49 protein-coding genes and 1 tRNA gene (2 of these 50 only partly in view) are annotated in these 57379 nt (G+C 72.4%); 28 read left to right on the top strand and 22 right to left on the bottom strand.

The features are described 5' to 3' along the window. Positions 1-190 carry the 5' portion of a hypothetical protein gene (locus HD601_RS31580; RefSeq protein WP_184828801.1) on the bottom strand. The gene continues 188 nt to the left of window position 1, outside the view, so only the first 190 of its 378 coding nucleotides appear in the window; the start codon lies at positions 188-190; its stop codon lies beyond the left edge, outside the window. A gap of 187 nt (positions 191-377) precedes the next feature. Next, the gene (locus HD601_RS31575; protein ID WP_184828799.1) at positions 378-1034 is read right to left on the bottom strand and encodes a hypothetical protein; all 657 of its coding nucleotides are present in this window, start codon (positions 1032-1034) and stop codon (positions 378-380) included. Positions 1035-1625: 591 nt separating this feature from the next. Between HD601_RS31575 and HD601_RS31570 the strand changes: the two genes are divergently transcribed. Together HD601_RS31570 and HD601_RS31565 are read left to right on the top strand one after the other, a co-directional pair. After that, entirely contained in the window at positions 1626-1856 is a 231-nt protein-coding gene (locus HD601_RS31570) for a hypothetical protein (protein ID WP_184828797.1), read from the top strand. A 92-nt stretch (positions 1857-1948) separates the two neighbouring features. Beyond that, the gene (locus tag HD601_RS31565; RefSeq protein ID WP_184828795.1) at positions 1949-2179 is read left to right on the top strand and encodes a hypothetical protein; all 231 of its coding nucleotides are present in this window, start codon (positions 1949-1951) and stop codon (positions 2177-2179) included. A gap of 40 nt (positions 2180-2219) precedes the next feature. Here the strand turns inward: HD601_RS31565 and HD601_RS31560 are convergent, their stop codons facing one another. Continuing rightward, positions 2220-2975, bottom strand: coding sequence for a hypothetical protein (locus HD601_RS31560; RefSeq protein ID WP_184828793.1), 756 nt, complete (start codon positions 2973-2975; stop codon positions 2220-2222). 215 nt (positions 2976-3190) lie between these two features. Here HD601_RS31560 and HD601_RS36155 point away from each other — a divergent pair, with 215 nt between their 5' ends. Then, the gene (locus tag HD601_RS36155) at positions 3191-4342 is read left to right on the top strand and encodes a tyrosine-type recombinase/integrase (RefSeq protein ID WP_184828791.1); all 1152 of its coding nucleotides are present in this window, start codon (positions 3191-3193) and stop codon (positions 4340-4342) included. Between the two features lie 91 nt (positions 4343-4433). On the opposite strand, the gene HD601_RS31550 is transcribed toward HD601_RS36155, so the two are convergent. The 4 genes from HD601_RS31550 to HD601_RS31535 all read right to left on the bottom strand — a co-directional run bounded on the left by HD601_RS31550 (position 4434) and on the right by HD601_RS31535 (position 7712). Beyond that, positions 4434-4506, bottom strand: a tRNA-Asn gene (locus HD601_RS31550). A gap of 82 nt (positions 4507-4588) precedes the next feature. Continuing rightward, positions 4589-5407, bottom strand: a complete 819-nt coding sequence (locus tag HD601_RS31545; RefSeq protein WP_184828788.1) for a sugar phosphate isomerase/epimerase family protein — start codon at positions 5405-5407, stop codon at positions 4589-4591. Beyond that, complete coding sequence (locus tag HD601_RS31540) at positions 5407-6516, bottom strand: dihydrodipicolinate synthase family protein (protein ID WP_184828786.1); 1110 nt, start codon at positions 6514-6516, stop codon at positions 5407-5409. The genes HD601_RS31545 and HD601_RS31540 overlap by 1 nt, the downstream gene beginning before the upstream one ends. A gap of 44 nt (positions 6517-6560) precedes the next feature. Further along, the gene (locus HD601_RS31535) at positions 6561-7712 is read right to left on the bottom strand and encodes a Gfo/Idh/MocA family protein (protein WP_184828784.1); all 1152 of its coding nucleotides are present in this window, start codon (positions 7710-7712) and stop codon (positions 6561-6563) included. Positions 7713-7976: 264 nt separating this feature from the next. Here HD601_RS31535 and HD601_RS31530 point away from each other — a divergent pair, with 264 nt between their 5' ends. Then, positions 7977-8489, top strand: a complete 513-nt coding sequence (locus tag HD601_RS31530) for a VanZ family protein (RefSeq protein ID WP_184828782.1) — start codon at positions 7977-7979, stop codon at positions 8487-8489. A 24-nt stretch (positions 8490-8513) separates the two neighbouring features. Here HD601_RS31530 and HD601_RS31525 read toward each other — a convergent pair whose 3' ends face one another. Then, positions 8514-9563: a LacI family DNA-binding transcriptional regulator gene (locus HD601_RS31525; protein WP_184828780.1), complete on the bottom strand. Its 1050-nt coding sequence runs from the start codon at positions 9561-9563 to the stop codon at positions 8514-8516. A gap of 128 nt (positions 9564-9691) precedes the next feature. On the opposite strand from HD601_RS31525, the gene HD601_RS31520 reads away from it, so the two are divergent. The 6 genes from HD601_RS31520 to HD601_RS31495 are packed head-to-tail and all read left to right on the top strand — an operon-like array spanning position 9692 to position 16822. Then, a complete protein-coding gene (locus HD601_RS31520) occupies positions 9692-10690 on the top strand; it encodes a Gfo/Idh/MocA family protein (protein ID WP_184828778.1) in 999 nt (332 codons plus the stop codon). Next, complete coding sequence (gene iolC / locus HD601_RS31515; RefSeq protein WP_221441472.1) at positions 10687-11655, top strand: 5-dehydro-2-deoxygluconokinase; 969 nt, start codon at positions 10687-10689, stop codon at positions 11653-11655. The genes HD601_RS31520 and iolC overlap by 4 nt, the downstream gene beginning before the upstream one ends. Further along, the gene (locus tag HD601_RS31510; protein ID WP_184828776.1) at positions 11645-12535 is read left to right on the top strand and encodes a Cgl0159 family (beta/alpha)8-fold protein; all 891 of its coding nucleotides are present in this window, start codon (positions 11645-11647) and stop codon (positions 12533-12535) included. Before iolC ends, HD601_RS31510 begins: the two co-directional genes overlap by 11 nt. Then, positions 12532-13428 carry a 5-deoxy-glucuronate isomerase gene (gene iolB / locus HD601_RS31505; RefSeq protein ID WP_184828774.1) on the top strand — a complete coding sequence of 299 codons (897 nt, stop codon included), beginning with the start codon at positions 12532-12534 and terminating at the stop codon, positions 13426-13428. The genes HD601_RS31510 and iolB overlap by 4 nt, the downstream gene beginning before the upstream one ends. After that, on the top strand, positions 13425-15329 hold the full coding sequence (iolD, locus tag HD601_RS31500; RefSeq protein WP_184828772.1) for a 3D-(3,5/4)-trihydroxycyclohexane-1,2-dione acylhydrolase (decyclizing): 1905 nt from the start codon (positions 13425-13427) through the stop codon (positions 15327-15329). The genes iolB and iolD overlap by 4 nt, the downstream gene beginning before the upstream one ends. Continuing rightward, the gene (locus HD601_RS31495) at positions 15326-16822 is read left to right on the top strand and encodes a CoA-acylating methylmalonate-semialdehyde dehydrogenase (RefSeq protein WP_184828770.1); all 1497 of its coding nucleotides are present in this window, start codon (positions 15326-15328) and stop codon (positions 16820-16822) included. Before iolD ends, HD601_RS31495 begins: the two co-directional genes overlap by 4 nt. Positions 16823-16895: 73 nt before the next feature. Here the strand turns inward: HD601_RS31495 and HD601_RS31490 are convergent, their stop codons facing one another. Then, a complete protein-coding gene (locus HD601_RS31490) occupies positions 16896-17534 on the bottom strand; it encodes a hypothetical protein (RefSeq protein WP_184828768.1) in 639 nt (212 codons plus the stop codon). A 121-nt stretch (positions 17535-17655) separates the two neighbouring features. Continuing rightward, entirely contained in the window at positions 17656-19950 is a 2295-nt protein-coding gene (locus tag HD601_RS31485; protein ID WP_184828766.1) for an Ig-like domain-containing protein, read from the bottom strand. A 123-nt stretch (positions 19951-20073) separates the two neighbouring features. Between HD601_RS31485 and HD601_RS31480 the strand changes: the two genes are divergently transcribed. From HD601_RS31480 to HD601_RS31465, 4 genes are read left to right on the top strand one after another with little or no spacing between them, the layout of a single operon-like run. After that, on the top strand, positions 20074-20856 hold the full coding sequence (locus HD601_RS31480; protein ID WP_184828764.1) for a 6-phosphogluconolactonase: 783 nt from the start codon (positions 20074-20076) through the stop codon (positions 20854-20856). 34 nt (positions 20857-20890) lie between these two features. Continuing rightward, complete coding sequence (locus tag HD601_RS31475; RefSeq protein ID WP_184828762.1) at positions 20891-22081, top strand: N-acetylglucosamine-6-phosphate deacetylase; 1191 nt, start codon at positions 20891-20893, stop codon at positions 22079-22081. Beyond that, on the top strand, positions 22078-23586 hold the full coding sequence (locus tag HD601_RS31470) for a UxaA family hydrolase (protein WP_184828760.1): 1509 nt from the start codon (positions 22078-22080) through the stop codon (positions 23584-23586). The genes HD601_RS31475 and HD601_RS31470 overlap by 4 nt, the downstream gene beginning before the upstream one ends. After that, a complete protein-coding gene (locus tag HD601_RS31465) occupies positions 23562-25031 on the top strand; it encodes a mannitol dehydrogenase family protein (protein ID WP_184828758.1) in 1470 nt (489 codons plus the stop codon). The genes HD601_RS31470 and HD601_RS31465 overlap by 25 nt, the downstream gene beginning before the upstream one ends. A 97-nt stretch (positions 25032-25128) precedes the next feature. On the opposite strand, the gene HD601_RS31460 is transcribed toward HD601_RS31465, so the two are convergent. Then, positions 25129-26118 (bottom strand): LacI family DNA-binding transcriptional regulator, encoded by a 990-nt coding sequence (locus tag HD601_RS31460; RefSeq protein WP_184828756.1) that lies wholly within the window; start codon positions 26116-26118, stop codon positions 25129-25131. A 155-nt stretch (positions 26119-26273) separates the two neighbouring features. Here HD601_RS31460 and HD601_RS31455 point away from each other — a divergent pair, with 155 nt between their 5' ends. The 7 genes from HD601_RS31455 to HD601_RS31425 all read left to right on the top strand — a co-directional run bounded on the left by HD601_RS31455 (position 26274) and on the right by HD601_RS31425 (position 35471). Continuing rightward, positions 26274-27494, top strand: coding sequence for a Gfo/Idh/MocA family protein (locus HD601_RS31455; protein WP_184828754.1), 1221 nt, complete (start codon positions 26274-26276; stop codon positions 27492-27494). Continuing rightward, positions 27491-28222, top strand: coding sequence for a sugar phosphate isomerase/epimerase family protein (locus HD601_RS31450; protein ID WP_184828752.1), 732 nt, complete (start codon positions 27491-27493; stop codon positions 28220-28222). The genes HD601_RS31455 and HD601_RS31450 overlap by 4 nt, the downstream gene beginning before the upstream one ends. After that, the gene (locus HD601_RS31445; RefSeq protein ID WP_184828750.1) at positions 28219-29343 is read left to right on the top strand and encodes a Gfo/Idh/MocA family protein; all 1125 of its coding nucleotides are present in this window, start codon (positions 28219-28221) and stop codon (positions 29341-29343) included. The genes HD601_RS31450 and HD601_RS31445 overlap by 4 nt, the downstream gene beginning before the upstream one ends. A gap of 145 nt (positions 29344-29488) precedes the next feature. Beyond that, positions 29489-31456, top strand: a complete 1968-nt coding sequence (locus tag HD601_RS31440; RefSeq protein WP_184828748.1) for an ABC transporter substrate-binding protein — start codon at positions 29489-29491, stop codon at positions 31454-31456. Positions 31457-31477: 21 nt separating this feature from the next. After that, positions 31478-32470, top strand: coding sequence for an ABC transporter permease (locus HD601_RS31435; RefSeq protein ID WP_184828746.1), 993 nt, complete (start codon positions 31478-31480; stop codon positions 32468-32470). Between the two features lie 5 nt (positions 32471-32475). Further along, positions 32476-33666: an ABC transporter permease gene (locus HD601_RS31430; RefSeq protein ID WP_184828743.1), complete on the top strand. Its 1191-nt coding sequence runs from the start codon at positions 32476-32478 to the stop codon at positions 33664-33666. Between the two features lie 74 nt (positions 33667-33740). Then, positions 33741-35471 (top strand): ABC transporter ATP-binding protein, encoded by a 1731-nt coding sequence (locus tag HD601_RS31425; RefSeq protein WP_184830305.1) that lies wholly within the window; start codon positions 33741-33743, stop codon positions 35469-35471. Positions 35472-35592: 121 nt separating this feature from the next. Here HD601_RS31425 and HD601_RS31420 read toward each other — a convergent pair whose 3' ends face one another. Both HD601_RS31420 and HD601_RS31415 read right to left on the bottom strand, forming a co-directional pair. Continuing rightward, the gene (locus HD601_RS31420) at positions 35593-36234 is read right to left on the bottom strand and encodes a GDSL-type esterase/lipase family protein (RefSeq protein ID WP_184828742.1); all 642 of its coding nucleotides are present in this window, start codon (positions 36232-36234) and stop codon (positions 35593-35595) included. Next, positions 36231-38201: an acetylxylan esterase gene (locus tag HD601_RS31415; protein WP_184828740.1), complete on the bottom strand. Its 1971-nt coding sequence runs from the start codon at positions 38199-38201 to the stop codon at positions 36231-36233. The genes HD601_RS31420 and HD601_RS31415 overlap by 4 nt, the downstream gene beginning before the upstream one ends. Before the next feature lie 107 nt (positions 38202-38308). On the opposite strand from HD601_RS31415, the gene HD601_RS31410 reads away from it, so the two are divergent. Next, positions 38309-39649 carry a Gfo/Idh/MocA family protein gene (locus HD601_RS31410; RefSeq protein ID WP_184828738.1) on the top strand — a complete coding sequence of 447 codons (1341 nt, stop codon included), beginning with the start codon at positions 38309-38311 and terminating at the stop codon, positions 39647-39649. A gap of 218 nt (positions 39650-39867) precedes the next feature. Here the strand turns inward: HD601_RS31410 and HD601_RS31405 are convergent, their stop codons facing one another. Further along, positions 39868-40851, bottom strand: coding sequence for a sigma-70 family RNA polymerase sigma factor (locus HD601_RS31405; RefSeq protein WP_184828736.1), 984 nt, complete (start codon positions 40849-40851; stop codon positions 39868-39870). A 260-nt stretch (positions 40852-41111) separates the two neighbouring features. Here HD601_RS31405 and HD601_RS31400 point away from each other — a divergent pair, with 260 nt between their 5' ends. Genes HD601_RS31400 through HD601_RS31390 form a run of 3 tightly spaced genes read left to right on the top strand, consistent with a single transcriptional unit; the run spans position 41112 to position 45888 of the window. Beyond that, positions 41112-42014 carry a sugar phosphate isomerase/epimerase family protein gene (locus HD601_RS31400; RefSeq protein WP_184828734.1) on the top strand — a complete coding sequence of 301 codons (903 nt, stop codon included), beginning with the start codon at positions 41112-41114 and terminating at the stop codon, positions 42012-42014. Continuing rightward, positions 42011-43165 carry a Gfo/Idh/MocA family oxidoreductase gene (locus tag HD601_RS31395; protein WP_184828732.1) on the top strand — a complete coding sequence of 385 codons (1155 nt, stop codon included), beginning with the start codon at positions 42011-42013 and terminating at the stop codon, positions 43163-43165. The genes HD601_RS31400 and HD601_RS31395 overlap by 4 nt, the downstream gene beginning before the upstream one ends. Further along, positions 43162-45888, top strand: coding sequence for a glycoside hydrolase family 38 N-terminal domain-containing protein (locus HD601_RS31390; RefSeq protein WP_184828730.1), 2727 nt, complete (start codon positions 43162-43164; stop codon positions 45886-45888). The genes HD601_RS31395 and HD601_RS31390 overlap by 4 nt, the downstream gene beginning before the upstream one ends. On the opposite strand, the gene HD601_RS31385 is transcribed toward HD601_RS31390, so the two are convergent. Beyond that, on the bottom strand, positions 45875-47695 hold the full coding sequence (locus HD601_RS31385) for an ABC transporter ATP-binding protein (RefSeq protein ID WP_184828728.1): 1821 nt from the start codon (positions 47693-47695) through the stop codon (positions 45875-45877). The two genes, HD601_RS31390 and HD601_RS31385, sit on opposite strands and share 14 nt — an antisense overlap. A gap of 79 nt (positions 47696-47774) precedes the next feature. Here HD601_RS31385 and HD601_RS31380 point away from each other — a divergent pair, with 79 nt between their 5' ends. Then, a complete protein-coding gene (locus tag HD601_RS31380; protein ID WP_221441469.1) occupies positions 47775-48341 on the top strand; it encodes a TetR family transcriptional regulator in 567 nt (188 codons plus the stop codon). Positions 48342-48503: 162 nt separating this feature from the next. Continuing rightward, entirely contained in the window at positions 48504-49571 is a 1068-nt protein-coding gene (locus tag HD601_RS31375; RefSeq protein WP_184828726.1) for a PDDEXK family nuclease, read from the top strand. On the opposite strand, the gene HD601_RS31370 is transcribed toward HD601_RS31375, so the two are convergent. From HD601_RS31370 to HD601_RS31350, 5 genes are read right to left on the bottom strand one after another with little or no spacing between them, the layout of a single operon-like run. Then, complete coding sequence (locus HD601_RS31370; RefSeq protein ID WP_184828724.1) at positions 49561-50778, bottom strand: CehA/McbA family metallohydrolase; 1218 nt, start codon at positions 50776-50778, stop codon at positions 49561-49563. The two genes, HD601_RS31375 and HD601_RS31370, sit on opposite strands and share 11 nt — an antisense overlap. Next, on the bottom strand, positions 50775-51863 hold the full coding sequence (locus HD601_RS31365) for an ABC transporter ATP-binding protein (protein ID WP_184828722.1): 1089 nt from the start codon (positions 51861-51863) through the stop codon (positions 50775-50777). Before HD601_RS31365 ends, HD601_RS31370 begins: the two co-directional genes overlap by 4 nt. After that, positions 51863-52684 carry a carbohydrate ABC transporter permease gene (locus HD601_RS31360; RefSeq protein ID WP_184828720.1) on the bottom strand — a complete coding sequence of 274 codons (822 nt, stop codon included), beginning with the start codon at positions 52682-52684 and terminating at the stop codon, positions 51863-51865. Before HD601_RS31360 ends, HD601_RS31365 begins: the two co-directional genes overlap by 1 nt. Continuing rightward, a complete protein-coding gene (locus tag HD601_RS31355) occupies positions 52681-53664 on the bottom strand; it encodes a carbohydrate ABC transporter permease (protein WP_184828718.1) in 984 nt (327 codons plus the stop codon). Before HD601_RS31355 ends, HD601_RS31360 begins: the two co-directional genes overlap by 4 nt. Further along, positions 53639-55060 (bottom strand): extracellular solute-binding protein, encoded by a 1422-nt coding sequence (locus HD601_RS31350; RefSeq protein WP_184828716.1) that lies wholly within the window; start codon positions 55058-55060, stop codon positions 53639-53641. Before HD601_RS31350 ends, HD601_RS31355 begins: the two co-directional genes overlap by 26 nt. 175 nt (positions 55061-55235) lie before the next feature. On the opposite strand from HD601_RS31350, the gene HD601_RS31345 reads away from it, so the two are divergent. Continuing rightward, on the top strand, positions 55236-55979 hold the full coding sequence (locus tag HD601_RS31345; protein ID WP_184828714.1) for a UTRA domain-containing protein: 744 nt from the start codon (positions 55236-55238) through the stop codon (positions 55977-55979). Positions 55980-56194: 215 nt separating this feature from the next. On the opposite strand, the gene HD601_RS31340 is transcribed toward HD601_RS31345, so the two are convergent. Together HD601_RS31340 and HD601_RS31335 are read right to left on the bottom strand one after the other, a co-directional pair. Continuing rightward, positions 56195-57343: a hypothetical protein gene (locus tag HD601_RS31340; protein WP_184828712.1), complete on the bottom strand. Its 1149-nt coding sequence runs from the start codon at positions 57341-57343 to the stop codon at positions 56195-56197. Next, a protein-coding gene (locus HD601_RS31335; RefSeq protein ID WP_184828710.1) for a hypothetical protein crosses the window boundary here: on the bottom strand, positions 57340-57379 show its 3' portion. 620 nt of this gene lie beyond the right edge of the window; 40 of the gene's 660 nt are visible here — the last part of the coding sequence; the start codon falls outside the window, past its right edge — the gene reads right to left on this strand; it ends in the stop codon at positions 57340-57342. Before HD601_RS31335 ends, HD601_RS31340 begins: the two co-directional genes overlap by 4 nt.

The raw sequence follows: 57379 nt of genomic DNA, 5'->3' as shown, positions 1-57379 counted from the left end.
GCCGCTCGAGTGCTGTGAGGAGGCGGGCGGGAACCTCTACGCAGGTTTCGTGCTCCTGGATGGGCAGCTCTGGCACGGAGGCGGGGTCGGCCAGACGCCACCCCTGGATGACGTAGGAGTCTTGGTCTGACGCGTAGAGCGTCGGGCACCCGTCCTTGCCGGTGTCGATCGCGATGAACCTCAGCTTCATGATCAACCCTTCCGCCCGGTGGGGTTGCGCGAGATTGCGCGTAACTTGCATCCTCCCTCGACCTGCGCTTCTCGGTCAAGATTGGCGCCCATCAGGTGGAGCGTGGCACCGAGAACGGGCTGGACCCACACCATCGGAGCGGCGTGGGTCCAGGCACTGGGGAGCGGGCGCTACGAGGTCGGTGGCGTCAGAACTCCCACTCCCAACCCTCGCTACCCCCTGTGAACCACGGCTGATACGTCAGCACGCCGTGCTCAGTCGGTGAGTCGAGCACCACCTTGCCGGTGGCCGTCTCTCCTTCGCCGACCTCGTCAGGGATCAGTTCGGACTCGGCCAGGCAACCGTATGTGTTGATGGGGGCCGGATCGTTGACGGTGATGCCGTTCGCGTCGACCAGGCCGAACTCGCCCGGCCCGAAGGGCATGGACGAGATGCCGGCGCTCGGGTCGGCAAATCCTGGGAGCACCGTGGCCGTGATGGTGATGACGATGAAGTGGCCGTTCTGCGGGACGTCGGCGTAGTCCTCGGTGCATTCGGCGCTGACCTCGATGGCATCGACGGTGAACTCCGTGGCCATCTCTGTGCCGTCGTCGCTAAGGAACCCAGCGACTTCGCCGATCTCCTTGATGATGAGCCCCCGGTTGGATCTCTCCGGAGTCGGCGTGGGTGTCGGAGTTGGCTTCACGGCGGCCTCCGCCGTCTCAGCGGGCGGCGCTTCGGGCTCCTCGCTGGGCGCAGCCTCGGGCGCTGCGGTCGTTGTGGCGCTGTCGCCGGCACCTGAGTCCGAGCAGGCCGACACGGCGAGCAGGGCGGCGGCGATCAATGTGATGGTGGTCTTGCGCATGGTGTCGTTCCCCCTTTGTGTCGGACGGATTGTGCGCTCGGGGTCGGACAGAACCGGCGAGAGCGCCTGCCATGGTCGAACATGTGTTCTATTCTGGCGGCATGGTCACGCGCTGCCCCATGGACCACTGCCCGGGCATCCGGATCGGAGACGACCTTGGTCCGGTCGAGATCGCAGGTGCGGTCTGTGATCACCTCGAACACCACCACCTCCACGGCGCGGCACTCATCGATCGCATCGCCGCACTTCGCCTCCCTGGAGGCCGCTCGGGTGACGTGCTGCTCCGCACGGTCGACCGACCGCTGATTGCGGAAGGCGACACCGGCGACCGACATGCGCTCCGAGCGGGCCCGGTGACTCTCGACGGTCGCGGGCCTGCCGTGTGCAGTGACTCCCGAACCGTCCGGATCGTCGAGCTGCCGGTGTTCGATGGCCCTGCTCGAGCCACGGCGCGGCGCGAGCCCAGAGGCGTCCAGCCGGACTGCCGGAGGTGTCGACTGCGGCTCCGCTGACTGGGGCAGTTCCGTCCGAGGCGACTGGTTCACTCACCGCCTTCGCCGGCGAACGGCCGGCACGTGGAGGGAGCGACACATGAGCGCAGTGACAGACGGGCAGAGCACGGCCACCATCAAGGTCGGCAAGGGCGCTGACACGTACTGGCTGATCGTGAAGGCGGACACGCCGGGACAGGTACGGGCTGACATCATCGAGCACTTCGGTCTCGGCCCGATCGAAACCGCCGGCCTGACGCTGGACCAGCTCATCGCCGTGGCCAGCAGGACAACCCCACGGCGAGGCACCATCGGCGATGGAGGGGAATGACCCGAGCGGACGCCGCGTGACACCGGTTGCGCTCGGAGTCGTGGCTGCCCATGAAACAGTAGTGCCTGACATCCATGACTTCGGGAGATGCTGTGAGCGAGATCGACGAGGGGACCGCCGAGCGGTGGGTCGGCGCGCGAGCGTCGTCGGGCCGCGACGGCATGCGCACGACAGTCGATATGGAGAAGGATCTCCACAAGGCATTCCGCCTCTGGTGTGCGCAGAACGACACCAAGATGACCACGACGATCCGGGCCTTGATCGTTGAGGTGCTCACCGACGAGAAGCTGGCCGCGAAGGTGCTCGAGCGCGTCGAGCGTTGACCGGTGGAGGCGCGCGGAGCGTGTTAGCGCGCAACGAGGGCTAGGACTCGGCTCGCCGGAACACCTCGTTGGTGACGTGCGCAACGTGGTTATGCAACTGCGTGAGCAATTCTCCGGCACTCCGCTGGTAGGGGTCGTGATCAGCAAGGCTCAGCTCGAACTCCGTGAAGACCTTCGGAGCTTCCTGGCCTGGCTGCCGACTGATCAAGGTCCCGATCACGGCGCCGTCGTCGTAGGGCGGGGCGCCGGGCTGCCAATCGTACTGACGCCCTGTGCTGTCGGATCCCCAGTAAATGAGAGTTGGCCTCCACACCAGCAGGTGGAGCTTGCGGTGCTTGTCAATGTTGCTCAGCCGGTGAAGTGTTCGCAGCAGGCTCTTGCGCACCTCCTGGTCTCGGGCACTGGCATCGGGTGCGTCGCCCTGCGCCACGCAGTGATCGTGGAACCAGCCAGGCTGCACAGACCGCAGCGCTTCGCGCTGAACATCCGAAAACAGGCCCCGTCGGCGCTTTCCCTCGAAGAACTTTGTGAAGTCGTCGGGCGTGTCCTCGATCGGAAACTGAACGGCTCGCTGGCGGTCTTCATCCATCGGTCCGTACGTGCGCGTCGCAAGCTTGAAGGCGATGCAGTCGAGAGACGATCGCAGGTTGTGTACTACGTCGCCGACGATGGTGGACAGTCGCGCCGGCACCTCATGATGCACATGCAGTCGGTAGACGGTCTCACCCGCGGGGCTTCTCGGCTCTGGTTGGGCGCTGAACGCGGGTCGCGCCATGAGCTCCTCGAGCTCCTGCACATACGTCGCCAGGTGCTCCGCCGCGCGTCCCTGCTTCGCCCTCCACGGGTGATCGTCCGCCAGCCACCACGGCCCGTCTATGGCAACCCCCTAGCGATCGATTGATCTTGTCAGGCACGGACGATACGCCGAGGATCTGCCACCGAGCAACCAGTTATTGACTCCCCGGAAACAGGGTACCATCAGGATCGCATGCAGTGGGGGAGGAATCGTCAGTGGCGAGGCCACGCACGGAGCTCGGCACCTGGGGCAAGATCACCACCGTTGGTCAGATCCAGCGTGGTGAGTCCTGGGTCAACGTCGGTGACGGCGAGAAGCCTGAGCGGCACAGGGCCCGAACGAAGATCCGCGATCTTGACGGCAAGCTGCGAGACGTCGAGCGGTACGGCCCGACGAAGACCAGGGCTGAGGCCGTGCTCAAGGCCGCGCTGCGTGATCGAGTGGCGCCGAAGCAGGGTGACGTCATGCGGCTCGACATGGCACTTGTGAAGGCCGGCGAGCTCTGGCTAGAGCAGGTGGACCGGCCGGATTCTGGTCGAGCCAAGAGCACGGCGACCCAGTACAGACGGAACTTCGGTCGCTACCTCGAGGGGTCCTCGATCGCCGAGCTGACGCTGGCCGAGGTGAACTCCGTCCCGATCATCCGCGCCTACCTCCAGGGCGTGGCGGACAACCACGGCACCGGCGCGGCGAAGACGGCGCGGTCAGTGCTCTCCGGGATCCTGACGATGGCAGTCGAGGACGGCGTGCTCGAAGTGAACGCGGCGCGGCAGGTGAGGCCCGCGAAGGCCAAGGAGCCGCGGAAGACGAAGCACCAGATCCGCCGATCGCTCACGCCGGCGGAGCGCGACGCGCTGCTGTCCGCGGTCGAGGGTGACGAAGCGTCCCAACAGCGAGACCTGGTGGACGTTGTGCGGTTCATGCTCGGCACTGCTGTGCGGGTTTCCGAGGCGCTGGCGGTCGAGTGGGCCGACCTCGACTTCGACGCAGGCACGGTTCACATCCGCGGGACGAAGTCTGAGGCCGCCGACCGAGAGCTGGACTTGCCGGGTTGGCTCCTGGATGCCCTCAGGGCCCGCCGCAAGGAGCGCGGCGTGACCAAGTCGGACCTGGTGTTCCCCAGCCTGCGGGACACGCTGCGCGACAGCGTGAACGTGATGCACCAGCTCCGTGACGTCCTAGATCGCTCGGGCTTCGAGTGGGTCACCAGTCACACGTTCCGGCGCACCGCGGCAACGCGCCTGCATGATGCTGGTGTCCCGATCGTCCGGGCCGCTGACCAGCTCGGACACGCCGACCCGTCGATGACCTTGCGGAACTACATCGGCCGCCGCGGTGACACCAAGGGCAACGCCGAGCACCTGTAGCCCACCGATTGCAATTCGGGGGATAAGTGGGTGTTGATCAAGAAAGCCTCCAACTTGCACCGGCTTCGATGCTGGTCAGAGGCTGTTTCTGCTCCCGCACCTGGACTCGAACCAGGAACCCTCTGATTAACAGTCAGATGCTCTGCCAATTGAGCTATGCGGGATCGGCAGACCGAACGTTCCGGCCGCGCTGAACCATACCAAACGAGGGGCCCTGGATCCCAATCGGTTCCGGGCGTCGAGACCTCAGCCGAGCACGTGCTCCTCGTAGCGCTTGCGCATGAGGGCGACCACCTCGTCGGGGTCGGCGGCCCAGAGGTCGGCGTTGAAGATCTCGACCTCGATGGGGCCGTCGTAGCCGGCCGCTTCGACCAGTCGGCGGAAGTGCCGGAAGTCGATGTGGCCGTCGCCCATCATGCCGCGCGACAGCAGGGCGTCGGCGGGGAAGGGGGTGATCCAGTCGCACACCTGGAAGCTCGCGATCCGGCCCGCCGCGCGGGCGATTGCCGCCTCGACGACGGGGTCCCACCAGACGTGGAAGGTGTCGACGACGACGCCGACCGAGGACGGCGCGAAGGGGGCCGCCATGTCCAGGGCCTGGTCGAGCGTCGACAGCACGCCACGATCCGCGCAGTACAGCGGATGCATGGGCTCCAGCGCCAGCCGCACCCCCGAAGCCTCCGCGTACGGAACCAGCGCACCCACGCCGTCCGCCACCCGCGACCGCGCCCCCGCCAGGTCCCGCGACCCGTCAGGCAGGCCGCCGACCACCAGCACCAGGCACTCCGCCCCGAGCGCGGCCGCCTCGTCGATGGCTCGCCGGTTGTCGTCGAGGGCGGCGTCGCGCGACGACCCCGGGAAAGCCGTGATGAAGCCGCCCCGGCAGAGCGACGACACCCGCAGCCCGGCGTCGGCGACCAGCCGCGCCGCTTGCGCAACGCCACAGGCCTGCACCGGCTCGCGCCACAGGCCGATCCACTGCAGCCCGGCCCGCACGCAGCCGTCGACGGCCTCGGCGACGGACCAGCGTTCGGTGGTCCGCTGGTTCAGCGACAGCCGGTCCATCACGCCACCCCGTACGTCGCCAGCAACGACGACAGCCGCGCCGCCGCCAGCGGAGGATCGGGGAACAACCCCGCCGCGTCCGCCAGCTCGAACGTCGTCACCAGGTGGGGGAGCGACCGTGCGCTCTGCAGCCCGCCGACCATGACGAACCCCGGCTGCAGCCCGGACAGCCAGGACAGGAACGCGATGCCGGTCTTGTAGTAATAGGTCGGCGCGCCGAACACGTGCCGGGCCAGCGGCACCGTCGGCGCGAAGGCGGCGTCGTAGGCGGCCAGGTCGCCGCGGTCCAGTGCCTGCAGCGCCGCCGACGCCGCCGGCGCGATGGCCGCGAAGATCCCGAGCAGCGCGTCCGAGTGCCCGGCCGCGTCGCCGCGGATCAGTGTTGGGTAGTCGAAGTCGTCGCCGGTGTAGAGACGCACGCCGAGCGGCAGCAGTCGCGCCCGCAGGCCCTCCTCGAACCGGGCGTCCAGCAGCGAGACCTTGATGCCGTCGACCTTCGACGCGTGGTCCGAGATCAGCGCCACCACGTGATCGGCCGCGACGGCCACATCCCCAGCGCCCCAGTAGCCGGCCAGCGCGGGGTCGAACATCGGTCCCAGCCAGTGCAGGATCACCGGCGACGACACCTGCGCGAGCAGCCGGTCGTAGATCTTCCGATAGTCGTCCGGGCCGGTGGCGACGGCGGCCAGCTGCCGGCTGGCCATGAGGATGACCTGCGCGCCCGCGTCCTCGACGACGGCGAGCTGCTCCTCGTACGCGGCCGCGACCTCGTCGAGCCCCGCGGCGGCGCCGGCCAGCTGGTCGGTCCCGGCACCCGCCGCGATCCGGCCGCCGACGGCGCGCGCCTCGGCCGCGCTGCGCCGGATCAGCTCCTGCGTGGCGGCCCAGTCGAGGCCCATGCCGCGCTGCGCGGTGTCCATCGCCTCGGCGACGCCCAGCCCGTACGACCACAGGTGCCGCCGGAACCCCAGCGTGTGCTCCCAGTCGACGACGGCGGGAGCTCCCGGCCGGTTCTCGCCGAGCGGATCGGCGACGACGTGGGCGGCGGCGAACGCCATCCGCGACGTCAGCGGCCCGTCGGGTCGAGACCACGCGCGCGGCTCCGCCATGACGTGGGTCCGTCCCGGCAACCGCACGCTGACGCCGTCGCCGCTCACAGGGACAGCTCCGGCAGCTCGACCCGGCAGCCGTCGGCGGAGGACTGCAGCCCGGCCTGGGCCAGCCGCACGCCGCGCGCCCCGGCGAGGAAGTCGTAGGGGTGCGGCGCGTCCTCCGTCACGTGCCGCACGAACTGCTCCCACTGTGCCTTGAACCCGTTCTGCGGCGGTGAGTTGTCGGGGACGTCCTGCCACTGGTCGCGGTAGCGCTGCTCGTCGGCGAGATCGGGGTTCCACGTGGGCCGCGGGGTGGCGGTGCGCGGCTGGATGACGCAGTGGTGCAGGCCGGCGACGGCGCTGCCGAGGGTGCCGTCGACCTGCAGCTCGAGCAGCTCGTCGCGGTGCACGCGGACCGCCCACGACGAGTTGAACTGCGCGACCACGCCGCCGGCCAGCTCGAAGATCGCGTACGCGGCGTCGTCGGCCGTGACGTCGTAGCGCTCGCCGCGCTCGTCCCAGCGCTCCGGGATGTGCGTGACGGCGCGCGCGGTGACCGCCTCGACCCGGCCGAAGAGGTTCGTCAGCACGTAGTCCCAGTGGCAGAACATGTCGACGACGATGCCGCCGCCGTCCTCGCTGCGGTAGTTCCAGCTCGGCCGCTGCGCCTCCTGCCAGTCGCCCTCGAACACCCAGTAGCCGAACTCGCCACGCACCGACAGGATGCGGCCGAAGAACCCGCTCTCGATCAGCCGGCGCAGCTTGAGCAGGCCGGGCAGGAACAGCTTGTCGTGCACGACGCCGTTCTTCACACCGGCGACCTTGGCCTGCTTGGCCAGGGCGAGCGCGCCGTCGACGGTCTCGGACACCGGCTTCTCGGTGTAGATGTGCTTGCCGGCCTCGATCGCCTTGACGATCGCCTCCTCGCGCACGGACGTGAGCTGGGCGTCGAAGTAGACGACGTTGGCGGCGTCGCTGAGCGCGGCGTCGAGGTCGGTGGTCCAGCGCTCGAGGCCGTGCCGCGTCGCGATGTCGCGCAGCTTCTCCTCGTTGCGGCCGACCAGCACCGGATCGAGCGTGACGCGGGAGCCGTCGGACAGCTCGACCCCACCCTGCTCGTTGATCGCGATGATCGACCGGACCAGGTGCTGCCGGTATCCCATCCGGCCGGTGACGCCGTTCATCACGACACCGAGCGACTTGACTGCCATGCCACCTCCAGAGGACGGCGCCCGCCTGCGGGAAAGCGCTTGCCCACACACCGTACGGTGTCCCGGCGCGGGCGCGCAACCTCTCTCGTGCAGGGAATGACGCCAGGTCGGAGCGGTGTGGAACGCTCCGGGCCGCTCGCGACAGCCCCACCGGAGCGGAATTAGTCGTCCCACCTGGCCAAATGGTCGGCGCAGGTGGGAAGGCGCTTACCCGTGTGTGCGTTCGGCCCGTGGGCGCCGATGCCGCCACGTAGAGTGCGGGCCGTGATCAGTACCGTCCTCGTCGAACATCCCTGGATGACGACGACGGCGCTCGTCGTGCTGGTCGTCCTGGGGCCGCTCGCCGGAGCGTGGCTGGTCCGGCGGCCGCGGGTGACGCGCGTACTGCTCGGGCTGTCGCTGGTGCCGGTCGCGATGCTCACGCTGGTGCCCACCAGCCGCGAGCTCGACGCCGGGTGCGCGGTCGAGTGGTCCGTGCCCACGCTCGGCGCCGTCGAGCTGATGGCCAACGTCGTCCTGTTCGCGCCCCTGGTGCTGCTCGCCGGCGTCCTCACCCGGCGCCCGGTCGCGGCGCTGCTCGCCGCGAGCGCCCTCTCGGCGCTGATCGAGCTGGTGCAGGCGCTCGTCCCGGCCCTCGGCCGGTCCTGCTCGACGAACGACTGGCTCTCGAACACCCTCGGCGCGGTGCTCGGGGCCGCGCTGGCCGGGGTCGCACTGTGGCTCGGCAGTCGGCTCAACGGCGTCTCGGAAGCCGCCCTTCTCCATGATCAACAGTGAGTGCGCCCCGGCTCGGCGCCCGCGCTACGGCGTGACGGCTGGGCGGGTGCTCTGACGGAGGACGACCTCGCCCTTGATGCGCCGGGTGCGGGCCTTGGTCCGCTCGGCGGCGCTGACGACGAGCTCGAAGGCCGTGGCGCCGACCTTCTCGAGCGGCAGCCGCACCGTGGTCAGGGCCGGGTTGATGTCGCGCAGGGTGCTGATGTCGTCGAACCCGGCCAGGCCGAGGTCCTGCGGCACCGTCAGCCCGTTCTCGCGGCAGGCGACCATGGCGCCGACGGCCATGACGTCGTTGACGGCGAAGACGCAGTCGAGGTCGCCGGCGCTGACGGCGCCGAGGAGCGAGCCCATGGCCTGGTGGCCGCCGTCGCGGGTGAACGCGCCGTGGACGACGAAGGCGGGGTCGAGGTCGATGCCGGCGCGGCCGAGGCCCTCGCGGAAGCCGTGGACGCGGTCGCGCGCGGTGAGCATGGCGTCGGGTCCGGCGAGCACGCCGAAGCGGCGATACCCCAGGTCGACCAGCGAGGCGGCGAGGTCGCGGGCGCCGAGGCGGTTCTCGATGACGACGGTGTCGACGGGGAGCTGCTTCTGCGAGATGGCGACGACGATGCCGCCGTCGTTCTCGAAGATGTCGATCTCGCGGCGCAGCGCGTCGGCGACGGTGCTGTCGTCCATGCGGCTGCCGGCGAGGATGACCGCGCGGCTGCGCTGCCCCCGTAGCGCCACGAGGTAGTCAACCTCGCGGCCGGGACTGCGCAGCGTGCTGCCGAGCGTGACCAGCACCTGGTGGCCCTCGGCGGCCTCCATGACGCCGGCGGCGATGGAGGAGAAGTACGGGTCGGCGATGTCGTGCACCACCAGGCCGACGACATTGGTGCGGCCGCGCGCCATGGCCTGCGCCTGCGCGTTGGGGGCGTAGTTGAGGCTGCGGGCGGCGGCGAGAACGCGCTCGCGGAGGTCGTCGCCGACCTTGCGCGTGCTGCCGTTCAGGGCGCGCGACGCCGTGGCCAACGAGACCCCGGCCCGGGCGGCGACGTCCATCAGTGTGACCGAACCGCGCGGTTGCTCGGCCATGGATCTCCTGTCCTCGTGGAGGAATGCGCTTCCACGATAGACCGGCGGAGGCCGTCCGGATCGCAGGACATGGACTCGGCCGATTTCGTCAGCATGTTAGTTTGTCAGGACAAACGGAGGGAGCGTCCATGCGCGTGGGGTTCGTGGGGGTAGGCCGCATCGGAGCGGCACACGCGCAGGTCGTCCGCGACCATCCGGCCGTCACGACGGTGCGGGTGGCCGACGCCGACGGGGTGCGGGCCCGGAAGGTCGCCGACGAGCTCGGGGTCGAGGCCGTCGCGACCGTGCGCGAGGCCTTCGAACGGGTCGACGCCGTCGTCATCGCCGCCGCGACGTCCGCCCACGCCGAGCTGATGATCGCCGCCGCCGAGGCGGGGCTGCCGGTGTTCTGCGAGAAGCCGGTCGCGGCCGACGTCGCCGGCACGCTCGCCGTCCTGGCCGCCGTCGAGGCCGCGAACGTCCCCACCCAGATCGGCTTCCAGCGCCGCTTCGACGCCGGCTACGTCGCCGCCCGCGCGGCGGTGCGCGACGGCACCCTCGGCGAGGTCCGCCGCGTTCACCTGATCACCGCCGACGCCGAGCCGCCGCACCCGTCGTACGTCCCCACCTCCGGCGGCATCTTCCGCGACTGCCATATCCATGACTTCGACGTGCTGCGCTGGGTGACCGGCCGCGAGGTCGTGACGGTGTACGCGACAGGTGCGAACCGCGGCGCCGAGGTCTTCGCCACCAGCGGCGACGTCGACGAGTCCGCGGCCGTCCTCACCCTCGACGACGGCACGCTCGCGACGCTGCAAGGGTCGCGGTACAACGGCGCCGGCTACGACGTGCGCATGGAGGTCGCGGGCACGGCCGGCACGTACGCCGTCGGCCTCGACGACCACGCCGCGCTGACCTCCGCCGAGCCGGGCGTGACCTTCCCGGCCGACCAGCCGTTCCGCGAGTTCTGGTCCCGGTTCCGGCCCGCCTACGAGGCCGAGATCGCCGCCTTCGTCGACGTCGCGCGCGGCGAGCGCGAGAGCCCGTGCACCGTCGCCGACGCGCTGGAGAGCTTCTACGTCGCCGAGGCCGCCACCCTCTCGCGCCGCGAGAACCGGCCGGTGCGGATCAGCGAGGTCCGGGCGTGAACCAGCCGATCGAGGTGCTGACCATGGGCCGGGTCGGCGTCGACATCTATCCCAATCAGGCGGGCGTCGGTCTGGAGGACGTCACGACGTTCACCAAGTACCTCGGCGGCTCGGCCACCAACGTCGCCGTCGCGGCCGCCCGGCACGGCCGCCGCTCCGCCGTCGTCACCCGGACCGGCGACGACCCGCTCGGCCGGTTCGTACACAAGGCGCTGAAGGGCTACGGCGTCGACGACCGGTTCGTCACGGCGGTCGACGGCCTGGCCACGCCCGTCACGCTCTGCGAGATCTTCCCACCCGACGACTTCCCGATCTACTTCTACGGCCGCACGCCGACGGCGCCGGATCTCCAGCTCACCGCGAGCCAGCTGGATCTCGACGCCGTCCGGGGTGCGGGCATCTTCTGGGTGACGGTGACCGGGCTCTGCCAGGAGCCCAGCCGGTCGGCGACCCTGGCCGCCCTGCGCGCCCGCGGGAAGAACGGCATCACCGTCCTCGACCTCGACTGGCGGCCGATGTTCTGGGACTCCCGCGAGGCGGCCCGGCCGGTCGTCCAGGAGGCGCTCGCCCACGTCACCCACGCCGTCGGCAATCTCGACGAGTGCGAGACGGCGGTCGGCACCCGCGACCCGCGTGCGGCCGCGGCCGCTCTGCGCGACGACCACGGCGTCGCCGTCGCCGTCGTCAAGCAGGGGCCGAAGGGCGTGCTGGCCGTCGACGACACCGGCGAGCACGACGTCGCGCCGATCCTCGTCGACGTCCTCAACGGGCTCGGCGCGGGCGACGCGTTCGGCGGCGCGCTGTGCCACGGCCTGCTCTCCGGCTGGCCGCTGGCGCGGGCGACGAGGTTCGCCAACGCCGCCGGCGCCATCGTCGCGACCCGGCTGGCATGCTCCGACGCGATGCCGACGACGGGCGAGGTCGTGACGTTCCTCAGCACGACGGAGGGTGCCGATGTCCGCTGACCGCCTGCGCACCATCGTCGACACGCGTATCCACCGGCCGAGCGCCATCGCCGAGGCTGCGGCGCGGCGTCGCCGCCCGGACGGGCTGCTGGGGCCGACCGGCAAGCTCATGGTGATCGCCGCCGACCACCCGGCGCGCGGCGCGCTGCGGGCCGGCCCCGACGCGCTGGCCATGGCCGACCGCGGCGAGCTGCTGGACCGGCTGGTGGTCGCGCTCGAACGCCCCGGCGTCAACGGCGTGCTGGCGACGGCGGACGTGCTCGAGGACCTGCTGCTGCTCGGCGCGCTCGACGGCAAGGTGGTCGTCGGCTCGATGAACCGCGGCGGCCTGGCCGGGACGGTGTTCGAGGTCGACGACCGGTTCACCGGCTACGACGCCGCCGGCATCGCGGCCATGGGGTTCGAGATGGGCAAGATGCTGCTGCGCATCGACCCCGACGACCCCGCGACCGCGCCGGCGCTCGAGGCGTGCGCGCGCGCCGTCGACTCGCTCGCCGTCCGTCACACGATCGCGCTGGTCGAGCCGTTCATCTCGCACCGAGACGCGACCGGCCGGCTGCGCAACGACCTCTCGACCGAGGCGGTGATCCGGTCGGTGACGGTGGCCGCCGGTCTGGGCAACACCTCGGCGTACACCTGGTTGAAGCTGCCGGTGGTCGACGACGACCCGGCCGGCATGGAGCGGGTGCTCGCGGCGTCGACGCTGCCGGCGGTGCTGCTGGGCGGCGAGGTGCCCGAGGACCCGGACGCGGCGTTCCGGCAGTGGGAGAAGGTCCTCCGGCTGCCGACGGCGCTCGGCCTGGTGGTCGGGCGCACCCTCCTCTACCCGCCCGACGGCGACGTCGCGGCGGCGGTCGACACGGCGGTGAGCCTGCTATGAGCGAGCGTTGGTACTGGCCGGCCGGCAGCGCGGGCCGCGGCCCCTACGCGACCGAGCTGACGCCGTCGGCCGTCGAGGGCTGGCGGTGGACGTCGCTGCGCGTCCTCGAGCTCGGGCCGGGCGACTCGCACGAGTTCGGCACCGGCGACGAGGAGCTGTTCGTGCTGCCGCTCAGCGGGGGCGGGACGGTCGTCGTCGACGGCGAACGGTTCGAGCTGGCGGGCCGGCCGAACGTGTTCAGCGGCCCGACGGACACCGTCTACGTCCCGCGGGACTCCGTGGTGACGGTGACAGCTGCGGCAAGCGATGCGGACGGGGCTCGGTTCGCACTGCCGGCCGCACCGTGCCGCACCAGACTCGCCGCGCGCTACCTCGCGGCCGATGCCGTCGCCGTCGAGCTCCGCGGCGCCGGCAGCTCCACCCGTCAGGTGCACAACTTCGGCGCCGCCGACGCGTTCGAGGCGGACCGGCTGATCGCCGTCGAGGTGATCACACCGGCCGGCAACTGGTCGTCGTACCCGCCGCACAAGCACGACGTCGACGCGCCCGGCCGGGAGTCGGAGCTGGAGGAGATCTACTACTTCGAGGTCGGCGACGGCCCGAACGGCCCGGGCATCGGCTACCACCGGGTCTACGGCACCGAGGACCGGCCGATCGACGTGGTCGCCGAGGTGCGCACCGGCGACGTCGTGCTGGTGCCGCACGGCTGGCACGGTCCGTCGATGGCCGCGCCCGGCTACCACCTGTACTACCTGAACGTCATGGCCGGTCCGGGGGCCACCCGCGAGTGGCTGATCAGCGACGACCCCGCGCACGCCTGGGTCCGCGACGAGTGGGCGTCGCTCGAGCGCGACCCGCGACTCCCGATGGGACGCACGGAGGACGAACGATGAGGCTGACGGTCGCGCAGGCGACGGTCCGGTTCCTGGCCGCGCAGTTCACCGAGCGCGACGGAGTCGAGCACCGGCTGATCGAGGGCTGCTTCGGCATCTTCGGGCACGGCAACGTGGCCGGCCTGGGCGAGGCGCTGCTCGAGGCCGAGCTGTCCGACCCGCGAGCGCTGCCGTACCACCAGGCCCGCAACGAGCAGGGCATGGTGCACGCCGCCGTCGGCTACGCCCGCATGCGCAACCGGCTGTCGACGCTGGCCTGCACGTCCTCGATCGGGCCGGGCGCGACGAACATGGTCACCGGCGCGGCGGTCGCGACCATCAATCGGCTGCCGGTGCTGCTGCTGCCCGGCGACGTGTTCGCGACGCGGGTCGCCGACCCCGTCCTGCAGCAGCTCGAGGTGCCGCACGCGCCCGAGGTCACCGTCAACGACGCGTTCCGGCCGGTGTCGCGGTTCTTCGACCGGGTCTGGCGGCCGGAGCAGCTGCCGGCCGCGCTGCTCGGCGCGATGCGCGTGCTCACGGACCCGGCCGAGACCGGCGCCGTGACGCTGGCGATGCCGCAGGACGTGCAGGCCGAGGCGTACGACTGGCCCGCGGAGCTGTTCGCGAAGCGCGTCTGGCACGTCCCGCGGGCCGTTCCGGAGCCGGCCGCGCTGGACCGCGCCGTCTCCGTCGTCAGAAGTGCGCGGCGGCCGCTCATCGTCGCCGGCGGCGGGGTGATCTACAGCGAGGCGACCGACGCGTTGCGGGCGTTCGCCGAGGCCACCGGCATCCCGGTCGCCGAGACCCAGGCCGGCAAGGGCAGCCTGCCGTACGACCATCCGCTCGCGCTGGGCGCCGTCGGGGCGACGGGGACGCCGGGCGCCAACCGGTTCGCGCGCGAGGCGGACGTGGTCATCGGCATCGGCACCCGCTACAGCGACTTCACGACGGCGTCGCGGACGGCGTTCCAGGACCCCGGCGTGCGGTTCGTCAACGTCAACGTCGCCGGGTTCGACGGCGCCAAGCACGCCGGGCTGCCGCTGGTCGCCGACGCGCGGGCGGCGCTCGAGGCACTGACGGAGGCCCTGGCCGGCTGGCAGGTGCCGCCGTCGTACCGCGCCGGCGCCGCCCGGGCGAACACGGAATGGGACGCCGTCGTCGAAGCCGCCTACACCGCCGGCCACCAGCCGCTGCCCGCGCAGACCGAGGTCATCGGCGCCGTGAACGAGGCCGGCGGGCCACGCGACGTCGTGGTGAACGCGGCCGGCTCGATGCCCGGCGAGCTGCACAAGCTGTGGCGCACGCGCGACCCGAAGGGCTACCACGTCGAGTACGGCTACTCGACCATGGGCTACGAGATCGCGGCGGGCGTGGGTGTGCGCATGGCGGCCCCCGACCGCGACGTGTTCGTGCTGGTCGGCGACGGGTCGTACCTGATGATGGCGCAGGAGCTGGTCACCGCCGTCCAGGAGCGGATCAAGATCGTCGTGGTGCTCGTGCAGAACCACGGCTTCGCCTCGATCGGCTCGCTGTCGGAGTCGCTCGGGTCGCAGCGGTTCGGGACGGCCTACCGGTTCCGCGACGCGGCGAGCGGCCGGCTGGACGGCGACGTCCTCCCCGTCGACCTTGCCGCCAACGCCGCCAGCCTGGGGGTGCGCGTCGTCCGGGTGACGACGGTGGCAGAGTTGCGCTCGGCGCTGCGCGACGCGAAGGCGGCGCCGGCCGACAGCGGTCCCGTCCTGATCCACGTCGAGACCGACCCGCTGGCCGGGGCGCCGGACAGCGACGCCTGGTGGGACGTCCCCGTCAGTGAGACGGCGGCACTGGACACCACCAGGGCGGCGCGGGCGGAGTACGAGCGGCAGAAGAAGGCGCAGCGGCCGCTGGCCGGGCCGGCTTCGGACGGGAGTGACGCATGAGGACGATCGAGCACTGGATCGGCGGCGCGGCGACGCGGGCCGGCTCCACCCGCACGGCGCCGGTGTGGAACCCGGCGACGGGCGAGCAGCAGGCCGAGGTCCTGCTGGCCGAGCCGGGGGACATCGATGTCGCAGTCACGGCGGCCCGATCCGCGTTCGAGAACTGGTCGCAGGCCTCGCTGTCGCAGCGGACCCGGGTGCTGTTCGCGTTCCGCGAGCTGGTCCACCGGCACGCCCGCGAGCTGGCCGAGGTCATCGCCGACGAGCACGGCAAGGTCGTCTCCGACGCGCTCGGCGAGGTGCAGCGCGGCCTCGAGGTCGTCGAGTTCGCCTGCGGCATCCCGCACCTGCTCAAGGGTGACTTCTCCGACCAGGTGTCCACCGGCGTCGACGTGTACAGCTTCCGCGAGCCGCTGGGCGTGGTCGCCGGCATCACCCCGTTCAACTTCCCGGTCATGGTGCCGATGTGGATGCACCCGGTGGCCATCGCCTGCGGCAACGCGTTCGTGCTGAAGCCCAGCGAGCGGGATCCGTCGGCGTCGCTGCTGGTGGCCTCGCTATGGGCCGAGGCGGGCCTGCCCGAGGGCGTCTTCAACGTGGTGCACGGCGACAAGGCCGCCGTCGACGCGCTGCTGGACCACCCCGACGTGGCGGCGGTGTCGTTCGTCGGCTCGACCCCGATCGCCCGCTACATCTACGAGCGGGCCAGCGCGAACGGCAAGCGCGTGCAGGCGCTCGGCGGCGCGAAGAACCACGCCGTCGTCCTGCCCGACGCCGACCTCGACTACGCCTCGGACCACCTGGTGGCCGCGGCCATGGGGTCGGCGGGGGAGCGATGCATGGCGATCTCGGCGGCCGTGGCGGTGGGCGACGGCGCCGACCGGCTGGTCGACGTCGTGGCCGCGAAGGCGGCAGCCGTCCGCGTCGGGCCGGGCCGCGACGAGGCCAGCGAGATGGGCCCGGTCATTACGGCCGCCGCACGCGACCGCATCGCCGGCTACGTCGACACCGGCGAGAAGCAGGGCGCGACGGTGGCCGTCGACGGGCGCGGCCTGGTCGTGCCAGGCCACGAGGACGGCTTCTTCGTCGGCCCGACGGTGCTCGACCACGTCACGCCGTCGATGGACGTGTACCGCGACGAGATCTTCGGGCCGGTGCTCTCCGTCGTCCGCGCCTCCGACGTCGACGAGGCGATCGCGCTGATCAACGCGAACCCGTACGGCAACGGCACCGCGATCTTCACGAGCTCCGGCGAGGCGGCGCGACGGTTCCAGCGCGGCGTGCGGGTCGGCATGATCGGCGTCAACGTGCCGATCCCGGTGCCCATGGCCTACTACTCGTTCGGAGGCTGGAAGGACTCGCTGTTCGGGCAGTCGCACGTCCACGGCCCCGAGGGGATCGCGTTCTACACCCGGGCCAAGGTCGTGACGGCGCGCTGGCCGCGGGTCGAGCACCAGGTCGCCGCCAGCTACCACTTCCCGACGGCGACCTGAGTCTCATCCGCTGGCCCGTGGCGGGCGGTTCGGTGGTGCCATAGCGCCACCGAACCACCCGCCATCCGGCGCGTCAGGGGAACAGCAGCGTCAGCGGCGCGCTGAGTGGGCCGGTGTTGAACGACGTGTCGATGGCGCGCACCTGCACCGTCGCCGGCCCGCTGGGCGGATCGATGCAGGCGATGTTGACGACGAGGTCGAACAGGTCGACCTCAGGCACCGTGCGGCCGGTCGTGCCGATGACCTCGCCGTTGAGCACGATGTCGTAGCCCTGGATGCCGCCGTTGTCCGGCGCGGCCGTCCACACGATCCGCTCCGGGAGGCCGGCCCGCGTGCTGACCTGCCGCAACCCCGTCGCCACCCCGGGCGCCGTGGTCTCGAAGGTGAAGCGTGCGGGAACGGCCGACCGGTTGCCGGAGGCGTCGACCGCCCGCAGCTCGAAGCCGTACTCCCTGCCGGGGGAGAGGTCGAGGCCGGCCAGTGGCGCCGTCGCCCAGGTCCGGTAGTCGTCGACCACGACGCGGCCGCCCGGGAACGACAGCTCGTAGCGCGGCGCGTTGACGGCGCCGTCGCGGGTCGTGGTCCAGATGAACCCGACCTGGTCCGGCATGCGGCCCACCAGCCGGAGGTTCTCCGGCGTCGGCGGTGGTGTGGTGTCTGCCGACACCGCCGGCTGGCTTGTGACCAGCAGCAGTGCCAGCGTCCCGAGCACGGCCAGTACGGCCGCCCGGGTGCTGCGGAGTCAGTGATGTGACATCGGATCGTGCCCCTTCGCGAGACGGTCCCACCCTGTCAGGCGATCAGTACGGGCGCGGGTGGAAAAAGGATTGCGCTCAGCGCAGGGTGATCGCGCTGAACTTCGCCGTCGTGTAGCGGGCGTTGGCGGTGCTCTCCTGGTGGCCGTCGACGGCGAGGCCGAGGAAGGCCGACGGCGGGAGCGCCACCTCCGCGGCGCCGACCTCGTGCCACGTCACGCCGTCGGCGGAGACGGCGCCGGCGACGGTCGTGCCGCGGCGGGTGAGGCGGACCCAGTAGGGGGTGTCGATCGGCACCTCCTCCGGGACGGCCGGGTACTGGGTCACGACCGCCTCGGCGCCGTCGACCGGCCGGGCCGAGAACCGCGACACCTTGCCGCTGCCCAGGTAGGTGAGCTCCATCGTCGCGAACGGGGCCGACGGCGCGAGGTCGGAGCGGATCATCACCGCCGCGGCGACCTCCGGGTACACCTTGCTGATCGCGTCGACCCGGGCGACGATCTCGCAGTCGCCGTCGCGGCGCTGGAAGGCGAACCGGAAGCTGTCCGCCGTCCCGCCGATCGCGCCCGACCCCTTCACCGTCACCACGTCGCCGGCCACCGAGGTCGCGCCACGCACCGGCACCCGGCCGACGTCGACGCCGGCCCATGGCGCGGTGCGGGTGATCCGGTTGACGTGCACCGGGGTCGACGTCGTGGAGGTGGCGTTGCCGGACGTGTCGACGGCGCGGGCGGTGACGAAGTACGTGCCGTCCGCCACGCCGGTCCACTCCACCCGGTACGGCGCCTGCGTCGCGGTGCCGATCAGCTCGTCCCCGGCGTAGAACTCGACCCGGTCGATCGAGGCGCCGTGGCCGGTGGCACTCGCGGTCAGCACCACCCGGGCGTCCGCCCGCGCCGCCCCCAGCAGCGCGTTCGTGCCCGGCTGCAGCAGCGTGACCGACGGGTTCGCCGTGGCCGGGCCGCTGATGGAGTTCAGATACCGCTCGAGGTTCGTGTAGCCGTCGGTGCCCACCGCGGCACCGTCGGCCGGGTCGTCCGGGTTCAGCCCGTTGGCGACCTCCCAGTCGTCCGGGATGCCGTCGTGGTCGGTGTCGGCCGGCGCCGGGGCCGACGCCAGCGACGGCCAGCCGCCCACCTCGGTCTGCGAGTTGATCAGCCGGCCGGTGCGCCGTCGCACGTCCTCGACCAGCCGGGCGTCGACGGAGTCGCGGCGCGGCAGGATCGCCCCGGCCTCGTTCAGCACCCGCTCGAACGCGACGGTGGCCGCCTCCGTGGGCAGCGGCTGCGGGAACGGCACCGGCTCGGTCCGCAGAGTGATCGGCACGTCGCCGTCGATGCCGAGGGTGTTGTCCGCGGTGACCTCGGGCGACCCGTCGACGTAGTTGTCCGCGACGTACCAGACGCCCGGCCCGCCGAGCGTGCTGACCGTCGGCTCGACGATGCGGTCGCGCAGCTCCGCCAGCGTGTCCGGGCCGGGCCGGTAGTAGTTGCCGATCATGTTGATGCCGGCGGAGTCCTCGCCGCCGTAGGCGGAGTTGAAGCCCCAGTTGTAGACGACGTTGTTCTGGTGGTCGACGGTCAGCGCGTAGTCCGGCCCGGTCGCGTTGACCGGCGCGAACCGCGGATTGCGGCTGGAGTTGTGGATGATCAGGTTGTGGTGGAACGACACGTTCTCGCCGCCCCAGATGCCGCCGTAGCCGTGCCGCCCTTCGGGGTTCACCGACATCGTCAGGCTCTCGCCGACGATGCACCACTGCACCGACACCCGGGTGTTCTCGTACGGCGACAGCGCCTCGTCGGTGCTCCAGGTCAGCGAGCAGTGGTCCAGCACGACGTCGGCGGTGCGGCGGAACCACATCGCGTCCTCGGTGACGCCGGCGATGTCGCCCATGCGGCAGCGCAGATATCGCACGACGACGTTCTGCCCAGCGATGCGCGTGGGGTAGCCGGCGATGCAGATGCCGTCGCCGGGCGCCGTCTGACCGGCGACGGTGAGGTTCGAGCCGCTGATGTCCAGGCGCGAGCTGAGGTAGATGGTGCCGGAGACGCGGAAGACGACGGTGCGGTTGCTGCCCTTCACGCCCTCGCGCAGCGACCCCGGGCCGGAGTCGTTCAGGTTGGTCACCTCGTAGACGTCGCCGCCGCGCCCGCCCGTCGTGTACATGCCGCAGCCCAGTGCGCCGGGGAACGCGGGGACCAGGGCGTCGGCGGTGCCGCGGCGGACGGCGGCGTAGGCGGGCGAGCCGGCGACGAACGTGCCGACGCCGGTCAGGGCGCCGGCGGCGGTGAGAGCGCCGGCCACGGTGAAGGCCCGGCGGGTGAGGGTGTGGTTCTCCGTGCGGTCGGGGCGGGCATCCGGAAGGGAGCTCATCGATCCTCCAAGACCTGGGGCGGAGTGGGGTGCGGACAAGACTGCAAGCGGTTGTGCATTTGTGTCAATACTTGCAGTAGGGTTGCGGCGACGTCGTCCAGCGATGCCCACAGGAGGGTCTCTGTGTCCGAACCGATCACCCAGTTCCAGGCCGGCGAGCTCACGGTCCAGGTGCACTCCGGCACCGCCGAGATGGGCCAGGCGGCAGCGGAGCGTGCGGCCGCCGTCCTCCGCGACGCCGTCGCCCGGACCGGCCGGGCGCGCGCCGTCTTCGCCACCGGCAACTCGCAGTTCGCGTTCGTGCAGGCGCTGCGCTCGCAGGACGTCCCGTGGGACCGCGTGACCGCGTTCCACCTGGACGAGTACGTCGGCATCGACGCCGGCCACCCGGCCAGCTTCCGGCGCTGGATCCGCGAGCGCATCGAGGAGCCGCTCGGGCCGGCGAAGGTGCACTACATCGAGGGCGACGCCCCCGACGCCGAGGCCGAGTGCCGCCGCTACGAGGACCTGCTGCGGGCCGAGCCGCTCGACCTGGTCTGCATGGGCATCGGCGAGAACGGCCACATCGCGTTCAACGAGCCGCACGAGGCCGACTTCGACGACCAGCGCCTGGCCCGGGTCATCACGCTGACGCCGGCGTCGCGGGCGCAGCAGGTGGGCGAGGGACACTTCCCGGACGACGCCGCCGTGCCGGCCACCGCCATCTCGCTGACCGTCCCGGCGCTGCTGTCGGCCGCCCAGGTGCTGGTGTGCACGCCGGACCGGCGCAAGGCGGCGGCGGTCGCGGCCGCGCTGAACGACGAGATCAGCCCGGCCTGCCCCGCCACCGTCCTGCGCCGGGCCGGGCACGCGACACTGTTCCTCGACCCCGAGTCGGCCGGTCAGCTGGAGGTCCCGGTCGGCTGAGCCCGATCCAAGCGGTTGCAGAAAGGTGGCAGCGATGCTGGCGCTGACCCACGCGACGGTGGTCAGCGGCGGCCGGGTCGAGCCGGACCGGACGGTGCTGGTCGACGGCGACCGGATCGCCGCGGTCGTCCCGGCGGCCTCCGATGAGGCCCTGGACGGCGCCCGCGTCGTCGACGTGGGCGGGCGCATCGTCACGCCGGGCCTGATCGACCTGCACGTGCACGGCGCGGCCGGCCATGCCTTCGACGACGCGGACGGCGACGCGGTGACGGCGGTGCTCCGGCACCTCGCCGCCGCCGGGGTCACCAGCATCCAGCTGAGCCTGGTGTCGGCGCCGGTGGACGTGCTGACGGCGCGCATCGCGTCGCTGTCCGGCCTCGTCGCCGGAACCACCGCCGACGCGGCCCGGCTGCTCGGCGTCCACCTCGAGGGGCCATTCCTCGCGGCCGCCCAGTGCGGGGCGCACGACCCCGCCGTCCTGCTGCCGCCGTCGCCCCGCGAGGTGGACGTGCTGCTGGAGCATGCGGCGACGCTGCGGATGATCACGCTCGCGCCGGAGCTGCCGGGCGCCGTCGAGGCCACGCGCCGGCTGGCCGCCGCGGGCGTCGTCGTCGCGGCCGGGCACAGCGATGCGACGGCGGCCCAGCTCGGTCCGGCGGTCGATGCCGGGCTGCGCCACGTCACCCACCTGTGGAGCGGCCAGTCCACCACCCGTCGCGAGGGGCCCTGGCGCATCCCCGGCCTGCTCGAGGGCGCGCTGGCCGCGCCGGACCTGACAGCGGAGGTGATCGCCGACGGCCGGCACCTCCCGCCGGAGCTGCTGGAGATCGCCCGGCGCTGCGTTGGCGACCGGCTCGTCGTGGTCTCCGACGGCACCCCGGGCACCGGCATGCCGCCCGGCCACCGCTACCGGCTGGCCACCGTCGAGTGCGTGGTCGCCGACGGCGTCGGCATGGTGGCCGGCGCCGACGCGTTCGGCGGCAGCACCAGCACGCTGCCGCAGATGCTGTCCCACCTGCACGACGATCTCGGCTGGCCGCTCGCCGAGGTGGTGGCCGCGGCGACCAGCCGGCCCGCCGCCGTCGCCGGACTGACCGGCCGCCGCGGCTCGGTCGCCGCCGGCATGGACGCCGACCTGGCGATCTTCGACCCCGGCTTCCGGGCCTGGGCCACCGTGCTGCGCGGCCGGTGGCTGCCGGCACCACCCTCTGGAGGACCCCTGTGAGATCCGAACCCACCCGGCTGGTGCGGCTGCGCGCCGACGACTCCGTGGCGGTGACGCTCGACCCGCTCGCGGCCGGCGCGCCGGTGCCCGGTACCGGGCTCGTCAGCCGGCAGCCGGTCCCGGCCGGCCACAAGGTCGCGCTGGCCGCCGTCGGCGCCGGCGACCCGGTGCTCAAGTACGGCCAGGTCATCGGGCACGCGACCGCGCCCATCGAGCCCGGCGACCACGTGCACCTGCACAACCTCGGCTATCACGACACCGTCGACCAGGAGGTCGCGATCGGCGCCGGCGTCGCCCCCGAGCCGCTGCCCGCTGCGACGTTCGACGGCATCGTCCGCGCCGACGGCCGGGTCGCCACCCGCAACTACGTGGGCATCATCTCCTCGGTGAACTGCTCGGCCACCGTGGCCAAGCTGATCGCCGACCAGGTGCGCATGTCCGGGATGCTCGCCGCGCACCCGAGCGTCGACGGCATCGTCGCGATCACGCACGGCAGCGGCTGCGGGCTGGCGTCCGACGGCGAGGGCCTGGACCTGCTCAAGCGGACGTTGTCCGGGTACGCCGACCACCCCAACTTCGGCGCGCTGATCGTGCTCGGCCTGGGCTGCGAGGTCAACCAGATCGCCGAGCTGGACCTCCCGGAGCAGACCCCGGTCGTCGGCATGACCATCCAGGAGGCCGGCGGCACCGCGACCGCCGTCCGGGCCGGCATCCGGGCCGTGGGCGAAGTGCTCGAGAAGCTGGACGTCCAGCGACAGCCGGTGCCGGTGTCCGAGCTGGTGCTGGGGCTGAAGTGCGGCGGCTCCGACGGCTACTCCGGCATCACCGCCAACCCGGCGCTCGGCGTCGCCGCCGACCTGCTGATCGCCCACGGCGGCACCGCGGTGCTGTGCGAGACCCCGGAGATCTACGGCGCCGAGCACCTGCTGGCCGCCCGCGCCGAGTCGCGCGAGGTCGCCGACGCGCTGCTGGAGCGCATCGCCTGGTGGCGCGAGTACACCGCGAAGCACGGCGGCAGCCTCGACAACAACCCGTCGCCCGGCAACAAGGAGGGCGGCATCACCACGATCCTCGAGAAGTCGCTCGGCGCGGTGGCGAAGTCCGGCTCGACGCCGCTGCGGGCGGTGCGCCGGTTCGCCGAGCGCATCGACAGCCGCGGCCTGGTGTTCATGGACACCCCCGGCTACGACCCGGTGTCCGTCACCGGCATGGTGGCCGGCGGCGCGAACGTCGTCTGCTTCACCACCGGCCGCGGCTCGGTGTACGGCTGCAAGCCGGTGCCCAGCCTCAAGCTGGCCACCAACACCGCCGTCTACCAGCGGATGACTGAGGACATGGACCTCAACTGCGGCGTCGTCGCCGACGGCGAGCTGGGCCTGGACGAGATGGGCCGGCGCATCCTCGACGCCGTCGTCGCCACCGCGTCCGGCCGGCAGACCGCCAGCGAGGCGCTCGGCTTCGGCGACGAGGAGTTCGCCCCGTGGCAGCTCGGCGCGGTGATGTGACGGTGGCGGACCGGCTGTCCCGCGCGGCGCGCGGCCCCGCGCCCCGGCCGGGCGTCCTCCACCTCGGCGTCGGCGCGTTCCACCGGGCGCACCAGGCCGTCTACACCGACCTCGCCATGGCCGCGACCGGCGATCCGCGCTGGGGCATCGTCGAGGTGGCGCCGCGCTCGACCGGCGTCGTCGAGGCGCTGCGCCGGCAGGACGGGCTTTACACGGTGCTGACCCGCTCCGGCGAGCGGGTGACGGCGCAGGTCGTCGGCGCGGTCAGCGAGGCGTGGCACGCGCCGTCGCACTGGGCAGACGTGGCGGCCAAGTTCGCCGACCCGCGGATCGCCGTCGTCACGCTGACCATCACCGAGAAGGGCTACCTCGGCGACCCGGTCACCGGCAGGCTGCTCGACGACGACACCGTGCGGGCCGACGTCGCGGCGGTCGCGGCGGGGGAGCGGCCGCGGACCGGACTCGGGCTGCTGGTCGCCGGGCTGGCCGGACGCGCGGCCGCCGACGCCGGCCCCGTCACGGTGCTGTCCTGCGACAACCTGATCGGCAACGGGCGCCGGCTGAGCGCGCTGGTGGGGGAGTTCGCCGCCCGGCTGCCGGCGCCGCTGGCGCGCGACCTCGCCGGGTGGATCGCTGCGTCGGTGCGGTTCCCGTCCGCGATGGTGGACCGGATCGTGCCCGCCACCACGCCGGCCGACCGGGCCGACGCCCTGCGGCTGGTCGGCGCCGCCGACGATGCCGTGGTCGCCGCCGAGCCGTTCACGCAGTGGGTGATCGAGGACGACTTCGCCGGCGACCGCCCAGCGTGGGAGCTCGCCGGGGCGGAGCTGGTCACCGACGTCGGCCCGCACGAGACCGCCAAGCTCCGGGTGCTCAACGCCGCGCACTCGATGATCGCCTACCTGGGTGCGCTGGCCGGCCACGAGACCATCGCTGCCGCCGTCGCCGACCCGGCGATCCGTACGGCCGTCGAGGCGCTGCACCGCGACGTGCTGGCGACCATCGACGCGCCGCCGGGCTGGGACCTGCCCGCCTACGCGGCGTCCGTCCTCGAGCGGTTCGCCAACCCCGCGCTCGGGCACCGCTGCGACCAGGTCGCCTCCGACGGCTCGCAGAAGCTGCCGGTCCGGGTCGTGCCGACCCTGCTCGCCACCAGCGCCGCCGGTCGCACGTCCGCCGCGGCGACCCTGGTGGTGGCCGCCTGGCTCCGCTTCGTCGTCGCCGGCGTGGACGACGACGGCCGCCCGCTGACGGTGAGCGACCCGGCGCGCGACACCCTGCGCGCCGTCCCCGCGTCAGACGTCGCCCGGCTGCTGCGCACGGCCGCGGTCGTCCCAGCCGAGCTGGCCGCCGACGACGCCTGGGTGGCCGACCTCACCGCCCGCCTCGACGATCTCGCCCGCCACGGCGCCCGGGCCACGGCCGCCGCCCTCCAACCGAGTTGATCATGGGAAAGGTCGGCTCTCGGCCGCCCTGGGAGCCGACCTTCTCCATGATCAACTCGGGGTGGGTGGGGGACGGTCGCCGCGCTGGGCTGAGCCGTCAGCGGTCGCGGACCGGGCTGGTCGAGCTGCGCACGATCAGCCGGGTCTCCAGCTGGACGACGGCGGGTTCGGCCTCGCCCGCGGTGTCGGCGAGGTCGAGGACGATGTCGACGGCGCGGGCACCGGCCTCGGAGCCCGGCACGTGGATCGAGGTGAGCGTCGGGTAGGCCATGCCGGACATCGGGCTGTCGTCGATGCCGATGACGCTGATGTCCGGGCCGACCCGCACGCCGCGCTCGTTCAGCCGCGCCATGAGGCCCAGCGCGATCATGTCGTCGTAGGCGATGACGGCGGTGACGTCGGAGGCGTGGACGAGGTCGGCGGCGCGCACGCCGGCCTGGATCTGCGGCTCGAACGGGCCGAACTCGACGAGGTCGACGCCGTGGGCGGCGCACGCCTCGCGGACCGCGTTCTGCCGCTGGGTGTTCGACCACGAGCGGCGCGGGCCGTTGAGGTAGCCGACCCGGCGGTGGCCGAGCGCGGTGAGGTGCTCGACCGCCTCGCGCATGCCCTCGGAGTCCTCGATGATCACGCTGGCTGCGCCCTTGACCTCGCGGTTCACGAACACGATGGGCCGCAGTTCGGCGAGCTGGTCGAGGCGGTCGTCGGGGGTGCGCGGCGACACGACGACCAGGCCGTCGACCCGCTTGCGCATGACGCGGGCGCGCTGGATCTCGTCGGACGCATGCTCGTCGACGTCGGCGATCAGGACGGTCTTGCCCTTGGCGCTGGCACGTGCCTGCACGGCCTTGATGATCGGCGGGAAGAACGGGTTGGCGATGTCGGGCACGATCAGCCCGATGAGGTCGTTGCGGCCCGACGTGAGCGAGCGCGCCACCTGGTTCGGCACGTAGCCCATGTCCTGGGCGATCTTGCGCACGCGGTCGCGGGTGCGCGGGTTGACCTTGTCGGGGTCGGACAGCGCGCGCGAGACCGTGGAGGCGGACAGGCCGGTGGCCCGCGCGATGTCGGCGAGCGTGACGCTCATCGGTGTCTCCTCCTGCATGGTCCCCGGGTGCATCGTGCTGCAAACACGCCGAGCGTAGCGCATCTGGGCGAGTTTGTGACGCGTTCACACTGCATGTCGCCATGATCGACGATGCTTCCTTGCGGCAACCGTTTGCGTCCCGTAGCGTCCCTGGCATGGCTGTTCCGTCAACTTCTCCGCACCGCCCGGACCTGGCCCAGAACGCTCCACTGCGGCTCGGCGTCGTCGGCAACGGCAACCGCGGGATCATCGCGAAGACCGCCGCCGACCTGGACCCGTCGGCGCAGGTCGTCGCCGCCTGCGACCCGCTGCCACGGGCCCGCGACCGCGCCGCCGAGCGGTTCGGCCCGGCCGTCGCGGCCACCGCCACCGTCGACGAGCTCATCGCCGTCGGCGTCGACGCCGCGTTCGTCACCTCGCCGGACCATCTGCACGCCGAGCACGCCTGCGCGCTGCTCGAGGCCGGGATCGCGGTGTTCGTCGACAAGCCGCTGGCGATCACCGTCGAGCAGGCCGACCGGATCCTCGCCACCGCGCGGCGCACCGGCAGCCGCCTGTACGTCGGCCACAACATGCGGCACATGCCGGTCATCGGGCTGCTGCGCGAGCTGATCACGTCGGGCCGGATCGGCGAGGTGAAGGCCATCTGGTGCCGCTACTTCGTCGGCGACGGCGGCGACCGGTTCTTCAAGGACTGGCACGCCGAGCGGTCGAAGGTGAACTCTCTGCTGCTGCAGAAGGGCGCGCACGACATCGACGTCATCCACTGGCTGGCCGGCGGGCACACGGCCCGGGTCAGCGCGATGGGCGGGCTGACGGTGTACGGCCAGGTCGCCGACCGGGCCGACCGGACCGGGCAGGTCGTCACCGAATGGCTGGACCGCGAGCGGAACTGGCCGCCGCTGGCGCAGACCGGACTCAACCCGGTGATCGACGTCGAGGACCTCTCGATGATGACGATGGCCCTGGACAACGGCGTGTACGCCACGTACTCCGAGTGCCACTACACGCCGGACTACTGGCGCAACTACACGGTCATCGGCACCGAGGGCCGGCTGGAGAACTTCGGCCTCGGCCCCGGCGGCGTCGTGCGGCTGTGGAACCGGCGCACCGAGTTCGCGCCCGACGGCGACGAGACGTTCCCGATCCCGGACGCACCCGGCGGACACCACGGCGCCGACCCGGCACTGCTGCGCGAGTTCCTCCGGTTCGTCCGCGAGGGCGGAGCGACGCAGACCTCGCCGGTCGACGCGCGGGCGGCGGTCGCCGCGGCGGCGACGGCCTCGACGTCGCTGCGCACGGGCGGCGGCGCGCTGGACGTGCCGCCGCTCGACGCCGGCCTGCGGGCCTGGTTCCACGCCGGGCAGCCGGCATGACGGCGCTGGTCGGCGCGCAGCTGTACTCGCTGCGCGACGTGGGCGACCGGGCCGGCGCGTTCGCCGCGCTGGCCGCCGCCGGCATCGACGCCGTCGAGCCGCACGACCTGAGCGACGTGCGGGGCCTGCGCGCCGACGCCGACCGGCACGGCCTCGCGATCCCGAGCGTCCACGCGTGCGAGCCGGACCCCGTCACGCTGGAGCGGGTGGCCGCGCTCGGCGCACGGACGCTGGTCGTCCCGCGCTCGGAGCCGGAGGACTGGGCCGACGCCGACGGCATCCGCCGCGTCGGCGCCCGGCTGGCCGCGTGGCAGCAGCGGGCGGCCCGGGCCGGCCTCGACCTGGCCTACCACAACCACTACTGGGAGCTGGCGACGCTGCCCGACGGGCGGCACGGCCTCGACGTGCTGGCCGCGTCGACGCCGCCGGAGGTCGGGTTCCAGGTGGACCTCTACTGGGCGCACGTCGGCGGCGCGGACGTCGCGGCGCTGCTCGAACGGCTCGGCGACCGCGTCCGCTCCGTGCACGTCAAGGACGGGCCGGGCGACGTCGCCGCCGACCAGGTGGAACTGGGCCACGGCAGCCTGCCGGTGGCCGACGTGCTGGCCGCCGCTCCACCCGGCGCCGCCCGGATCCTCGAGATCGACCGCTGCGCCGGTCCGGTGCTGGACCTGCTGGCCCGCAACCGGGTCGCTCTCGCCCGGCTCGACCCGGCGGTGGCGACGTGAGCGCGCGGGTCGGGATCGGCGTCGTCGGCTGCGGCACGATCAGCCGGACCTACCTGGAGAACCTGCCCCGCATTCCCGGGTTCGACGTGGTGGCCTGCGGCGACCTCGACGTCGGGCGGGCGCGCGCCGCGGCGGACGCGGCGGGGGTGCCGCACGCGGGCGGGCCGGAGGACGTCATCGGCAGGCCGGACGTCGACATCGTCGTCAACCTCACCGTCCCCGCCGCACACGCCGAGGTGGGCCTCGCCGCGCTGCGCGCCGGACACCACGTCTACGGCGAGAAGCCGCTGGCGCGGTCGCGCGCCGAGGCGGACCTGCTGGTCAGCGCCGCGGAGCAGGCCGGGCGCCGGCTCGGCAGCGCTCCGGACACGTTCCTCGGCGCCGGGGTGCAGACGGCGCTGCGGCTGGTTCGCGACGGCGCGATCGGCCGGCCGGTGTCGGCGATCGCCTGCTTCCAGGACCCCGGCCCGGATCGCTGGCATCCGGCCCCGGAGTTCCTGTTCGCGGCCGGCGCCGGCGCGCTGCTCGACATGGGGCCCTACTACCTGACGGCACTGACGGTGCTGCTCGGGCCGGTGCGGCGGGTGGCCGCGATGGAACGCGAAGGCGCGGCCGAACGGGTCGTGGCCAGCGGGCCGCAGGCCGGGCACCGGTTCGCCGTCGAGGTGCCCACGCACACGAGTGCCGTCCTGGAGCTCGCCTCGGGCGCCGTCGCGACCACCGTCTTCAGCTTCGACTCGCCGCGCAAGCGGCACGGCTTCCTCGAGATCGGCGGCACCGAGGCCACGTTGCGGCTGCCGGACCCCAACCGCTTCGATGGCCCGCTGCGGCTCTGCCCGGCCGGGACCGACGAGTGGCGCGAGGTGCCCACCGAAGGGGCCCGGCTGGGCCGTGGACTGGGCGTCGCGGAGCTGGCTGAGGCGATCGCGGCAGAACGGCCACATCGGGCGAACGCCCAGGTAGCGACCCATGTGCTGGACGTCGCCGCGGCCGTTGCGGAGTCCGGGGCGCGGCGCCGGTTCGTCGATGTGACGTCGGGCTTCGCGGCGCAGGAGCCGCTCGATCCGGCCTGGGCGCCGGGGGAGGGCGACGCGGCTCGCGAAGGCTCGCTCTTGCAATGAAACAGCAACCTGTTGCTATTGCGGCAACCGCTTGCGGTCGGTAGGTTCTCCCCAACGCTCCCGGGATCGGCGTTGCTGATCTGCGCGAACGCCCAGGCGGGCGACGGACTTGCTGGACGAGCACCTGAGAGGTGAGGAGATGCCGATGTCGGCAGAACAGATCGTGGTCTCGCGCAGGATGCTGCTGAAGGCCGGTGGGGGCTTCGCGGCCGCCGTCGCGGTCTTCGGCACCGCGGCCTGCTCGGGCGGAGACGACACGCCCAACCCCTTCGGCTCGGCCGGCGGCGACCCGGACCTGCTGGAGTCGCCCATGCTGACCGAGCGGGTCGAGGCCGGCGAGCTGCCCGCGCTGGCCGAGCGGCTGCCGTCGTCGCCCATGGTGGTGGAGCCGTGGGAGAGCGTCGGCCGGTTCGGCGGCAACCTGCGCCGGGCGCAGACCACGCCGGTGCACGACGGCGCCCTGCAGGCCTTCGCCGCCTCCGGCCTGATCGAGTGGAACAAGGCCGCCGACGGCTCCCAGCCCAGCCTGGCGGAGAGCTTCGAGAAGTCGCCAGACAACCGCACCTACACGTTCGTGCTGCGCGAGGGCCTCAAGTGGTCCGACGGCGCGCCGTTCACCTCTGCGGACCTGAAGTTCACCGTCGACCACGTGCTCAACCATGACGTGCTGTTCCCGTCGCCGGCGTTCTGGTTCTCCGACGCCGGCCAGGCCCGGCCGACCATCGAGACGCCGGACGAGCTCACCGTCATCATCAGCTTCACCCAGCCGTTCGCGCTGTTCGAGAAGTTCCTGTGCCACCCGGGCGTGAGCTTCCAGTTCATCAAGCCCCGGCACTACCTCGAGCAGTTCCACGCCGACCTCGCCGACCCCGCCGCCGTCGACGCGGCGACGGCGGCGGCCGGCTTCGACACCTGGGACCAGTACTTCCTCGACCGGGACAACTGGTGGACCAACGTCGAGCGGCCGGTCATGGGCGCGTTCAAGGTCACCAGCCCGGCCAGCGCGCAGAGCGGCACCGCGGCGCTGGAGCGCAACCCGTACTACTACAAGACCGACCCCGACGGCCGGCAGCTGCCCTACATCGACACCATGCAGATCCAGGTGCTCGACCAGGACGCGCTGGACCTGCGGGCGGCCAACGGCGACCTCGACTTCCAGGGCTTCTACCTCGGCTACAACTCCACCCAGGTGTACCTGCAGAACGCCGAGCAGAAGGCGTTCGAGGTGCTGCGCTGGCAGCCGTCGGCCGGGCTGATGTCGATCTGCCCGAACCTCTCCCACAAGGACCCTGTGCTGCGCGAGCTGTTCGGCGACGTCCGGTTCCGCGCCGCCCTGTCGCACGCCGTCGACCGCGAGGAACTGAACGACACGCTGCTCGGCGGGCTCGGCGTCATCCGGCACCCGATCGCCACCGAGTCCTCGGACTACTACGTCGACGGCAGCGGCGAGCGGTTCCTCGAGTACGACGTCGACGAGGCGAACCGGCTGCTGGACGAGATCGGGCTGACCGAGCGCGACGGCGACGGCACCCGGCTGCGCGCCGACGGCGCCCCGCTGGAGTTCGTCATCATCTATCTCGACTTCGACGCCGGGCTGGCGCCCACGGACGTGTTCGAGATGGTCCGGAAGAACTGGGCCGAGATCGGGATCAAGGTCGTCACCCGGCCGGCCGACCAGACCCTGTACACCGAGATCCGCATGGCCAACGACTTCGACTTCGACGGCGTCGCCCACCCGTCCGACGACTTCGACCTGGAGCCGGTCTGGTTCGTCCCGACCGCCAACAACAGCCACACGGCGCCGGCCTACGGCGCGTGGTACTCGTCGTCCGGCGCCGAGGGCATGGCGCCGAGCCCGGAGTTCCAGCAGCTGATCGACAACTGGGACGCGATGCGCACCGCCGGCTCCGACGACGCGCGGATCGAGGCCGGCCAGGCGATCATGCGGCAGCACGACGAGAACGTCTACGCGATCGGGCTGGTCGGACTGCCGTTCCAGCCGGTCATCGCGAAGACCGCGCTGCGCAACGTCCGCGACGACGAGCCGAAGCTGTCCTTCTACTACGGACGTGAGGGCATCTCCAAGCCGGAGCAGCTGTACTTCGCCGAGTGACGGGAAAGGACTCACGCCCTGATGTGGCGCTTCATAGCGATGCGGGTCCTGCATGTGATCCCGACCCTGATCGCGATCTCGATGATCGCGTTCTTCATCATCCAGTTGCCCCCCGGCGACTTCCTCAGTACCCAGGTGGCCCGGCTCGAGGCGGCCGGGCAGAGCGTCGACCAGGCGCAGATGGACGCGTTGCGGGAGCGCTACGGCATCGGTGACCCGTTCTGGGTGCAGTACCTCAAGTGGATCGGCAACATCGTGCTGCACGGCGACTTCGGGTTGTCGTTCCAGTTCCAGCAGCCGGTGTCGACGCTGATCGCCGACCGGCTGCCGCTCACCCTGGCGCTGGGCATCGCGACGTTGATGTTCACCTGGGCGATCGCGCTTCCGGCCGGCATCTACTCGGCGATCAAGCAGCACACCTGGGGCGACTACACGATCTCCGGCATCGGGTTCGTGGCGCTGGCGGTGCCGCAGTTCCTCGCCGCGCTGGTGCTGGCGTACCTCGGGTTCGCGCTGTTCGACCAGAGCGTGGGCGGGCTGTTCTCACCGGAGTACGTCAACGCGCCGTGGGGCGTAGGGAAGTTCGTGGACCTGCTGGGCCACCTGTGGATCCCGGTGGTGGTGATCGGCCTCGCCGGCACCGCCGGGATCATCCGGGTGACCCGGGCGAACATGCTCGACGAGCTGAACAAGCCCTATGTGGTGACGGCGCGGGCGAAGGGCCTGTCCGAGAGCAGGCTCGTGGCGAAGTACCCGGTGCGCATCGCGATGAACCCGTTCGTCTCCACGGCGGGCTGGCACCTGCCGTCGCTGTTCGACGGCGAGATCATCGTCGCGCAGGTGCTGGCGCTGGGCACCATCGGGCCGCTGCTGCTGGAGGCGCTGAAGTCGCAGGACATGTACCTCGCCGGCGGCATCATCCTCATCATCGCGGTGCTGACGGTCGTCGGCACGCTGATCTCGGACCTGCTGCTGGCCGCCATCGACCCGCGCGTGCGATTCGGGAAGGCGTGAGGCCGATGAGCACCGACCAACTGCCCGACCAGAGTCCGCGCCCGGCCGACCCGTCCGCCGACGCGCCCGCCGAGACGCCGGCGGAGCTGGCCACCGAGACCGGCCGCAGCACCGCCGACGTCACCGTCGCCTCGCAGCGCCAGCTCATCTGGTGGCGCTTCCGCCGGCACCGGCTGGCCATGGCCGGCCTGTGGGTGATGATCGCGATGTACGTCGTGGCGATCTTCGCCGGGTTCTTCGCGCCGTTCTCGAAGGACACGACCAGCGCCGACCACGCCTACCAGCCGCCGCAGCTGCCCAGCTTCTCGTTCTCCGAGGGCTTCTACGTCCACCCGACCACGGGGTCGACCGACCCGGAGACGCTGGCCCGGGTGTTCGAGGAGGACACCAGCCGGGTGGTCAACCTCGGCTTCTTCGTGCGCGGCGACGAGTACTCGCTGCTCGGCGTCATCGACACGAACATCCACCTGTTCGGGCCGACCGAGGCGGGGGAGCGGTTCTACCTCCTCGGCGCCGACCGCACCGGCGGCGACCTGCTGTCGAAGATCATCTACGGTGCGCAGATCTCGCTCTCGCTCGGCCTGGCCGGGGTGGCGATCTCACTGGTGCTCGGGCTGGTGCTGGGCGGCATCTCCGGCTACTTCGGCGGCTGGATCGACTCGGTGATCCAGCGGATCATCGAGCTGATCATGTCGATCCCGACGCTGCCGCTGTGGCTCGGCCTCGCCGCCGCGATCCCGCCGCAGTGGGGACCCACCCGCACCTACTTCATGATCACCATCATCCTGTCGCTGCTCGGCTGGACCAGCCTGGCCCGGGTCATCCGCGGCCGGCTGCTGCAGACCCGCACCGAGGACTACGTGCTGGCGGCGAAGCTGGACGGCGTGCGGACCCGGCGGATCATCTCGCGGCACATGCTGCCGTCGTTCCTCTCGCACATCATCGCGACGGTCAGCCTCGCGGTGCCGGCGATGATCCTCGCCGAGACGTCGCTGTCGTTCCTCGGCCTCGGGCTGCGGGCGCCGGCGGTCTCCTGGGGGGTGCTGCTGCAGGACGCGCAGAGCGTGCAGGTGGTGGCGACGGCGCCGTGGCTGCTGCTGCCCGGTCTCGCGGTGGTCGTGGCGGTGGTGGCGTTCAACTTCGTCGGCGACGGGTTGCGTGACTCGGCCGACCCGTACGGAAGGAGGACGACGTGAGCTGGCGCCGTCGAACCCTGGAGCGGGACGCCGCTCGCGAGATCGCCGCGGCCACCGTCGGCGGCGACCGGCCGATGGACCCGGGCTCGATCCTCGAGCTGCAGGGCCTGTGCACGACGTTCCACACCGACGAGGGTGCGGTCAAGGCCGTCGACGACGTCTCCCTGCGGATCCGCCGCGGCTCCACCACGTGCATCGTCGGCGAGTCCGGCTCGGGCAAGTCCGCCACCGCGCGGTCGGTGATCCAGGTGGTCGACCACCCGGGACGCGTCGACGCCGGCCGGGTGCTGTACCGCCCGGCGCCCGACGCCCCCGTCGTCGACCTCGCGGCGCTGGACGCGACCGGGCCGGGCATCCGGTCCATCCGCGGCCGCGAGATCGGCCTGGTGTTCCAGGAGCCGATGTCGTCGCTGAGCCCGGTGCACACCATCGGCGACCAGATCGGCGAGCTGCTCGAGCTGCACGAACGGCTGACGCCGGCCGCAGCCCGCGAGCGGGTGATCGACGACCTGCGGAGGGTCGGCATCCCGCGGCCGGAGGAGCGCTTCGGCGCCTACACGTTCCAGCTCTCCGGCGGCATGCGGCAGCGGGCCATGATCGCGATGGCGCTGGTCTGCCGTCCCTCGCTGCTGATCGCCGACGAGCCGACCACCGCGCTCGACGTCACCACCCAGGCGCAGATCCTCGACCTGCTGGCCGAGCTGAAGGAGTCGCTGGGGATGACGCTGATGTTCATCACCCACGACCTCGGCGTGGTGGCCGAGATCGCCGACGACGTCGTCGTCATGCGGCACGGCAAGGTGGTCGAGCACGGCCCGGTCGACCAGATCTTCCACGACCCTCGGCACGAGTACACGCAGGAGCTGCTGGCCGCGTTGCCGCAGCGCAGCGCCGTCGCGATCCCCTCGCCCTCGCCGGTACCGGCCGCGCCGTCGCCGCGGCCGCTGCTGCGGATCGAGGACCTGGAGATGACGTTCGAGGGCGCGGCCGGGACGATGTTCGGCCGGCGCCGCACCGAGCGGGTCAACGCCGTCGACAAGGTGACGCTGGACATCCCCGAGGGCAGCACCGTCGGCCTGGTGGGCGAGTCCGGCTGCGGCAAGACGACGCTGGGCCGGTGCGTGCTGCGCGCCTACCGGCCGACGGCGGGCAGGCTGCTGTACACGTCAGCCGACGGGTCCGTCGCCGACCTCGCCTCGCTGAGCGAGAAGGAGCTGCTGCCGTACCGCCGGCAGATCCGGATGGTCTTCCAGGACCCGTACGGCTCGCTCAACCCGCGCATGACGGTCCGCCAGGTCGTGGGCGAGCCGCTGCGCGTCGCCGGGCTGGCCTCCGGCTCGGAGCTCGACGGCCGGGTCGAGGAGATGCTCGAGCGGGTCGGGCTGAAGCGCTCGATGGCCGGCCGGTACCCGCACGCGTTCTCCGGCGGCGAGCGCCAGCGCATCGGCATCGCCCGGGCGCTGATCACCGAGCCGCGGCTGGTGGTCGCCGACGAGGCGGTGTCGGCGCTGGACGTGTCGGTGCGCACCCAGATCCTGGAGCTGCTCGCCGACCTGCAGGGCGACCTCGGCCTGACCTACCTGTTCATCTCGCACGACCTGTCCGTCGTGGAGCGGATCTGCGACCAGGTCGCGGTGATGTACTTCGGCGTCATGGTCGAGCACGGGCCGGCCGAGCAGGTGTTCGCCGACCCGCGGCACGGGTACACGCGGGCGCTGCTGTCCGCCGTGCCGGTAGCGGATCCGCGGCTGCGCGGCACCCGCTCCCGCGTGGCCTATGAGCCGGAGGGCGACGCCGCGGCCTGATCCGGTCCCGGTCGGCGGGCGGGGAATGCCGTCTCCGCCCGCCTCGCTCGTTCCTCGCTCGGACGCCCGCAGCCTACCCCTGACGGCATTCCCCGCCCACCGGCCTGGCTGGTCAGCCGCCTTACGGCCCGGCGACGCCCCAGGTGGGGTGGGGGTCGCCGAGGGAGGTGAGGAGGTCGCGGGCCAGCTTCTGGTGGCCTTCAGGGCCTGGGTGCAGCCCGTCGACCAGCAGGGCGAGCGCGTCGTCGCCGTCGGCCCGCCAGACGGCGTGGTGGTCGACGAGGTGGCTGCCGGTCTCGGCGGCCACCTCGCGGACGGCGTCGGCGTAGGCGTCGAGGTCGGCGGACTGCGGCCGGTACGGCGTGACCGTCGGCGGCGTCTGCAGCACGACGGCCGCTCCGGTCGTGTCGCCGATCTGGCGGACGACGGCGGCGTACTCGCGCCGGAACGCCGTCAGCCCGGCCGGTCCCTCGTTCGCGTCGTTGCTGCCCAGCCCGATGACGACGACGTGCGGCGCGTGCCGCAGCACGGAACGCTGCAGCGCGTCGCGCAGCTGTGGCACCCGCCAGCCGCTGACCGCCGTGTTGAGGACGGTGTCGTCGCGGCGGCCGAGGCCGTAGCGGACCCGCTCGGCGAACAGGTCGGCGTAGCCGCGGTGCACGCCGGTCCATTTCGCCGCGGCGACGATGCTGTCGCCGGTGAACAGCCAGTCGACGGTGGTGCCGCCGGCGAGCGCGGCGCGGGCCGGGTGGACGGTGGTCACGGAACCTCCCTGAGCCGGTCGCCCAGCAGTTCGTGCAGCCGTCGCCCCGGCGCCAGCCGGGCCAGCCCGGGCAGCACGCCGTGCCAGGCGCCGCGGCCGTCGTCGTGCAGGCGCGTGGTCATGATGCCGTCGAGATCGACGACCGGCCCGGACGCCGTCACGTCGGCGATGCGCGGGTCGGCGGCCGCGGCCAGCATGGCATGGTGCGCGCCGAGCCCGGCGGCGTGGACGTGCACCGGCCGGTCCTGGCCGAGGCCCGGATGCTCCGCCCGCACCCGCGCGTCGCCCAGCACGACGTCGAGGGCGCGCGTGACGTCGAACGCGCGGCCGGCGGCCAGGCTGTCGTCGAGCCAGAGCAGGTCGGCGAGCAGCTTGTACATCGTGCTGTCGTGGCTGAGCGGGGACCGGCCGGAGCGGTCGCGGGGGAGCAGGGCGCCCTGCCCGCGCACGTCGAGCACCAGCAGCGGCCCGCCGACGCGGTCGTCGCGGGCGGCCCGCCTGACGACCGGGTGGTCGATGGTGAGCTCGGTCGTGCCGTCGTGCAGCAGGACCAGGCGCAGCCCCGGGCGGGCGTTGGTCTCGCCGGGGATCAGGACGCCGGCGCCCCACAGGTCGGTCTCGGTGCGCCAGAAGCCGTGCCAGGTGCCGGCCGGACCGGGCAGCCAGCGGACGCCCGGGTCGTCGGGCACGTCCCGCCCGGACCGCACCCGGTCGCGCAGCCAGCTCTCGAGGTCGTCGTCGCCCGCCGGTCGGGCCGCGGCGTAGTCGGCTGCGATGAGATCGTGCAGGAAGGCCGCACCCCGGCTCGCTCCGCAGGCCAGGGTGGACGGCGGCAGCGTCGCGGGCTCCGTCTCGTCGTCCGGCTCCGGCAGGCCGAAGGACGCGCAGAAGAACCGGGTCGCGGCGGCTGCCAGCGCCGGGGCGTACTGGTGCGTCGTCGGCGCGGTGACCAGCGTGAGCGCGTCGGCGGCGCCGAGCAGCTCGTAGCTGCGCCGGACCCGCCGCACGGTTTCTGCCGTGCCCTCGATCGGGAAGAAGTCGTACTCGGCCGCCAGCACCGTGACCGGCCGGGGTGCGGCCGCGACCAGCAGGTCGGCGTGGTCGACGCCGTGCTCGGTGCCGCCGAGCAGGACCTGCTCGGCGTCCTGGTGCTGCCCGCCGTCGAGGTACCGGCCGCGCGAGGTCACGAACGTGGCCGGCGCGGCCGCGGCGATGCGCGGCTCGACGGCCGTCGCCAGGGTCGTCAGCCAGCCGCCGCCGCTGTTGCCGGTCAGGCCGATCCTCGTCGCGTCGATGCCGGGCAGGCTCTCGAGCAGGTCGACGGCCCGGCGCACCTCGTGCACGAACCAGCGGGCCGGCGACTGCCCCAGCCACCACGACTGCAGACCGGCGTACGTGTGCTCGGCCGTGCCGCCGGCCACGATGGGCCGGCCTGCGTCGTCGAGGTAGCCGAACCGCTCGCCCTGGCCGAACGGGTCCAGCGCGAGCACCACCAGCCCGGCGCGGGCCAGCCGGGCGCACACCGTCTGGTACTCCGGGTACGCCTTCGCCTCGTCGGCATGCCCGCACACGAACACGACGGCCGGCCGTCCGGCGGCCGGCGGGTCGCCGGCGGGACGGTAGAGGTTGGCCGTCGCGTGGACGCCGGGCGCGGTCTCGATGACCAGCCGCTCGATGCGGTATCCCGCGTCGTCGGGCACGTCGTCCACCACGCCGCACCAGCGCACCGGCGGCACCGTGCCATCTGACGGTGGCAGGCCGCCGAGCCCGCGCAGGACCGCCGACCGGACCCGCTCGCCCTCGCGCCGCACCTCGGCCGCCGACGCGACCCCGGTGACCCCGCCGACCCGTTCCTCCCACTCGGCCAGCCGGCGTCGCGTGCGACGCTCGACGTGGCGCTGGAGGTCCAGAGCGGCGTCGACATAGCCGTCCAGGTTGGGGGCGAAGCCCAGCGGCGTTGGGGTCACGGTCAGCACATTATCGCAAGCGCTTGTCTGACTGTGAACTGGCATTTCTCTGTGTGGTTGCAAGCATGCCTTGACACTTGCAGGAGCTTCTTGCAAGGGTTCGGGGCATGACCCGCTACGCCATCGCCGGACTGTCCAACCGCGGGGTCGCCAGCTTCGTGCGGCCCATCCTCGGCTCGCTGGGCGGCGCGGACACCGCGCTCGGCTACGGCGAGAACGCCGAGGACTACTCCGAGCACGCCGACGTCGTCGCGGTGGTGGACCCCGACGAGGCGCGGGTCACCTCGTTCAACGAGTCGCTGCTGCCGCCGGGGCACGCGCCGCTGGCCTGGTACGCGCCGGACGACTTCGACCGCATGGTCGACGAGGTGCGCCCGGACGTCGTCGTGGTGGCGTCGCCGGACCACACGCACGCGGCCTACGTGCTGGCCGCGCTGCGCCGCGACGTCGACGTCATCGTCGAGAAGCCGATGGTCACGACCGCCGCCGACGCCGCCGCCGTCCTGGCCGCGGAACAGGCGTCGAAGGCGACGGTGCGGGTCACCCACAACCTGCGCTACACGCTGCGCCACCGCACCATCAAGCGCCTCATCCTCGACGGCGCCATCGGCCGGCCGACGCACGTCAGCCTCGACTACCACGTCGACATCCGGCACGGCGCCAGCTTCTTCCTGCGCTGGAACCGGCGCCGCGACCTGTCCGGCGGGCTGACGGTGCACAAGAGCACCCACCACCTGGACCTGGTGTCGTGGTGGCTCGACGACGTGCCGGAGCGGGTCTTCGCGCTCGGCGGCCGGTACTACTACGGCCCGGACAGCCCGCACCGCCCGCGCGACGAGAACGGCGAGCCGCTGACCGGCGTTCGGCAGCGAGAGCAGGACCCGTACTACCGCGCCCAGCTGGGCAGCAACACCTTTCCCGACGGCGCCGACGCCGACCGCGTGGGCCTGTTCGGGCTGTCCTACGGCCACCAGTACCCGGCCGGCCAGGACATGTACCTGTACGACGACGAGATCGACGTCGAGGACACCTACAGCGCGCTGGTCGCCTACCGGGGCGGCATCGCGCTGTCGTACACGATCGACTTCTCGTCGCCGTGGGAGGGCTACCGGGTCGCGATCAACGGCACGCACGGGCAGATCGAGACCCTGCACAGCCGGCTGCCCGGCGGCGGGGCTCTGCCCGGGTCCGACGAGATCAGTTACCGGCCGCTGTTCGGCGAGGCGCGCACCATCGAGGTCGCCTCCGTCGCCGGCGGCCACGAGGGCGCCGACCCACTGCTGCGGCACGACCTGTTCGTCGGCCCGAGCAGGGAGTCACTGGACCTCGCCCTGCCGGCCGACGCCGCCGACGGCGCCCGGGCGGTCGCCACCGGCGAGGCGATCTGGCGCTCTATCGCCACCGGCGAGGTGCAGGACGTCGACGGGCTGCTCACGCCGCCCGCCTGACGCGGGCTGCCGACGCGGCCCGATCGACGCGGGCTGATCACGTCGTCCGCGTGTGAGGGCCGAGTCCGGTCCCCGCCCGGTTGGGAGGGTGCCCACCCTACGGGCGGGCACTGACACTCGCCGCTGACGCGGGCACCGCCCCTGCCGCTGCCGCTGGCACGTGAGAACGCACCGAACGCCCCTGGCAGCGGGTGCCAGGGGCGTTCGTGAACGGGGTCTCAGCTGGCCCAGGCCATGAGGGACTCGTTGCGGCGGGGGTCGCGCAGCAGCATGAGCGCGTGCTTCTCGAGCTGGCGGACCCGCTCGCGGGACACACCGACCTCGTCGGCGACGTCCTGGAGGGTGTGCTCGTGGCCGTCGACCAGGCCGTAGCGCATGCCGATGATCTTGGCCTCGCGCGTGGGCAGGGAGTCGAGGACGTTGCGCAGCTGCTCGCTGAGCGCCCGCCGCTCGACCAGGTCCGACGCCTGGACGGCGTCGTCGTCCTCGATGAGCTCGCCGATGCTGGACTCGCCGTCGTCGCCGATGGGGGTGTCGAGGCTGAGCGGGTCGCGGGAGACCCGGCGCAGTTCGACGACCTTCTCGACCGGCAGGCCGGCCTCTTCGGCGACCTCCTCGACCGTGGGGTCGCGGCCCAGCAGCCGCTGCAGGTCGCGGTCGATGCGGTGCAGCTTGGCCACCGTCTCGGACACGTGCACGGGCAGCCGGACGGTGCGGGTCTGCTCGGCCAGGCCGCGCTGGATGGCCTGGCGGATCCACCACGTGGCGTAGGTGGAGAACTTGAAGCCCTTGGCGTAGTCGAACTTCTCGACGGCGCGGATGAGGCCGAGGTTGCCCTCCTGGATGACGTCGAGGAACGGCAGCCCGCGGCCGGACAGCTTGCGCGCCACCGAAACGACGAGCCGGAGGTTGGCCCGGATCATGTGGTCGCGGGCGGCCTCGCCGTCGCGGACCAGCACCTCGAGCTGGGCGCGGTACGACGGCGTCAGCTTGCGCTTGGCGGGGGCGGCACCGGCCAGCAGCTGCTCGGCGTAGACACCGGTCTCGATGCGCTTGGCCAACTCGACCTCTTCGGCCGCCGTGAGCAGTGGCGTGGAACCGAGGTGGGCGAGGTAGCGGCCGACCAGGTCGGGCTCGCCCTCGGAACGCGCCTGACGGCGCCGCGGCGTGGCCGCGCTGGTGGCCTTGGGTGCAGCTGCCATGGGTCCCCCTCGAGGTCGAGTCGGTGTCCGGACCGTACCCGCACGATCAGCGAACATACGTTCTCAACGCCCCGCGCGTGGAAAAGATTCCGAGGGACCCCTGGGCAGGAGAGAAATCTCATGATAATGACGCTCTGTTCGGGCAGCCCGAATCACTCGGACGCCCGAATCGCGGACCCCGCAGGACATGGCAGGCTGACCGTACGTACTGTTGTCAGGACAAAGTCGGGTTCCAGGTCGGCGGCTGGAGAGGTGTGGCGATGAAGGGGATAGCCGGCGCGCCGGTGAGCTTCGGTGTCTTCGAGCTGACGGCGGACCAGCCGCTCCCGGAGCCCGAGGAGATCCTCGCTTCCCTGCACGACCTGGGGTACGACGGCGTCGACCTCGGCCCCGTGGGCTGGCTGGGCCGCGGCGACGACATCAAGCGCCGGTTGCGCGACCACGACCTGGTGCTGGTGGGCGGCTGGGTGGACCTGCCGTTCACCGACGACGACGCGTTCCGGGCGGCGCTGCCCGCGCTGGACGACGCCCTCGAGATCTTCACCGCGGCGGCCGAGCTGGACCCGTCGCGACCGCCGCTGCCCACGCTGGCCGACTCCGGCAGCGACCTGCGCCGGGCCAACCCGGGCGGGGCCGCGCCGGGCCTGTCGCTGGACGGGGCCGGCTGGGACCGCCTGGCGGCGAACGTCGCGACCGCGGCCGGGCGCGTGCGCGCCGCCGGGCTCGAGCCCACGTTCCACCACCATGCCTGCACGTACGTCGAAACGCCCGCGGAGATCGACGAGTTCCTCGCCCGCACCGACGTCGGCCTCACCTTCGACACCGGCCACCTGCTCATCGGCGGCGGCGACCCGCTCGAGGGCTGGCGGCGCTGGGGCGGGCGGATCAACCACCTGCACCTCAAGGACGCCCGCACGTCCGTGCTGGCCGACGTGGTCCGCGAGAAGGGCGGCATGCGCGACGTCTGGGAGCGGCGCGCGTTCGTCGAGCTCGGCGCCGGCGACCTCGACCTCGACGGCTTCATGGACGCGGTCTTCGCGAGCGCCTTCGACGGCTGGCTCGTCGTCGAGCAGGACGTCGTGCCGTCGCCGTCGGACCCGCCGGAGCGGGTCGTCGAGGACCAGCGCGCCAACCGCGAGGCGCTGCGCCGGTGGCTGCCGTGACCGACCGCGTCGCGCTGGCGGTCGCCGGCCTCGGCGCCGTCGCGCAGTCGGTCCACCTGCCGCTGATCTCGCGCCGCTGGGACCTCTTCGACCTCGTCGCCGTCTGCGACCTGTCACCGTCGCTGCGCACCGCCATCGGCGAGCAGTACGGGGTCCCCGAGGAGCGGCGCTACGCCGACGCCGGGCGCATGGTCGCCGAGAGCGGCGCCGAGGGCGTCGTCCTGCTGACGTCGGGCTCGCACGGCGACGTCGCGCTGCAGGCGCTGCGGGCCGGGGTCTCGGTCTTCTGCGAGAAGCCGCTGACCTTCACCGTCGCCGAGGCCGATGCCCTGGCCGCCGCGGAGCGCGAGCTGGGCCGCCCCGGCCTGCTGCTGGCCTACATGAAGGAGCACGACGAGGCCGTCTGGCAGCTGCGCTCGCGGCTCGAGGGTATCGACGACGTCCGTGCCGTCGAGGTGAGCGTGCTGCACCCGACCGGCGAGTCGCAGCTGGCGTTCGCGAACCTGCGGCCGGCGCCGACGGACATCTCCGCGGACGACGGCGGCAGCGTGCGGGCCCGCACGGAGGAGCTGCTGGACGCCGCCCTCGGGCCGGGGGCGTCGCCGTCGCTGCGCGAGCTGTACGCGCACGTCGTCCTGGGCAGCCTGGTGCACGACACCTCGCTGCTGCGGGCGCTGTTCGGCGGCCTGACGGTGGTCGACGGCGCCCGGCTCTGGCCCGCGGGGACCCGTCCGGGCGCGGACCCCGGATCGGTCGAGGTCACCGGCACGCTGCCCGGCGGCGCTCGCGCGCGGATGAGCTGGCACTACCTGCCGGACTACCCGGCGTACACCGAGACGCTGACGGTGCACCACGGCCGCGGCTCGCTGACGGTGACGTTCGGGACGCCGTACGTGCTGAACGGCGCGACCCGGCTCGAGGTCGTCGAGCCGGCGCCGGCCGGGACGGTGGCCGGCGGTGAGGTCCGCTCGGTGTTCACGTCCACCGGCGAGTCGTTCGAGAACGAGCTCGCCGACTTCCACCGCATGGTCACGACGGGCGAGCCGCCGCGCGCGGGCATCGCCGAGGGCCGTGCCGACATCCTGACCAGCCAGCGCGTCATCCGCCTGCTGGCCGACGAGACCCTCACCGGAGAGGCGGCGCACGCATGACGGACGGCGACCCCCAGATCGTCCTGGTGCCACACACGCACTGGGACCGCGAGTGGTACGAGCCGTTCCAGGTGTTCCGGCTGAAACTCGCCGACGTGCTCGACGACGTCCTCGCGCGCGCCGAGGCCGACCCCGAGTTCCGGTTCACCCTCGACGGCCAGTTCGCCGCCGTCGACGACTACCTCGAGCTGCGCCCCGAGAACCGGCACCGCGTCGCCGAGCTGGTCCGGCAGGGCCGGCTCGCCATCGGGCCCTGGTACATCCTGCTCGACGAGTTCCTCTGCTCCGGCGAGACGATCGTGCGCAACCTCGAGCTGGGGTGGCAGGGAGCCGAGGCGCTCGGCGGGGCGATGCCGGTGGGCTACCTGCCGGACATGTTCGGCCACACGGCGCAGATCCCGCAGATCCTGGCCCGCGCCGGCATCGAGCACGCGAGCCTCTGGCGCGGCGCGCCGGGCGCGCTGAACCGGCACGCGTTCCGCTGGGAGGCGCCCGACGGCAGCGCGGTGCGGGTCGAGTACCTGTTCGACGGCTACGGCAACGCACTGGACCTGTTCGCGATCCCGTCGCGACTGGACTCGGCGGTCGCGGCGTATCGCGAGGAGACGCGGGGGTGGTACGGCGACGACCCCGTCCTCGGCATGCTCGGCACCGACCACTCCGCGCCCCGGCCGGACCTCATGGACCTGGTCCGCGGGCCGGGCGGTTCGGGGCTGACGGTGGCGAGCCTGGCGGAGTACGTGGGCCGGTTCCGGCCCGACGACCCGCGGCTGCCGGTGGTGGTCGGCGAGCTGCGCAGCCACGCCCGCGGCAACATCCTGCCCGGCGTCATCTCGATCCGGGTCGGGCTCAAGCAGGCCATGGCCCGGGCCGAGCGCGTCGTCGGCGAGGCCGAGGCGCTGGCCGCGGTCTTCCAGCCCACCACCGACTACCGCGAGGCGTTCCTGCTGGCCTGGCGGAAGATCGTCGAGTCCACGGCGCACGACTCCGTCACCGGCTGCGGCGTCGACGAGACCGCCGACCAGGTCGCGGCGCGGCTGGCCGAGGCGGCGCAGGCCGGGCGGGCGGTCCGCTCGGCGGTGCTGCGGTCGGTCGCGGCCCGGGTGCCGGCCGACGCGCACGTCGTCGTCAACACCGTCCCCTGGCCGCGGACCGTGCTGGCCGAGCTGGACGTCGCCGCCGCGTCGCCCGCGGAGGCGGTGACGGCGGTGCTGCCCGACGGCACTGCGCTGCCGGTGCAGGAGCTGGGCCGGTCCGAGCGGCTGCTCGCCGAGGAGAAGCTGCCGGCCGCCGACCTCGAGAAGGTGATCCGGCGCATCCACGGCCGGGAGCTCTTCGGCCAGCAGATCGAGTCGTACACCGTCACGCCGGGTGCGCTGGACTTCGAGGTCGCGCGAGTGCCGTCGACGCCGGAGTTCGACCTCGCGGCGCTGCGGGCGGAGCTGACGGCGGCGGCCGAGGCGGCGCCGGGGGAGTGGGTCGTCCGCACCGTCGCACAGGAGCGGCGACGGGTCCTGGTGCCGGTCCCGCTGGACGCGTCCGGCCAGGTCACGGTGCGGGCGGCGCAGAGCGGGCGGTCCGGCGACGCCGCTGACGTGCTCGACGCGGTGGCGGTGACCGAGCGGTCGCTGTCGTCGTCGCTGCTGAGTGTCGAGGTGGCCGACGACGGGACGCTGACGGTACGCGGCGCCGACGGGACGACGCTGACCGGGGTCGGGCGGCTGGTGTCCGGCGGCGACCGCGGCGACAGCTACAACTACGGCCCGCCGGCGGCCGACGTGCTGGTCGACGAGCCGTCCTCGGTCGCCGTCTCCGAGGTCGAGGGCGGCCCGCTGCGCGGCGTGCTGCGCGTGGTCCGGCGCTACGACTGGCCGGAGGCGCTGTCGGCCGACGTCGACGTGCGCGCGGCGTCGACGGTGCCGGTCGAGGTGACGACGCTGGTCGAGCTGCGCTCCGGCGAGCCGTTCGTCCGGCTGGACGTCTCGTTCGTCAACCCCGCCCGCGACCACAGGGTCCGACTGCACGTGTCGCTGCCCGAGCCGGTCACCGACTCCGCGGCCGACGGGCAGTTCGCGGTGACGGTGCGCGGGCTGAGCTCCGAGGGAGGCTGGGGCGAGTACCCGCTGCCGACGTTCCCGGCGTCGTCGTTCGTGTCCGCCGGCCCGGCGACCGTCCTGCTCGACCACGTCACGGAGTACGAGCTGGCCGGCGACGGCGCCGAGCTCGCGCTGACGCTGCTGCGCGCCGTCGGCTGGATGAGCGTCAACCTGCACCCGCTGCGCGACGAGCCGGCCGGGTCGGAGTTCCCGGTGCCCGGCGCGCAGTACCTCGGCGTCCCTGTGCGCGCCCGGCTGGCGGTCGTGCCGCGGCGGGGCGGGTGGGGCGCGGCGGCCGCGCCCCGGCTCGCGGAGGAGTTCCGGCACGACGCGCTGGTGGCGCCGGGCTCGGCCCCCGCGGGAGCCGAGCTGCCGCCGTCGTCGTCGGGCCTGGGCGTGAGCGGTCCGGGGGTGGTCGCGTCGGCCATCCGCACCCGCGGCGACGAGACCGAGGTGCGGTTGGTCGCCATGTCCGCCGCGCCGACGACGGCGACCGTGACCGGCGCGTACGTGACCTGCTGGCGGACCGACCTGCTCGGGCTGGCGCTCGAGCCGCTCCCCGTCGACGGCGACAGCGTCGACGTGGAGCTGGGCCCGTGGGAGATCGCGACGATCAGGCTGTCGTGACGGCGTCCGGGGCGCGGTCCGGGGTGGCGATGCGCAGGGCGGCGACCAGCTCGCGGTAGAGCTCGTCGGCGCCGAGCAGCTCCTCGTGCGTGCCGACGGCGCGAACGCGACCGGCCTCGAGCAGGACGATCTGGTCGGCGTCGATGACCGTCGACAGCCGGTGCGCGATGGTGACGACGGCGCCCGTGGCGGCCTGGCGGCGGATGCCCTCGGCGACGGCGGCCTCGCTCAGCCCGTCGAGTTGCGCCGTGGCCTCGTCGAGCAGCAGCAGTTCGGCGTCTCTGACCAGCGCCCGGGCCAGCGCGACCCGCTGCCGCTCGCCGCCGGACATCGTCGTCGGCGACAGCTCGGTGTCGAGGCCGCGCTCGAGGCCGCGGACGCGGTCGGCCAGGCGGACGGTGCCGAGCGCCGCCCAGAGGTCGTCGTCGGTGGCGCCTGGGTTCGCGTAGCCGAGGTTCTCGCGCAGCGTGCCGGGGACCAGCGGGGTGTCCTGCTCGACGTAGGCGATGCGGCTGCGCAGATCGGCCAGCGTCCAGTCGGCGAACGGCCGCCCGTCGAGCAGGATCTCGCCCTGCTGCGGCTGCAGGAACTTCAGCAGCAGCGAGAAGACCGTGGTCTTCCCGGCGCCGGACGGCCCGACGATCGCCGTGTGCCCGTGCCGCGGGATGCTGAGGCTGACGCCGTCGAGCGCGGGTGCCGATTCGGGGGAGTAGCGGAACCGGACGTCGCGCAGCTCGAGCGTGGTCGTCGTGGTCGCGGCCCCGCGCGGGACCGCAGCTGCCGCCGTCGCCCCCGGAGCGTCCTGCTCGGTCAGCATGGCGTCGATCTCGCCGATGCGGGCGGCCGCGGCGAGACCGGACTGGATCGCCGTCATGCTCATGGTGAGCAGCATGACCGGCATCATGAGCTGGAAGGCGTAGAGCAGGAACGCGACGAGCGTCGTCACCGTCATGTCGCCGGCCGCGACCCGGTAGGCGCCGACGCCGAGGATGAGCATGATGGCGAGGTTGATGCCGCCGCCGGTGATGGTCCAGGCCCAGGCCTCGATGCGGACCGCGCGGATGCTCCGCTCGGCCGAGCGCTCGGCGTGGCCGCTGATGCGGCGGGTTTCGCGCGCCTCGGCCCGGGCCGCCTTGACGGTACGCAGTGCCCGCAGCACGCCCTCGAGGCGGCCGCCGAGCGCGCCGATCTCCTCCTGCGCCTCCTGCTGCGCCTTGGCCAGCCGCGGCATGAGCAGGGCCGCGAGGATCCCGACGAGCACGATGACGCCCAGGGTGGTGGCCAGCAGCACGAGGTCGAGGTACGCCATGAGCACCAGCGCGCCGACCAGTCCCACCGCGCCGTTGACCGCGTTGACGATGCTGGACGTGGTCGCCTCGCGGATCAACATGGTGTCGGACGTGACCCGGGTGACCATCTCGCCGGCGCTGCGGGTGCCGAGTTCGGTCACCTTTGTGCGCAGCAGGTGCCGCACCATGCCGGTGCGGGCGGCCAGGATGATCCGTTCGGCCAGCGTGCCCAGCAGGATCGCCTGGACCAGCCCGATGACGGCGCCCGCGACCAGCAGGACGGCGAGGAGGGTGACCGGTCCTCGGAGCGAGGCGTCGACCTCGAGCCCGTCGAGGACCTGCTTGGTGACGAGCGGCGTGACGAGCTCCGCCGCCGTCCCGAGCAGCCCCAGCAGCAGGCCGACGATGAGGATCCGCTTGTGGGGGCGGGCGTAGTTCCAGAGCAGCCGGACCTTGTCCCTGGTCGGGAGGTCGGGGGTGGGGCGGTCCTCGGCAGGCGGGCTGTATGGAGCGCTCATGGGCCGAGAATGACACAGCGGTGTCTCATTTTCAAGTGGCGATGTTCTATTATGGTGTGGTGCTGTAGGGTGGGCAGTCGTGACGGCGACGACCGATTCCGGAGTGCGGCAGCGCACGCGGCGAGCCATCCTCGAAGCCGCCGCCTCGTTGTGGGCCCGCGACTTCTCCGCCTCCCTCGGCGACATCGCCGACCGCGCCGAGGTCAGCCGCAGCACGCTGCACCGCTACTTCCCGGAACGCCAGATGTTGGTGGACGGGCTGCTGCTCGACTCGCAGACCCGGCTCGAGGCGGCCTGGAATGCCGCGGTCGCGGTATCGGGGACCGCCATGGAGATGATCGAGAACATCATGAGCGCGATCGTCGACCTCGCCGATCGCATCCTCTTCCTCTTCAGCGACCCCGCCCGGTTCGAGGGCAACCCGCACTGGCGCTCCGACGAGGACGAGGACATGACCAGACTCATCCGCGCCGCCCAGGACGACGGCGAGCTCGACCCCGACATCGCGCCGTCGTTCGTGACCGGCGTCATGTACTCGCTGATCTACGTGACGGCCGAGTCGGTCGCGTCGGGGGCGCTGCCGCGCCACAAGGCCGCGGAGACCGCGGTGCGCATCTTCCGTCACGGTTTGTCTCCCCGAGGTTAGGCGCTCGCGCAGCTCGGGGTGATGGTTGAGGGATTGGTGTCGTCCTGGCGACACCAATGCCTCAACCATCCCGGCGCGGTGCGGGATGGTGGGCGGTTTGGTGGCGCTATGGCCCCACCGAACCACCCGCCATCTGTCCGGCGGTCTCGTTACGGTGGCGGCATGCCGGGCATCTGGTCCGAGACCGACGGCGTCTGGAAGGCCCTCGAGCCGGCGCGGTTCGCGCTCGAGCGGGAGCTGCACGACCTCATCGAGGGCAGTCCCGGCATGCTGCCGCTGGCGGGCGCGCCGGTACTGACCGTGCTCGGCCGCGAGGTGCGCTGCGGAACCGGCTACGCCGACCTGCTCGCGGTCGAGACCGAGACGGGGACCCCGGTGGTCATCGAGATCAAGCTGGCCTCCAACACCGACCGCCGCCTCGTCCTCACGCAGGTGCTCGGGTACGCCGCGTTCCTGCGGCGGCTGGACGTCGCGGGGTTGGAGGCGGTGGTCGCGCCGCACCTGGCCAAGCGGCAGCTGACGTCGATCGCCGAGGCGGCGGACGCGGCGGCCGGGAACCCCGCGTTCGACACCACGGCGTTCCGGGCCGCACTGGCGGCCGCGCTGGACGAGGGTCGGTTGCGCTGCGTCGTCGTCATCGACACGGCGCCGCCCGAGCTGATCGAGCTGGTCGGCTACCTGCAGGACGTCAGCAACGACCGCCTCGACCTCGACCTCGTCACCGTCACGGCCTACGACGTCGGCGGGCGGCGAGTGCTGGTACCGCAGCTGATCGAGCCGGACCGGGCGATCGCCGAGCTGCCGCCTGCTGGGCGGATGCCGTCTCCGGAGCCCTCGGTGACCGACGGGCCCGAGGTGTTCGCGGCGTCCATCGACACCGTCGAGCCGGAGCGCCGTTCGTTGCTTCAGCAACTGCTGACCTGGGCGATCGACCTCGAGCGGCAGCGACTCGCCACCCTACAGACCGCGGCGGGACGCAACCGCTGGACGTTGCGGGTCCACATCCATGGTCAACGACGGGGTCTGGTCACGCTCTGGAACGAGAATGGTGGGTTCGTGTCGCCGTTCCGTTCGGTGTTCCTGCAGGAGGCGCCGGCGACTCTCCGCGAGCTGGACGAGCGGCATCCGGACCAGATCGGTGCCGGCAACTACATCCGGACCGAAGAGATCGCCGACGTGCTGCCGCTGCTGACCGCCGCGTACCGCGAGGCCGCAGGCGTCAGGGAGTGAGGGCGACGACGGCGGCGGTGCCGGTCTCGAGGCGGTGCGGGCCGTCGGCGGAGGGGAAGCGGGCGAGGTCGCCGCGCACGACCTGACGGCGACCCCACACGTCCGCGAGCAGCAGGCCGTCGGCGCCCAGGGCGACCAGCTCGCCGTCGACCCGCAGCAACACTGGCTCGCCCACGCCCCAGGAGAGTGCCGTCCGGCCCGCCCGCAGAGCCGCCAGCACGTCCGGCACCGATGGCGAGGCGGCGGCGACCCAGGTCACCGGCCGCGCCAGCGGGCGCCCGTCGGCAACCGAGTGGAAGTCCGAGCCGCCGATCGGGACCGTCGACAGGCCCCACGCGTTCCACCAGGCCAGCGGCCCGGTCCACTCGTGTGCCATCCAGGTGTGGTGGAAGATCTCCGCCAGCGGCGGCTTCTCGTCCAGCGGCTGATGCCAGGAACAGTCGCCGTCCAGCGGGTGGTTGATCGACAACAGGCCACCGGCCGCGTCGACCGCCGACACCCACGTGGACGCCGGCTCGCGGAAGTCGACCCACGGGATGAAGCCGAAGGCGTTCGCGTGGCCGCGCTCGGTCGTGACCTCCTGGCCGGGCAGCAGCGTGATCCCGTATCGCGAACCCACCGACGGCAGCACAGCGTGGTGCGACACCGTGTTGTGATCGGTGACGGCGAGCACGTCCAGCCCCGCCGCCGCCCCCAACGAAGCCAGCCCGGCCACGGGCAGCGAGCCGTCGGAGTGCAGCGTGTGGGCGTGGAAGTCGCAGGCCAGCCAGGTCAGCCCGGCATCGGCGGGCAGCACCCGACGCGGCGGCCCAGGAACAACAGGCGGCCCGACGGGTTCCGGGTCGAGCGGCGCCGACGGGTCGTCCAGCGTCACCGACACCGTCACGGGCACTCCGCCCGGCGGCACCCGGTACAGCCCCAGCACCACCGACCACTCGCCCGGCTCCAGCGGCCCCGGCACGTACCCCGGAGTCGCAGCGTCGGCCGTCACCGTGAACCGCTGCCGCGCCCCGCCCGACCAGCCCCGCCACCCGGCCGCGCCCGCACACCCCAGATCGATCACCGCGCCACCGCCGTCCGAGCCGCCGTCCACCGACAGCACCACGTGCACCGACGACGTCCCCTCCGGCACCTCGAACGGCACCGAGAGATACGACGACGACGCGCGGTCGGCCGGGGTCAGCCGGCGCGACAGCAGCACCGTCATGCCGCGGCCGCCACCGGCTCCAGCAGTTCCTCGCTCGCGGCGTCGAACAGCAGCGTCCGCTCCGGCCGCACAGAGACCCAGCCCGCGGTCCCCGGCGCGGGTTCGTCGTCCTCGTCGACGACGACCTGCACCAGGACGTCGTCGCCGGCCTCGACGGTGACCAGCACGGACGCGCCGAGGTTCTCGACGACGGTGACGGTGCCGGCGATCGCATCGGGCAGAGGAGACGCCGACCAGCGCAGGTACTCAGGCCGCCCGCCCCAGATCACCGCAGAACCGTCAGGGACGGAGAGCCCCGGCGGCAGCGGCAGCGACGCCCCGGCCACCGCCACCCGCCCGTCACGCACCACACCCGCGTGCAGGTTCATCGGCGTCGACCCCACGAACCCGGCCACGAACGTGTTCGCCGGCCGGCGGAAGACGTCGCGGGGCGTGCCGATCTGCTGGATCTGGCCCGACCGCATGATCGCCATCCGGTCCGCCAAGGCCAGCGCCTCGGCCTGGTCGTGCGTGACGAACACCGTCGTGACGCCGAGGTCGCGCTGCAGCCGCTTGAGGAACGTCCGCGCCTCCAGCCTGAGCCGCGCGTCGAGGTTGGACAGCGGCTCGTCGAACAGGAACACCTCGGGCTTGCTGGCGACGGCGCGCGCCAGGGCCACGCGCTGCTGCTGCCCGCCGGACAGCTGGGCCGGCCGCCGGGCCATCAATCCGGCCAGCGACAGCCCCTCACCGACGGACTCGGCCGTGGCCAGCCGCGAGGGCTTGTCCACCTTCTGGATCCTCAGCGGGTACGCGATGTTGTCGGCCACCGTCATGTGCGGGAACAGCGCATAGTCCTGGAACACCATGGCGACCCGCCGCTCACCCGGCGGCAACGCCGTCACGTCCCGGGACCCGATCGACAAGCCGCCGGCCGTCGCCGTCTCCAGCCCGGCGATCGTGCGCAGCAGCGTCGTCTTGCCGCAGCCCGACGGGCCGAGCAGTGCGAAGAACTCGCCGTCCTCGATGGTGAGGTCGAGGCCGTCGACCGCCCGGACGCCGCCTGGGTACTCCTTGACCAGCTCGTGGGTGGTGATCGCCGCCATCAGCGCTTGATCCCTCCGTGGAAGCGGAAGCCGTAGCGGCGGTTCACGAACAGGTACATGGCCACGACCGGAATGGAGAAGAGCAGGGAGAACGTCGAGATCAGGGCGAGGTTGGGCTGCCCGCCCTCGGTGTAGAAGGTGAACATGACGACGGCGGCCGGCTGGCGGTCGGGGGAGCGGAGCAGGATGAACGGCACCAGGAAGTTGCCCCACACCTGCACCACCGCCCAGACGGCGATCGTGGCCAGCCCGGGCCGGGCGATCGGGACGACGACGTGGCGCAGGATCTGCAGCGACGACGCTCCGAACACCCGCGCCGACTCCTCGTAGGAGCGCGGCGTCGAGTCCATGAAGTCCTTGAGGATGAAGATCGCCGTCGGCAGCAGCCCGCCCGTCAGCACCAGCACGACCCCGAGCTGCCGGTCGATCAGCCCCAGCTCCGTCATCAGCAGGAACGTCGGCACCATGGCCGCCGTCCCCGTGACGATCGAGGACAGCAGGAGCAGCAGGTAGAGCAGCGTGTCGCGGCCGGGGATCCGGACCCGGGACAGCGCGTAGGACGCCAGCGCGGCCAGCACCAGCGTGATCGCCATGGTCCCGGCCGCGATCAGGACCGAGTTGCCCAGCGAGCGCATCGCGTACGGGTTGTCCCACAGCGTGCGGAAGTTCTCCAGCGTGAAGTCCGGCAGCGACACCTGCACCGACGGGGCGGTGTCGAACGGTGCCGACAGCAGCCACAGCAGTGGCAGCGCGAAGAACACGAACACGACGCCCACGAATACGTACCGGCCGACGGCGCCCAGCGCCTCACGAACCGTCATGACCGGCGCTCCCTCAACAGACGGAGATACACCGACGCCACGATCAGGTTGATGATGATCATGATCAGCGACAGCGCGGCGCCCTGGCCGAGCGCGCCGTCGCGCAGCGCCACCCGGTAGATGTAGATGCCGAGGATCTCGGTGCGTCCCTGCGGCCCGCCGGCGGTGATGAGGTACGGCGCGAAGACGTTGAACGTCCACAGCGTGATCAGCAGCGTGTTGGTCAGGATGTGGCCGCGGATGTTCGGCAGCACGACGTCGCGCAGGGTGGCGAACGTGCCGGCGCCGGCCATGCGGGCCGTCTCGAACTGTGACGGCGGCACCGAGGCCAGCGCCGAGCTGAACAGCAGCATCGAGAACGCGGTGCCGTTCCAGATGTTGAAGACGATGATCGACTGCATCGGGTACTCGAGCAGCCAGGCCGTGCCGTCGGTTCCCAGCAGCGCGTTCAGCGTGCCCTCGCGCCGGTCCAGCAGTGCCAGCCACAGGAACGCGACCACGGACGCCGGGATGATCCAGGCCAGCAGCACGACGGTCTCGAGCACCGAGCGGACGGCCGGCCGGAGCCGCCGCGCGACCCAGGCCAGCGCGAACCCCAGGATCGACTGGCCGATGATCGCGGAGAAGAACACGAACGCGAGCGTCAGCAGCAGCGAGTTGCGGAACGCCGGGTCGCTCAGCGCGTCGGTGTAGTTCTCGGTGCCGACGAACTCCGGCTCGGCGGCCGCCAGCCCGGTCAACCGCCAGTTGGTCAGCCCCAGGTAGAGCGTCCAGACGGCCGGGAAGACCAGGAAGATCGCGACGACCAGCAGGGCCGGCGCGACGAACCCGGCCGCCCGCCACCGGCCCAGACCGGCGGCGTCCCCGTCGTCGACGGCGGCATCCCGGCCCGAGCCCCGCCGAGCGCCGTTCTCCTCGGGGGAGGGGGCGCCCGGCGGGCGGCCGGGGTCGACGTCAGTCGGCGATGGAACCGTCGTCACCGACGATGCCCTCCAGTTCACTCTGGTAGTCCGCTGCCGCGTCCTCGGGCGGCGTGCCGGCCGCGACCGCCGCGGTCGCGTTCTGCAGCGCCACCGACACCTGCGGGTAGATCGCCAGCGCCGGCCGGTAGGCCGTGATCGGCAGCACCTCCGCGGCGATGAACTCCATGAGCGGGTCGCCGGCCAGTGCCTGGGCGTTGACGTCGTCGCGCGGGGTGATGCGCGCCCCGGCGATCTCGATCAACGCCTCGAACGCCTCGGGGGAGTTCATGAACGCGAGTAGCTCCCACGCCTGCTGCGGGAACTCGGTGTTCGGGTTGATGACACGGCCGGTGCCGCCGGACATGCTGACGAAGTCCTGCCCGTTCAGCCCGGCGCCGGGCTCGCGGGCCGGGATCTTCGCCCAGCCGACGACCTCGTCGCGGTTCGCCATGGGGGCGATGCCGCCGTCGGGGTTGATGACCGAGCGCCACAGGTAGTCGCTCTCGATCAGCATGCCGAGCTCACCGTTCGCGAACAGCTGGAACGACGTGTCGCGGCCTTGGGCCTCCTGCTGCAGCAGCGGGTCGCCGAGGGGCTCGTGGCCGTAGACCCGGTAGTAGAAGTCGAGCACCTCGGTGACGCCCGTGGAGGCGCCGGTCCAGGCGTCGTCGGCCCAGATCTCCTCGCCGGTGCCGGCCAGCAGCGGGAGGAAGCCCTGCATCGTCGTCGCCTCGCCCATCGGCACGCCGGCGTTGACCTGCAGCGCCGTCACGCCCTCGAGCGCCGCGAGTGACCGGGCGGCCTCGAGGATCTCGTCCCAGCTGGTCGGCTGCCAGTCCTCGGGCAGCCCGGCCTGCGCGAACAGCTCCTTGTTGAAGTAGATGACCCGGCCGTCGGTGCCGACGGGGATGCCGTAAGCCTGGTCGTCGAACGACATCGCCTGCTGGACGGCGTCGGGGATCTGCTCCCAGCCGTCCCAGTCCTCGACGGCGTCGCCGGCGATGTCGGTGAGCGGGGCGATGTAACCGGCCTCGGCGAACTCACCGGTCCAGATGCCGTCGATGCTGATGATGTCGCCGCCGGCGCCGGACTGCAGGTCGAGGGCGATCTTCGTCTTGTAGTCCTCGTCGTCGACGCCGTTCTCCTCGAACTCGACGGTGACGTCGACGCCCTTCGCCTCCTGCATGGCGGTGAACTCGGGGATCACGTAGTCGGTGACCCACGCGGCGCCCTCGGAGTTCTTGCCACCGGCGATCGCGTTGTCGGTGATGGTCAGCGTGACCTCGGTGGCGTCGGCGTTCTGCGAGGGGTCGCCGCCCGCCGTGCCGCCGTCGTCGTCGCTTCCGCACGCCGCGAGGACGAGCGCCGCCGCGAGCAGCCCGGCGGTGCCGCCGAGCCCGGTGTTGAACCTCATCGATCCTCCAGAGCCGAACGTCGATGTCCGGCTGTCAGATTGTCATGACTTTCTGACGAGGTCTAGACCTTCCATGATGGCGGCCTCACTGGGTGCTCATGTGATCGGTCACGCGGGCTGCCGCGCAAATGTCCTAACATACTGACGTACGCATCACCGAGGTGAGGGGGTTCGCGTGGCCGAGGGGATCCCGGAGCTTGTGGTCGATCGCACCAGTCCGGTGCCGCTGTACTTCCAGGTCGCGCAGCATCTGGAGCAGTTGATCGAGTCCGGCGCCTACCCGCCCGGCACGCGCCTGGACAACGAGATCCAGCTCGCCGACCAGCTCGGCCTGTCGCGCCCGACCATGCGCCGCGCCATCGAGTACCTCGTCGACCGCGGCCTGCTGGTCCGCAAGCGCGGCGTCGGCACCCAGGTGGTGCAGCCCAAGGTGCGCCGCCCCGTCGAACTGTCCAGCCTCTACGACGACCTGCGCACCGCCGGCAAGCAGCCGCGGACGCAGATCCTCTCCTTCGAGGTGCAGGAGCCGGCCGAGGTGGTGGCCGAGGCGCTCGGCCTGGCCGAGGGCGACACCGTCTACGCCGTGCGCCGGCTGCGGTTCACCGGCGACGAGCCGCTGTCGATCATGAGCAACTACGTGCCCACCGGCCTGGTCCGCCTCGACGCGCGCTCGCTCGAGCACAACGGCCTGTACGCCATGATCCGCGCGGCCGGGGTCACGCTGAAGATCGCCACCCAGACCATCGGCGGCCGCGCGGCCCGGGCCGGCGAGGCGCGGCTGCTCGACGAGCACGCCGGCGCGCCGCTGCTCACCATGACCCGCATCGCCTACGACGAGACCGGCCGCGCCGTCGAGTACGGCGCGCACCTCTACCGGGCGTCGATGTACACCTTCGAGCTGACCCTCACCACGACCTGAGTCGTGTTGCCAAAGGTCTGGGCCAGTGGAGTGTGGCGGCGAGGCTTTGACCGGATCGGTGGGTGCAAGTGATCTGTTCTGATCGCATCGAGGCAGGTTGACTATCGCAATGGTGTGAGATCACTGCGCTGAGTGGGTGGGGAAACTGTTGTCACAGCGACAGCAGTGCCACACGGATCACGCCGAGATCTCACATCGACCTGGCTGATGCGCCACTAGCGGGGCCGCTCCTGCAGCCGGTCCAGCAGGTCGGGCGCGAGCGCGCCGAACCCCGTCGACGCCCACGGCTCAGCACCGGAGTCCATGTAGTGCACGACGGTGTCGCCGGTCGGCAGGTCGAGGATCTCGGGCTCGCGGCGCTTGCCGATGTCGCGCCGGCAGGCCCCGCAGCAGGGCACGTCGCGCTTGCCCGCCGCCGTCTTCCACGTCGCCTTCGTCGTCGCCGGGCCGTGCAGCGGGTTGAAGAAGCAGGCCACCGACGGGGTCCAGGTCCCGCCGTCGGCGGCGTGGCCGAGCGCGTCATCGCCGCGGCGGGCCAGCACGAGCGCCCCGATGGCGTCGGCCGCCGCGTCGGAGCGGTCGAGGATCGCCGTCGCCGCCTGGTAGTGGTCGAGGGCCGCCGACCACGTGTCGCTGTCGTCGCCGCGCTCGATCTCGAGCGCCCGGATCCGCTCGCCGAGCGCGGCGGTCTCGGTCTCGGCCCGGCGGCGCCACTCGCGGGTCTGCGCCGACGAGATCCGCTGCAGGGCCTGCCGCTTCAGCTCGACGTCCCCGCGCGGACGGCGCCGGCGCAGCAGGAGGGCGACGACGGCGACCGCTGCGGCCACCGCCAGGCCCACCCAGAGGAGCACCGAGCCGGAACCGTCGTCGTCCGCGCTGCTGGAACCGCTGGGGACGGAGTCATCCGGGTGCTGCTCCTCGTAGACCTCTCGGGCCGTGCCGCTGGTGAACAGGTCGACGGCCTCGATCAGCTGGTCGCCGAGCGCGGACGGGTAGAGGTCGCCGGCCACGTAGGTCGCGAGCGCGTTCTCGTTGTCGGTCTGGACGCCGTAGCTCGTGGTCTCGGTCGACCAGCCGTAGTCGACCGACCCGCGCGAGACGAAGTAGACGCCGTCGCCGTCCGATTCGGGGAGCTGCTGGTGCACGAGCGTCACCAGCTGGTTGGCCGACACGTCGACGCTGAAGTTCAAGGGGACGGCCAGCACGAACACCGCCGGGTCGGTGCCGTCGACCAGATCGGCCAGTTCGGTCAACTGCGCCGGCGTGACCTGGCCGGCCAGGGACGCGTCGACGTGGACGCCGTCGTCGGCGAGGTCGGCCGCGATGGCCGCGGGGTCGGGCTGGTACACCGTCTCGTCGCTCACGCCGCCGCCCTCCGGTGCCGCACGATCGCCCACGCG

This window comes from Jiangella mangrovi (assembly GCF_014204975.1).
Classification (GTDB): domain Bacteria; phylum Actinomycetota; class Actinomycetes; order Jiangellales; family Jiangellaceae; genus Jiangella; species Jiangella mangrovi.
This window is presented reverse-complemented; position numbering and strand designations above follow the sequence as displayed.

Excerpts from the sequence above, each read along its gene's own strand:
- iolD (WP_184828772.1), top strand. The coding sequence starts at position 13,425 with ATGAGGCTGACGGTCGCGCAGGCGACGGTCCGGTTCCTGGCCGCGCAG.
- HD601_RS31570 (WP_184828797.1), top strand. The coding sequence starts at position 1,626 with ATGAGCGCAGTGACAGACGGGCAGAGCACGGCCACCATCAAGGTCGGC.
- HD601_RS31405 (WP_184828736.1), bottom strand. The coding sequence starts at position 40,851 with ATGGCAGCTGCACCCAAGGCCACCAGCGCGGCCACGCCGCGGCGCCGT.
- HD601_RS31575 (WP_184828799.1), bottom strand. The coding sequence starts at position 1,034 with ATGCGCAAGACCACCATCACATTGATCGCCGCCGCCCTGCTCGCCGTG.
- HD601_RS31430 (WP_184828743.1), top strand. The coding sequence starts at position 32,476 with ATGAGCACCGACCAACTGCCCGACCAGAGTCCGCGCCCGGCCGACCCG.
- HD601_RS31545 (WP_184828788.1), bottom strand. The coding sequence starts at position 5,407 with ATGGACCGGCTGTCGCTGAACCAGCGGACCACCGAACGCTGGTCCGTC.
- HD601_RS31520 (WP_184828778.1), top strand. The coding sequence starts at position 9,692 with ATGCGCGTGGGGTTCGTGGGGGTAGGCCGCATCGGAGCGGCACACGCG.
- HD601_RS31350 (WP_184828716.1), bottom strand. The coding sequence starts at position 55,060 with ATGAGGTTCAACACCGGGCTCGGCGGCACCGCCGGGCTGCTCGCGGCG.
- HD601_RS31365 (WP_184828722.1), bottom strand. The coding sequence starts at position 51,863 with ATGGCGGCGATCACCACCCACGAGCTGGTCAAGGAGTACCCAGGCGGC.
- HD601_RS31540 (WP_184828786.1), bottom strand. The coding sequence starts at position 6,516 with ATGGCGGAGCCGCGCGCGTGGTCTCGACCCGACGGGCCGCTGACGTCG.
- HD601_RS31375 (WP_184828726.1), top strand. The coding sequence starts at position 48,504 with ATGCCGGGCATCTGGTCCGAGACCGACGGCGTCTGGAAGGCCCTCGAG.
- HD601_RS31495 (WP_184828770.1), top strand. The coding sequence starts at position 15,326 with ATGAGGACGATCGAGCACTGGATCGGCGGCGCGGCGACGCGGGCCGGC.
- HD601_RS31390 (WP_184828730.1), top strand. The coding sequence starts at position 43,162 with ATGACGGACGGCGACCCCCAGATCGTCCTGGTGCCACACACGCACTGG.
- HD601_RS31455 (WP_184828754.1), top strand. The coding sequence starts at position 26,274 with ATGGCTGTTCCGTCAACTTCTCCGCACCGCCCGGACCTGGCCCAGAAC.
- iolB (WP_184828774.1), top strand. The coding sequence starts at position 12,532 with ATGAGCGAGCGTTGGTACTGGCCGGCCGGCAGCGCGGGCCGCGGCCCC.
- HD601_RS31385 (WP_184828728.1), bottom strand. The coding sequence starts at position 47,695 with ATGAGCGCTCCATACAGCCCGCCTGCCGAGGACCGCCCCACCCCCGAC.
- HD601_RS31535 (WP_184828784.1), bottom strand. The coding sequence starts at position 7,712 with ATGGCAGTCAAGTCGCTCGGTGTCGTGATGAACGGCGTCACCGGCCGG.
- HD601_RS31435 (WP_184828746.1), top strand. The coding sequence starts at position 31,478 with ATGTGGCGCTTCATAGCGATGCGGGTCCTGCATGTGATCCCGACCCTG.
- HD601_RS31510 (WP_184828776.1), top strand. The coding sequence starts at position 11,645 with ATGTCCGCTGACCGCCTGCGCACCATCGTCGACACGCGTATCCACCGG.
- HD601_RS31475 (WP_184828762.1), top strand. The coding sequence starts at position 20,891 with ATGCTGGCGCTGACCCACGCGACGGTGGTCAGCGGCGGCCGGGTCGAG.
- HD601_RS31400 (WP_184828734.1), top strand. The coding sequence starts at position 41,112 with ATGAAGGGGATAGCCGGCGCGCCGGTGAGCTTCGGTGTCTTCGAGCTG.
- HD601_RS31410 (WP_184828738.1), top strand. The coding sequence starts at position 38,309 with ATGACCCGCTACGCCATCGCCGGACTGTCCAACCGCGGGGTCGCCAGC.
- HD601_RS31525 (WP_184828780.1), bottom strand. The coding sequence starts at position 9,563 with ATGGCCGAGCAACCGCGCGGTTCGGTCACACTGATGGACGTCGCCGCC.
- HD601_RS31440 (WP_184828748.1), top strand. The coding sequence starts at position 29,489 with ATGTCGGCAGAACAGATCGTGGTCTCGCGCAGGATGCTGCTGAAGGCC.
- HD601_RS31370 (WP_184828724.1), bottom strand. The coding sequence starts at position 50,778 with ATGACGGTGCTGCTGTCGCGCCGGCTGACCCCGGCCGACCGCGCGTCG.
- HD601_RS31485 (WP_184828766.1), bottom strand. The coding sequence starts at position 19,950 with ATGAGCTCCCTTCCGGATGCCCGCCCCGACCGCACGGAGAACCACACC.
- HD601_RS31450 (WP_184828752.1), top strand. The coding sequence starts at position 27,491 with ATGACGGCGCTGGTCGGCGCGCAGCTGTACTCGCTGCGCGACGTGGGC.
- HD601_RS31425 (WP_184830305.1), top strand. The coding sequence starts at position 33,741 with ATGGACCCGGGCTCGATCCTCGAGCTGCAGGGCCTGTGCACGACGTTC.
- HD601_RS31460 (WP_184828756.1), bottom strand. The coding sequence starts at position 26,118 with ATGAGCGTCACGCTCGCCGACATCGCGCGGGCCACCGGCCTGTCCGCC.
- HD601_RS31360 (WP_184828720.1), bottom strand. The coding sequence starts at position 52,684 with ATGACGGTTCGTGAGGCGCTGGGCGCCGTCGGCCGGTACGTATTCGTG.